The 56555-nt window shown below is 70.0% G+C and carries 51 protein-coding genes (2 of these 51 running past the window's edge); 37 read left to right on the forward strand and 14 right to left on the reverse strand.

From position 1 onward, the window contains the following. Positions 1 to 867 carry the 5' portion of a hypothetical protein gene (locus K8625_RS14785; RefSeq protein ID WP_223783069.1) on the reverse strand. Its footprint begins 240 nt before the window's first position, so the window shows 867 of its 1107 coding nt (coding positions 1–867); its start codon is at positions 865 to 867; the stop codon falls past the left edge of the window. Between the two features lie 318 nt (positions 868 to 1185). Between K8625_RS14785 and purE the strand changes: the two genes are divergently transcribed. Genes purE through ybaK form a run of 3 tightly spaced genes read left to right on the forward strand, consistent with a single transcriptional unit; the run spans position 1186 to position 3303 of the window. Next, positions 1186 to 1683, forward strand: a complete 498-nt coding sequence (gene purE, locus K8625_RS14790) for a 5-(carboxyamino)imidazole ribonucleotide mutase (protein ID WP_046712787.1) — start codon at positions 1186 to 1188, stop codon at positions 1681 to 1683. Next, entirely contained in the window at positions 1680 to 2822 is a 1143-nt protein-coding gene (purK, locus tag K8625_RS14795) for a 5-(carboxyamino)imidazole ribonucleotide synthase (RefSeq protein WP_223783070.1), read from the forward strand. Before purE ends, purK begins: the two co-directional genes overlap by 4 nt. 4 nt (positions 2823 to 2826) lie before the next feature. Continuing rightward, on the forward strand, positions 2827 to 3303 hold the full coding sequence (gene ybaK / locus K8625_RS14800) for a Cys-tRNA(Pro) deacylase (RefSeq protein WP_223746661.1): 477 nt from the start codon (positions 2827 to 2829) through the stop codon (positions 3301 to 3303). 13 nt (positions 3304 to 3316) lie between these two features. Here the strand turns inward: ybaK and K8625_RS14805 are convergent, their stop codons facing one another. Then, complete coding sequence (locus tag K8625_RS14805; protein WP_174816724.1) at positions 3317 to 4345, reverse strand: zinc-binding dehydrogenase; 1029 nt, start codon at positions 4343 to 4345, stop codon at positions 3317 to 3319. 73 nt (positions 4346 to 4418) lie between these two features. Here K8625_RS14805 and K8625_RS14810 point away from each other — a divergent pair, with 73 nt between their 5' ends. Continuing rightward, a complete protein-coding gene (locus tag K8625_RS14810) occupies positions 4419 to 5624 on the forward strand; it encodes a hypothetical protein (RefSeq protein WP_223746660.1) in 1206 nt (401 codons plus the stop codon). Between the two features lie 135 nt (positions 5625 to 5759). Continuing rightward, on the forward strand, positions 5760 to 6962 hold the full coding sequence (locus K8625_RS14815; protein ID WP_223783071.1) for an EAL domain-containing protein: 1203 nt from the start codon (positions 5760 to 5762) through the stop codon (positions 6960 to 6962). 281 nt (positions 6963 to 7243) lie between these two features. Here K8625_RS14815 and K8625_RS14820 read toward each other — a convergent pair whose 3' ends face one another. The 4 genes from K8625_RS14820 to plpQ form a co-directional block, all read right to left on the reverse strand. Further along, positions 7244 to 8476, reverse strand: a complete 1233-nt coding sequence (locus K8625_RS14820; protein ID WP_223783072.1) for a hypothetical protein — start codon at positions 8474 to 8476, stop codon at positions 7244 to 7246. Then, positions 8457 to 8612 carry a DUF839 domain-containing protein gene (locus tag K8625_RS14825; RefSeq protein WP_223746657.1) on the reverse strand — a complete coding sequence of 52 codons (156 nt, stop codon included), beginning with the start codon at positions 8610 to 8612 and terminating at the stop codon, positions 8457 to 8459. The genes K8625_RS14820 and K8625_RS14825 overlap by 20 nt, the downstream gene beginning before the upstream one ends. 851 nt (positions 8613 to 9463) lie before the next feature. Then, entirely contained in the window at positions 9464 to 10018 is a 555-nt protein-coding gene (locus K8625_RS14830; protein ID WP_223783073.1) for a DUF192 domain-containing protein, read from the reverse strand. Further along, positions 10015 to 10416, reverse strand: a complete 402-nt coding sequence (plpQ, locus tag K8625_RS14835) for a motility regulator PlpA (RefSeq protein WP_046712779.1) — start codon at positions 10414 to 10416, stop codon at positions 10015 to 10017. The genes K8625_RS14830 and plpQ overlap by 4 nt, the downstream gene beginning before the upstream one ends. 25 nt (positions 10417 to 10441) lie before the next feature. Between plpQ and K8625_RS14840 the strand changes: the two genes are divergently transcribed. The 3 genes from K8625_RS14840 to K8625_RS14850 all read left to right on the forward strand — a co-directional run bounded on the left by K8625_RS14840 (position 10442) and on the right by K8625_RS14850 (position 13935). After that, entirely contained in the window at positions 10442 to 12802 is a 2361-nt protein-coding gene (locus K8625_RS14840) for a hypothetical protein (protein WP_223783074.1), read from the forward strand. Positions 12803 to 12867: 65 nt separating this feature from the next. Next, entirely contained in the window at positions 12868 to 13395 is a 528-nt protein-coding gene (locus tag K8625_RS14845) for a hypothetical protein (RefSeq protein WP_223746654.1), read from the forward strand. A 72-nt stretch (positions 13396 to 13467) separates the two neighbouring features. Further along, positions 13468 to 13935 carry a nuclear transport factor 2 family protein gene (locus K8625_RS14850; protein WP_223783075.1) on the forward strand — a complete coding sequence of 156 codons (468 nt, stop codon included), beginning with the start codon at positions 13468 to 13470 and terminating at the stop codon, positions 13933 to 13935. Positions 13936 to 13939: 4 nt separating this feature from the next. Here the strand turns inward: K8625_RS14850 and K8625_RS14855 are convergent, their stop codons facing one another. Continuing rightward, the gene (locus K8625_RS14855) at positions 13940 to 14911 is read right to left on the reverse strand and encodes a homoserine kinase (protein WP_223783076.1); all 972 of its coding nucleotides are present in this window, start codon (positions 14909 to 14911) and stop codon (positions 13940 to 13942) included. Positions 14912 to 15003: 92 nt separating this feature from the next. Between K8625_RS14855 and K8625_RS14860 the strand changes: the two genes are divergently transcribed. After that, positions 15004 to 16584: a tetratricopeptide repeat protein gene (locus K8625_RS14860; RefSeq protein ID WP_223783077.1), complete on the forward strand. Its 1581-nt coding sequence runs from the start codon at positions 15004 to 15006 to the stop codon at positions 16582 to 16584. Between the two features lie 18 nt (positions 16585 to 16602). Here the strand turns inward: K8625_RS14860 and K8625_RS14865 are convergent, their stop codons facing one another. The 3 genes from K8625_RS14865 to K8625_RS14875 are packed head-to-tail and all read right to left on the reverse strand — an operon-like array spanning position 16603 to position 20492. Further along, the gene (locus K8625_RS14865) at positions 16603 to 17097 is read right to left on the reverse strand and encodes a hypothetical protein (RefSeq protein WP_046712773.1); all 495 of its coding nucleotides are present in this window, start codon (positions 17095 to 17097) and stop codon (positions 16603 to 16605) included. A 7-nt stretch (positions 17098 to 17104) separates the two neighbouring features. Then, on the reverse strand, positions 17105 to 18436 hold the full coding sequence (locus tag K8625_RS14870; protein WP_223783078.1) for a cyclic nucleotide-binding domain-containing protein: 1332 nt from the start codon (positions 18434 to 18436) through the stop codon (positions 17105 to 17107). A gap of 37 nt (positions 18437 to 18473) precedes the next feature. Further along, positions 18474 to 20492 carry an FHA domain-containing protein gene (locus tag K8625_RS14875; RefSeq protein ID WP_223783079.1) on the reverse strand — a complete coding sequence of 673 codons (2019 nt, stop codon included), beginning with the start codon at positions 20490 to 20492 and terminating at the stop codon, positions 18474 to 18476. 254 nt (positions 20493 to 20746) lie between these two features. Between K8625_RS14875 and K8625_RS14880 the strand changes: the two genes are divergently transcribed. The 19 genes from K8625_RS14880 to K8625_RS14970 all read left to right on the forward strand — a co-directional run bounded on the left by K8625_RS14880 (position 20747) and on the right by K8625_RS14970 (position 42710). Continuing rightward, the gene (locus K8625_RS14880; RefSeq protein WP_223783080.1) at positions 20747 to 22225 is read left to right on the forward strand and encodes a TldD/PmbA family protein; all 1479 of its coding nucleotides are present in this window, start codon (positions 20747 to 20749) and stop codon (positions 22223 to 22225) included. An 18-nt stretch (positions 22226 to 22243) separates the two neighbouring features. Next, positions 22244 to 23590, forward strand: a complete 1347-nt coding sequence (locus tag K8625_RS14885; protein WP_223783081.1) for a TldD/PmbA family protein — start codon at positions 22244 to 22246, stop codon at positions 23588 to 23590. A gap of 125 nt (positions 23591 to 23715) precedes the next feature. Beyond that, a complete protein-coding gene (locus K8625_RS14890) occupies positions 23716 to 24726 on the forward strand; it encodes a ParB N-terminal domain-containing protein (protein WP_223783082.1) in 1011 nt (336 codons plus the stop codon). A gap of 33 nt (positions 24727 to 24759) precedes the next feature. Further along, positions 24760 to 26151, forward strand: a complete 1392-nt coding sequence (locus K8625_RS14895; RefSeq protein WP_141323066.1) for a sigma-54 dependent transcriptional regulator — start codon at positions 24760 to 24762, stop codon at positions 26149 to 26151. Positions 26152 to 26346: 195 nt separating this feature from the next. Continuing rightward, positions 26347 to 27249 carry a type II secretion system protein GspC gene (gene gspC / locus K8625_RS14900; RefSeq protein ID WP_046712766.1) on the forward strand — a complete coding sequence of 301 codons (903 nt, stop codon included), beginning with the start codon at positions 26347 to 26349 and terminating at the stop codon, positions 27247 to 27249. A 24-nt stretch (positions 27250 to 27273) separates the two neighbouring features. After that, entirely contained in the window at positions 27274 to 29889 is a 2616-nt protein-coding gene (gene gspD / locus K8625_RS14905) for a type II secretion system secretin GspD (protein WP_223783083.1), read from the forward strand. Positions 29890 to 29894: 5 nt separating this feature from the next. Continuing rightward, positions 29895 to 31709, forward strand: coding sequence for a type II secretion system ATPase GspE (gene gspE / locus K8625_RS14910; RefSeq protein WP_223746645.1), 1815 nt, complete (start codon positions 29895 to 29897; stop codon positions 31707 to 31709). 40 nt (positions 31710 to 31749) lie between these two features. Beyond that, positions 31750 to 33006, forward strand: a complete 1257-nt coding sequence (gene gspF / locus K8625_RS14915; RefSeq protein ID WP_223746644.1) for a type II secretion system inner membrane protein GspF — start codon at positions 31750 to 31752, stop codon at positions 33004 to 33006. A gap of 12 nt (positions 33007 to 33018) precedes the next feature. Continuing rightward, a complete protein-coding gene (locus tag K8625_RS14920; RefSeq protein ID WP_170300454.1) occupies positions 33019 to 33174 on the forward strand; it encodes a hypothetical protein in 156 nt (51 codons plus the stop codon). Between the two features lie 58 nt (positions 33175 to 33232). Beyond that, the gene (gene gspG / locus K8625_RS14925) at positions 33233 to 33661 is read left to right on the forward strand and encodes a type II secretion system major pseudopilin GspG (RefSeq protein WP_223746643.1); all 429 of its coding nucleotides are present in this window, start codon (positions 33233 to 33235) and stop codon (positions 33659 to 33661) included. A gap of 37 nt (positions 33662 to 33698) precedes the next feature. Further along, the gene (locus K8625_RS14930; RefSeq protein WP_223783084.1) at positions 33699 to 34145 is read left to right on the forward strand and encodes a type II secretion system protein GspG; all 447 of its coding nucleotides are present in this window, start codon (positions 33699 to 33701) and stop codon (positions 34143 to 34145) included. Beyond that, positions 34142 to 34870, forward strand: a complete 729-nt coding sequence (locus K8625_RS14935) for a prepilin-type N-terminal cleavage/methylation domain-containing protein (RefSeq protein ID WP_223783085.1) — start codon at positions 34142 to 34144, stop codon at positions 34868 to 34870. The genes K8625_RS14930 and K8625_RS14935 overlap by 4 nt, the downstream gene beginning before the upstream one ends. Continuing rightward, positions 34867 to 35781, forward strand: coding sequence for a prepilin-type N-terminal cleavage/methylation domain-containing protein (locus K8625_RS14940; protein ID WP_223746640.1), 915 nt, complete (start codon positions 34867 to 34869; stop codon positions 35779 to 35781). Before K8625_RS14935 ends, K8625_RS14940 begins: the two co-directional genes overlap by 4 nt. Further along, on the forward strand, positions 35778 to 36449 hold the full coding sequence (locus K8625_RS14945; protein ID WP_223783086.1) for a type II secretion system protein GspJ: 672 nt from the start codon (positions 35778 to 35780) through the stop codon (positions 36447 to 36449). The genes K8625_RS14940 and K8625_RS14945 overlap by 4 nt, the downstream gene beginning before the upstream one ends. Beyond that, a complete protein-coding gene (locus K8625_RS14950) occupies positions 36449 to 37837 on the forward strand; it encodes a general secretion pathway protein GspK (protein ID WP_141323058.1) in 1389 nt (462 codons plus the stop codon). The genes K8625_RS14945 and K8625_RS14950 overlap by 1 nt, the downstream gene beginning before the upstream one ends. A 1-nt stretch (position 37838) precedes the next feature. Next, a complete protein-coding gene (gene pilM / locus K8625_RS14955) occupies positions 37839 to 39443 on the forward strand; it encodes a pilus assembly protein PilM (protein WP_223783087.1) in 1605 nt (534 codons plus the stop codon). A gap of 2 nt (positions 39444 to 39445) precedes the next feature. Beyond that, on the forward strand, positions 39446 to 40000 hold the full coding sequence (gspM, locus tag K8625_RS14960) for a type II secretion system protein GspM (protein WP_223746636.1): 555 nt from the start codon (positions 39446 to 39448) through the stop codon (positions 39998 to 40000). 4 nt (positions 40001 to 40004) lie between these two features. Next, positions 40005 to 40976, forward strand: coding sequence for a type II secretion system protein GspN (gspN, locus tag K8625_RS14965; RefSeq protein ID WP_046712754.1), 972 nt, complete (start codon positions 40005 to 40007; stop codon positions 40974 to 40976). Positions 40977 to 41069: 93 nt separating this feature from the next. Then, positions 41070 to 42710, forward strand: coding sequence for a sigma 54-interacting transcriptional regulator (locus tag K8625_RS14970; protein WP_223746635.1), 1641 nt, complete (start codon positions 41070 to 41072; stop codon positions 42708 to 42710). 53 nt (positions 42711 to 42763) lie between these two features. On the opposite strand, the gene K8625_RS14975 is transcribed toward K8625_RS14970, so the two are convergent. Continuing rightward, complete coding sequence (locus K8625_RS14975; RefSeq protein WP_223783088.1) at positions 42764 to 43210, reverse strand: hypothetical protein; 447 nt, start codon at positions 43208 to 43210, stop codon at positions 42764 to 42766. 135 nt (positions 43211 to 43345) lie between these two features. Between K8625_RS14975 and K8625_RS14980 the strand changes: the two genes are divergently transcribed. Then, positions 43346 to 43855: an RNA polymerase sigma factor gene (locus K8625_RS14980; protein ID WP_141323075.1), complete on the forward strand. Its 510-nt coding sequence runs from the start codon at positions 43346 to 43348 to the stop codon at positions 43853 to 43855. A 5-nt stretch (positions 43856 to 43860) separates the two neighbouring features. Here K8625_RS14980 and K8625_RS14985 read toward each other — a convergent pair whose 3' ends face one another. Beyond that, on the reverse strand, positions 43861 to 44523 hold the full coding sequence (locus K8625_RS14985; RefSeq protein ID WP_223746633.1) for a high-potential iron-sulfur protein: 663 nt from the start codon (positions 44521 to 44523) through the stop codon (positions 43861 to 43863). Continuing rightward, positions 44523 to 46700: a S46 family peptidase gene (locus tag K8625_RS14990; protein WP_223746632.1), complete on the reverse strand. Its 2178-nt coding sequence runs from the start codon at positions 46698 to 46700 to the stop codon at positions 44523 to 44525. Before K8625_RS14990 ends, K8625_RS14985 begins: the two co-directional genes overlap by 1 nt. Before the next feature lie 140 nt (positions 46701 to 46840). Between K8625_RS14990 and K8625_RS14995 the strand changes: the two genes are divergently transcribed. Both K8625_RS14995 and K8625_RS15000 read left to right on the forward strand, forming a co-directional pair. Then, a complete protein-coding gene (locus K8625_RS14995) occupies positions 46841 to 47578 on the forward strand; it encodes a M50 family metallopeptidase (RefSeq protein ID WP_046712749.1) in 738 nt (245 codons plus the stop codon). A gap of 591 nt (positions 47579 to 48169) precedes the next feature. After that, positions 48170 to 48892 (forward strand): hypothetical protein, encoded by a 723-nt coding sequence (locus tag K8625_RS15000; RefSeq protein WP_223746631.1) that lies wholly within the window; start codon positions 48170 to 48172, stop codon positions 48890 to 48892. A 67-nt stretch (positions 48893 to 48959) separates the two neighbouring features. Here K8625_RS15000 and K8625_RS15005 read toward each other — a convergent pair whose 3' ends face one another. Further along, entirely contained in the window at positions 48960 to 49616 is a 657-nt protein-coding gene (locus tag K8625_RS15005) for an MBL fold metallo-hydrolase (protein ID WP_141323050.1), read from the reverse strand. Positions 49617 to 49712: 96 nt separating this feature from the next. Here K8625_RS15005 and K8625_RS15010 point away from each other — a divergent pair, with 96 nt between their 5' ends. From K8625_RS15010 to K8625_RS15035, 6 genes are all read left to right on the forward strand, one after another. Next, the gene (locus K8625_RS15010; RefSeq protein ID WP_223746630.1) at positions 49713 to 50384 is read left to right on the forward strand and encodes a hypothetical protein; all 672 of its coding nucleotides are present in this window, start codon (positions 49713 to 49715) and stop codon (positions 50382 to 50384) included. A 208-nt stretch (positions 50385 to 50592) separates the two neighbouring features. Then, positions 50593 to 51108: a TlpA disulfide reductase family protein gene (locus K8625_RS15015; RefSeq protein WP_223783089.1), complete on the forward strand. Its 516-nt coding sequence runs from the start codon at positions 50593 to 50595 to the stop codon at positions 51106 to 51108. Between the two features lie 35 nt (positions 51109 to 51143). Then, a complete protein-coding gene (locus tag K8625_RS15020) occupies positions 51144 to 51449 on the forward strand; it encodes a hypothetical protein (RefSeq protein WP_223783090.1) in 306 nt (101 codons plus the stop codon). 159 nt (positions 51450 to 51608) lie between these two features. Then, a complete protein-coding gene (locus tag K8625_RS15025; protein ID WP_223746627.1) occupies positions 51609 to 51881 on the forward strand; it encodes a hypothetical protein in 273 nt (90 codons plus the stop codon). Next, the gene (locus K8625_RS15030) at positions 51882 to 53426 is read left to right on the forward strand and encodes an efflux RND transporter periplasmic adaptor subunit (RefSeq protein WP_223783091.1); all 1545 of its coding nucleotides are present in this window, start codon (positions 51882 to 51884) and stop codon (positions 53424 to 53426) included. 3 nt (positions 53427 to 53429) lie between these two features. Beyond that, positions 53430 to 56555: the 5' portion of an efflux RND transporter permease subunit gene (locus K8625_RS15035; protein ID WP_223783092.1), read on the forward strand. The gene runs 9 nt beyond the window's last position; only the first 3126 of its 3135 coding nucleotides appear in the window; its start codon is at positions 53430 to 53432; the stop codon falls past the right edge of the window.

Below are 56555 nucleotides of genomic sequence, written 5' to 3' on the forward strand. Positions count from 1 at the left end.
GCGCTGGGCGCACAGGTAGTTGTCGAGCCACGTGCCCGCCACGTCGGACGTCTCCGTGAGCGCCGTGCAGACCTTCCCCGGCATCTGCCCCGCGGAGGAGAACTCCAGGTTCACCGGCACCTCGTGGTAGCAGAGGTAGTTGTCGTCCCAGGTATAGGGGTCGTCCGCCTCCAGCAGCTGGGTGCACAGGCGCCCCGGCAGCGGGCCCGCCGACGAATAGGAGAACATCGCTTCCGCCTCCGGGGGCACGCACAGGTAGTTGTCGTGCCACGCGTTGTACGCCGGCTCCGCGGACTCGTGGATCTGGGTGCAGCGCATGCCGGGCAGCTCGCCGTTGATGCTCCAGCGCAGGCCGATGTCCTTGTTCGTGCACAGGTGGTTGTCCGTCCATCCTCCCGCGGCGTCGGCCGGCTCGTTCATCGACGTGCAGCTCATCCCCGCGATGGGGCCCGACGCGCTGAACGCCATCACCAGCGGCGCCTCCAGGCAGAGGTAGTTGTCGCTCCACCCGTAGGGGTCCTCGGGCTCGTGGAAGCGGATGCACTCCTTGCCCGGCAGCGGCCCCGTGCTCGACCAGGTCATGGTGAGCGGCGAGTCGTGGGGGACGCACAGGCGCTTGTCGAACCAAAGAGCGGGGTCCCCTCGCTCGGTCATCTCGATGCAACGCAGGTCCGGCCAGGGGAACGTCGTGTCCCCGTCGTACCAGAAGAACCCGAGGTCCGTCGGAGAGCACAGGTAGTTGTCGTCCCAGCCGTGCGGGTCGAAGGTCGCGGCGATGCGCAGGCAGTGCATCCCGGCGATGGGGCCACTCGCGCTGAAGACCACGCCGTGGAAGCTCGTGAACCCGGAGGTCAGGGGCGAGCCCACCGAGCGCTCTGCGGGCGCCGACGGCTCGGGTTCTCCACGCCCCGCCTGACACCCCGGGCCCAACCAGACACAGAGAAGTCCGAGAGCGAACGCTCGATGAACCAGCACGCGATGCAAGGCTCTTTTCATCAGAATAATCTGACATGCCTGTATTACAGGTGGCCAGTCGGAGACTTGGGACGGAACGAAGCGAGCGAGCGCACCCACCGTGCGCACGGGCGTGGCCGGGTCAGTTCCAGGTTGACCGTCGGAATCGCCCGGCCCTATCTCCGCGTTCCTCCAGCCTTCGGCCGGAGAGCGCATGGAGGCGTGGACCGAATGGCGAGCGGCAACACCCCCTGGGTCGGGGTCATCATGGGCGGCAAGAGCGACCTGGAGTACCTGCAGCCGGGCATCGACGTGTTGAAGGAGCTGGGCATCCCCCACGAGGTGCGGGTGGTCTCCGCGCACCGCACGCCGGACTGGATGATGGAGTACGCGTCCACGGCCGAGTCACGCGGGCTGTCGCTCATCATCGCCGCCGCGGGGGGCGCGGCGCACCTGCCGGGCATGGTGTCCGCGAAGACGCTCCTGCCGGTCATCGGCGTGCCCATGCCCACCACGCTGCTCAACGGCATCGACGCGCTGCTCTCCATCGTGCAGATGCCCAAGGGCGTGCCGGTGGGGACGCAGGCCATCGGCAAGCCGGGCGCCGCCAACGCCGCGCTGCACGCCGCGTCCATCCTGGCGCTGAAGTACCCGGAGCTGCGCGAGCGGCTGGCCGCGTGGCGCAAGGCGCGCACCGACGAGGTGCTCGCGCACCGGGAGCTGTCATGAGCCCGCGCGTGGTGCTCCCTGGTGGGACGATTGGCATCCTCGGCGGAGGGCAGCTGGGGCGGATGATGGCGCTGGCCGCGCGCACGCTCGGCTTCCAGGTGCAGGCGTTGGACCCGGACCCGACGTGCCCCTCGCGCTCCGTGGTGGACCGCTGCCTCACCGCGTCCTTCGGGGACATCGCCGCCGCGGAGGAGCTGGCGAAGGGCTGCGACACGGTGACGCTCGAAATCGAGAAGGTGCCGCTCGCCACGCTGGAGGCGGTGGCGCGCCATGCGCCCATGCGGCCGGGCGCGTCCGTGCTGAACATCATCCAGCACCGCGGCCGGCAGAAGGGCTGGCTCGCCAGGGGCGGCTTCCCCGTGGGGCCGTGGCGCGAGGCGCACTCCGCCGAAGAGCTGGCGCAGGCCATCCAGGCGCTGGGCGGGCGGTGCTTCGTGAAGTCCAGCGAGGGCGGCTACGACGGGCGCGGGCAGGTGGAGGTGAAGACCGCGGGTGAGGCCGCCTCCGCGTGGCGTGAGCTGGGTGAGCGCTCCGTCGTCGTCGAGGCCGCGTTGGAATTGGAGTCGGAGCTGTCCGTGCTGGTGGCGCGCAGCCCCAAGGGCGAGCTCGCGGTGTACCCGCCGGCCTTCAACCACCACGAGGAGCGCATCCTCGCGTGGTCGCTGCTGCCGGGCCCCCTGCCGGAGAAGGTCTCCGCGAAGGCCACGGAGCTGGCGCGCGCCATCACCGACGCGCTGCAGGTGGAGGGCCTGTTGGTGCTGGAGCTGTTCCTGCTGCGCGACGGCACGGTGCTCGTCAACGAGCTGGCGCCCCGTCCGCACAACAGCTTCCACTCCACGGAGGTCGCCTGCCTCACCTCGCAGTTCGAGCAGGCGGTGCGCGCGGCGTGCAACCTGCCCCTGGGCTCGGTGGAGGTGGTGCGCCCGGCGGCCATCGTCAACCTGCTGGGCGACCTGTGGCTGCGCGAGGGCGGGCCGCGCTTCGAGGACGCGCTGGCGCTGCCCGGCGTGCGGCTGCACCTGTATGGAAAGCGCGAGGCGCGCAAGGGACGCAAGATGGGACACCTGTCCGCGGTGGGCACCACGCCCGAGGATGCCCTCGCGCGGGTGAAGGCCGCGGCCGCCGTTCTCGGGGTGTGACGCGATGAAGACGAACGCCGCCCGGCTGCTCGACTCGCTGGGCGTGAAGTACTCGCTGCGCGACTACGAGGTCGACCCGGAGGACCTCTCCGCGGAGACCGTGGCCGCCAAGGTGGGCATGCCCGCCGAGCAGGTCTTCAAGACGCTCGTCGCGAGAGGAGACCGCACCGGCGTGTTGATGGCGGTGGTGCCCGGCAACGCGGAGCTGGACCTGAAGGCGCTGGCCCGGCTGAGCGGGGACCGCAAGGTGGACACGGTGCCGCTCAAGGAGCTGCAGCCGCTCACCGGCTACGTGCGCGGCGGCTGTACGGCCATCGGCGGCAAGAAGGACTACCCGGTCTTCGTCGACGAGACGCTGGAGCTGTTCGACGAGGTGGCCGTCTCCGCGGGCGTGCGAGGCACGCAGCTCGTGCTGGCCCCGGCCGACTACCTGCGCGTGACGAAGGGCAAGGTCGGCCCCATCTCGCGCGACAAGGCCTGAGCGCGGGCCTTCGTCAGGTCAGCGAGCCCTGCGCGGGCATGAAGAGCACCTTGCCGGACGTCATGTCCGCGGAGGCGATCTTCACCGCCTCGCCCGCGGACTCGAGCGGCAGCCGCGCGCGCACGGGCGTCTCCAGCTCGCGGCCCACCAGCGCGGGCACGCCCATCAGCGCCTTGAGCTGCTCGCGGCCGAAGCCCCGGCGCGCCCACTCCGACAGCGCGAAGCCGTCCACCGTCTTGCGTCCGAAGATGACGTCGCCCGGGTCGAACCGGCACTCCTGCTCCGACAGCGCGCCGTACACCGTGACGTGCCCGCCCTCGGGCAACGCGCTCAGCAGTTGCCCCGTCAGTCGCCCCGCCACCGCGTCGAAGGCGAGCGTCACCTTGAGCTCGTGACACATGAGCCGCAGTCGCTCCTGGAACTCGGGCTCGTCGCTGCTCAGCACGTGCTCGACGCCCAGGCCGCGAAGGAGCTCCACCTGCTCCTTTCGCCGCACCACGTGCACCATGGCCACGTTCCGACGACGGGCCAGCGAGCCCAGCATCCGCCCCACGCTGCTCGCCGCGCCCGTCTGCGCGAGCGCCACGTGGCCGCCCTCCTTCGCGCGCTCCATCAGCACCCACGCGGTGAAGGGGTTGACGAAGAGGCTGGCGCCCTGCTCCACGGAGATGTGGGCGCGCAGCGGGATGCACTGCTGCAACGGAACCACGGCGTACTCGGCCCACAGGCCATCCCCGCCCACCGGGGCCACGCACGCCACGCGGCGCCCCACCAGCAGCTGCCCCGCGAGGCTCCCCGCGGACACCACGGTGCCGCTGCCCTCGAAGCCCGGCACCACGGGCAGCGCGTTGCGCACGCCGTACTGGCCCCGCACGAACTGGAGGTCCGCGGGGTTGATGGGCGAGGCGGCCATGCGCACCAGCACCTGCCCCGCGGTGGGACGCGGCACGGCGCGGGTCTGGACCTGGAGGGACTCGGGGCGCCCGTCATAGGCGTGGAGGACCAGCGCGCGCATCGCCACGGGGACCGGGGGGGTTCTCATTGCGGCAGACCTTTTAATTCGGCCATGCGTGAAAGGGGGAGCCCCTTGCCCTGCCCCCACGCTCGGAGTGTCGATGAACGCCACCATTTTGCAGTTGCACCACCGCGAAGCCTTCGAGCGGACCGTGACGAGGGCGCTGGCCGCGGGCGCGGGCGCGGGGCTGGTGCAGCTCGTCACGGCGAGGCTGGGGGTGCCGTTGCCGTTGGCGTGGCTGGTGCCGGCGGCCGTGGTGCTGGCGTGCGCGCAGGGCGACAAGTGGGACCGCGTGCTGTTGGGAGGACTGGGCGTGTTGCTGACGTCGGTGCCGTATGCGCTGGGGATGGCGCCCGCGTGGACGGTGGCCTGCAGCGCGGCGGCGGCAGGCTCGCTGCTGGTGCGTGCGCGGCTGAGCGAGAAGGGCGTGGAGGGACAGGTGGCGGAGGCGCGCCCCACCCTCGTGCACCTGGGCCTGGGGGCGCTGTTGGGCGCGGGGCTCACGCTCGCGGGCTCGGAGATTGCCCGGGTGTTCTCCGCGCGGCTGGCGGACCTGGCCACGCCCGCGCTGCTCGCGGCGGGGGCGACGGGAGCCATCCTGGGGCTCTTCGTGGGACTGAGCTCGGTGGCCGCGCACCTGGCGCTCACGGCGGACCCGGTGGAGGCGCGCGCGGAGGAGCTGATTCCTCGGCTCGCGGGGGACTTCCGGACGCAGTGCGAGCGGGCGCTCGCGCTGTATCGCCAGTGCGGGCAGTCGCTCGCGTTGTTGCCGCGAGAGCCCGCGCGCGAGGAGCTGGCCCGCACGCTGGCGCGCATCACCCGCGACGCGGTGGAGCTGGCCTCCGAGTGGGCGGGCGTGGAGTCCCAGCTCGAGGAGCGCGCGCAGGCGGAGCTGCGGGCCGAGCGTGAGGAGCTGGAGCGCGCCGCGCGCGCCACCACGGACGCGGTGGCCCGCAGGCAGCTGGAGGCGGCCGCCGCGTCGCTCGCGGAGGAGGTGGAGCGGCTGGGGGAGCTGAAGGTGCGGCGTGAGCGAATCCTCGCGAGGCTGCGCTCCGAAGTGGCGTTGCTGGAGCGCGCGCGCGTGGCGCTGTTGTCGCTGCGCAGCGGACAGGCGCAGCTCAAGGCCGCGGAGCTGTCATCTCTCGCGCGACGCTTTCGCGCGCTGTCCTCCGTGCAGTGGGAAGAGGGGCAGGGACTGGACGCCGTGGCCTCGCAGGCCACCCTCGCGCATGTCCCGGAACCCGTCCAACCTGTCGGGGAGGAGGCTCCTTCGGAGGCCCGAACCGCTCGGATTCGTACGTCCTGAGCGTGGAATTCCCGGATATCGAACACGGGTAGAGGGGGGAACGGGCGCTGTCTCGCACGCTGAGTGGTGGTTGTGGTGGTGGTTCGCAGGCATGAACTGTAGACGTGGGTAGCGTCAGGTAACATTTGCCCCGTCATGACCCACCCCCTCGTCCGACAGCCCGGTCTGATTCCCCTCTGGTTGTGGAACGGCACCGAGCCTGGGGTGACCTCCGCGTTCCAGCCCATCGTGGATCTGCGCACGGGAGAGGTCATCGGGTACGAGGTGCTGTCGCGCGGACAGGGCTCGCTCGAGTCACCGCACGAGCTGTTCACGCACGCGCGGGTCTCCGGCTACACGTGGGAGCTGGAGCGCGCGTGCTGGACATCGGCGCTGCGCTGCATCTCGAAGCTGCCGGAGGACCAGCGTCGCGCGCCGTTCTTCTTCAACGTGAGCCCGGATGTGCTGAGTGATCCTCGCTTCGGGGATGGCTCGACGCTGGCGCTGTTGGAGCGGCATGGGTTGGGGCCTCGGCATCTGGTGCTGGAGATCACCGAGAAGGCGGTCATCGAGGATGGCGCGCTGTTGCAGCGGCTGACGCGGGAGTGCGCGGCGCAGGGCTTCGGGCTCGCGCTGGATGACTTCGGCGCGGGGCACTCGGGGCTGGTGACGCTGGTGCACTGCGTACCGCGCTTCATCAAGCTGGACCAGGCGCTGGTGCGGGACATCCATCTGCACGCGTACCGGCAGCACCTGGTGAAGTCGCTGGTGGACTTCTCGTCGAGCGTGGACGCCATCCTCATCGCCGAGGGCGTGGAGACGTGGGAGGAGATGACGGTGCTGCTGCGGCTGGGCATCCGTCACGCGCAGGGCTACCTGCTCGCGCGTCCGACGCCGAGCCCCATGCGTCCGGCCGAGGCGTTCGAGTCGCGGCGGCGCGAGGCGATGCGCGCCCTGCTCCTGCGTGAGCGCGCGGATGACACGACGGTCGGAGGGCTGGTCATCCGGCGCGCGACGGTGGATGTGTCCGCGACAGTGGACACGGTGAACGACGTGTTCCGCGACGCGCCGCAGGCGGACCACGTGGTGGTGCTCGAGGGTGCTCGGCCCCGGGCGCTGGTGACGCGGCGGAACCTCGCGTCATGGGTTCCCGGCAGTGCGGTGCATGCGCCCTCGCTCATCATCGAGGACCAGGTCGCGGTGACGGCGCTCGTGGGGCTCGCGATGGCGCGGCCTCCGGAGGCGGTCTACGAGCCGGTGGTCGTCACGGATGCGCAGGGACAGTTCCTGGGCACCGTGACGATGAAGCAGTTGCTGCTGCGCGCTACGGAGCTCGCCGAGCGCCCCGCCGCGAAGTAGCAGCGGGACTGCGCGGACACACGGAGTCCGACGCGCCAAAGCCGCGACCGCGCGTCGCAGCGCGACAAGGCGACGCCGCTCGCGAGGCGTCACCACCTGAAACCAGATGCTCGACCCTCGGTAGCACCGGCGCGTGTTCGCGCCTCGGCGCGTCTTCGGAGTTCAGCGGTCACGAACTCGATGGAGCCCCTACGCTCCGCCGAGGTGAAGGACCTCCGTCCGCGTGAGCGTCACCCGCCTTCGCCGATGACGCTCACGCGTGAGGCCACGAGCCCCGCGACTTACTCCCACGCGAGGTGCAGCCGGCCGTCCTCGAAGATGAGGCCCGCGTCCTCGAGCCCCGTGGAGCCGTTCTCCACCGAGGGCAGCACGTTCGTCGGCGGCGCCAGCAACGTGTCGCGCCCCTTCGTGAAGCCCTGCTCGCGAACCAGCGCCATGTACGCCCGCCCCAGCGCCAGCGCCCGCTCACGCGACGGCGTCAGCAGCCACGCCAGGTCCTTGTCTCCCCCCACCGAGGCCCGACGCACGGAGGTCTCATCCACCTTCCCGTCCGCGAAGAAGCGCGCGAGCAACTCCTCGTTGGCGCGGAACTCGTCGCCGCCCTTCACCCGCTCGAAGTACGTGAGCACCTCCGGCTTCGCGTGCCCCGCCTGCGGCACGTCCGCGATGCCACGCAGGTCCTGGTGCCGCCACCCTTCCCTCCCCGGCACCTTGCGCGGGAAGCCGAAGGTCTGGTCCACCGTCACCCCCAGGTTCGTGTGACAGCCCATGCAGAACACGTGCTCCTCCATCGTCTGCACGCGCAGCCGGCCCTTCGCGTCCTCGATGAACCCCTGCAGTCTCCAGCCGAACTCGTTGATGAGCCCCAGCTCCGGCGTGCCCGGGAACGCGGGCAGCCGGTTGCGCATCTTCTTCTCCTGCTCCGCGCCGTAGAACGCCATCACCTGGTCGCCGGCATACTCCTCGTCCTTGCGCGAGTAGCGGACCTCCTTCATCCGCGCGGACAACAGCGCGGGCGCATCCGGGTCCACGTACCGCACGGTGTGCAGGAACTCGACACCGCGCGGGTAGAAGTCGCGCCGCACCTTCACTTTCGCAGCGGCCCCCGCGTAGTGGGTCGGCAGTCCGCGCACCACCTCCACACCCCGGGCCAGCACTCCATCTCCATCCAGGTCCACCCCACCCGCGCGCTCGTCCACCGGCTCCACCCGGCGTCGTGACTTCGCCGCGTCCAGCAGCGCCGGGTCCACCGTCATCGCCGCCTCCAGGATGGCAAGGTTGAGCCGATACACCTCGCGCGACGGCTGTCCTCCCGCATCGCGACGGAACGCGTCCGGGAGGAAGAAGCCGTGGCCATCCTTGTGGTGCGTGGAGCGCGTGTCCAAGCTGACCATGTCGCCGGGCGCGGGCGACGCGAAGTCGAGCGCACGCGGCGCACCGGCCTGCATGCCGGGCACGGTGGGGACCCAGTTGTTCTTCGACGTCCACAATCCCTCAGGGGTCGCCGTAGACACCCTGCACGTCCTTCTCGCCCGTGAAGATGGTGACCCATGGCGTCTGTCCACCCGAGTCGTTGGAGTGCGTGCCCAACACCAAGCCCTCGGGCAAGGGCGCACCGAAGTCATCGGTGTCCACGATAGACAGCCGCATGCCCACCATCTTGACTCCAGTGGGATGGAGCACTCACCATGTCGCCATGCGGTGGGTACTCGTTGGTCTGCCATCAATTGCGGCTGGCTTTGTCGCAGCGTATCGGGTGAGCGGTAACGACCCATGGGGGCTCATCGAAGCCATCGCTTTCGGCGTTGTTGCTCTCACCGCTACCACCGGCATCTTGATCGCGTACGGTATCGGTCGGCTCGCATACGATTCTGCCCGTACATTTGTCAGCGCCTTTCGTATGGGATACCGAATGGGTGGGGCCGTTGACAACCGACCATCTCCGTCGCCCCGGCGAGAGTTGCCGACTCCGCTGTGGCACGGGGACCCGCTGCATCGGAATGCAATTTCGCCGAGCGACCATGCGAAGCGGTTGAAGAACATCGCCCGAAGTTGATGAATCTTCAGCCCGTGAGTCCCATTGCCGGGGAGCGCCAACACTCCGCCTCAGCCGCCTGTCTCGACGAGGGAGAGTTGGTAGCGGGTTTACAGCCAAGCGGCCATCGAATCGGCCACGCGTTGCGGTCCACCGTCACCCCCCGGGGCTCCATCCTCGCCGGGCGCGCCATCCTGACCATCCTGCCCGTTCGCGCCAGCGGGGCCCGTGTCCCCCTCACAGGCGACGAAGGACAACGAGCTGCCCAGAAGCACCGCACCGGTCGCGAGCCGCAACAGACGAGAAGACATGAGCCACTTCCTCCAGGGGTTCGCGTCGCGCTCGCATGCGGGCGAACGGACGCGAGCGCATCCTGAGGAGGCTGTGTGGCGACGGCTTGTTCAGTGCGTCACTTCTTCATCACGTCACGGCCCCATGACGTCACGCGCGAGCAACGTCGCGCGCGTCACGGGTCGATGCGGAGGTTGGACACGCCCTCGAACTCCACCGGCGAGCCCTTGCGCAAGCCGACCTTCTCCGCCCAGCCGCCCGGAACCTCCAGCACGTACTGGCTGGGCGCGCCCACCGAGCGCGTCTCCATCGACCTGGGCACCGCGCGCGACACGATGCCCGCGATGCGCAGGTCCGCGGTGATGAAGATGATGTCCAGCGGGATGAGCGTGTTGCGCATCCAGAAGCCCTGCATCGACTCCTGGGGGAACAGGAACAGCATCCCCTTGCCCTCGGCGAACTCCGTGCGCCACATCATCCCGCGCTCTCGCGAGTCGCGCGTGGCGGCCACCTCCACCTCCACCCGATGCACCCCACCGAAGGCGTCCTTGAGCCGCACGTGCGCGCGCGGCAGCGTGGGGCCCACGTAGTCCTTCGCGGTGACGTCGGTGACGGGAGGCTTCACGGGCGCGGGAGGCGTGGACGAGGGCTGCCGGCCCTGCGCCTCCTGCTGACAGGCGCAGAGCGCGAGCGACAGGAGGACCAGGCCGAGCCGACGGGAGGTCTTCATGGGTGCTGGGGGTGCAGCGGCTTGTTGAGCAGCTTCTCGGTCAGCTCGGGCCCCAGGCTGTCGGACATCAGCCGCTCCACCACGGTCTCGAACTCCACCCGCTGCGTGTCGCTGCTGTAGATGAACCGGATGCCCATGCCCGGCTCGTCGCCGTCCGCCTTGGACCAGACGACCTCGCCCAGCAACTCGAACGGCGCCTCCCGGTGGGGCACCGTCAACTTGAAGAGGAAGCGCGTGCCGATGGGCAGCGGCTTCTTCGTCTTGATGAACGTGCCGCCCTTGCTGATGTTCTTCGTGTAGTCCGCGAAGAACGAGTTGAGCTTCTTGTAGTCGACCTTCAGCTCGATGGGCGCGCGCCCGTGCTGGCGGTGCTCGGGACCTGTCTTCTGTTCGGACATGCGGCCCGGGAGTATAGGGGAGGCCATGGAGCAAGTCCTCACCCGTGCCCGCGCCTTGATGCGTCGCCCGGCCGTCCTGGCCCCCCTGCTCCTCCTGGCGGGCGGAGGCTCGACGCTCGTCCTCCTCCCCCTCTTCGGCGTCCCCGGCTTCGAGCTGGGCCTGGCCCTGGCCATCGCCGTGGGGCTGCTCGGCGGGGGGACGGGCGTGGCCGCCGCCGCCCAGGAGCGTCGGATCCTCCTCGGCCAGGAGCCCCGCCCCCCCGGCGCCCTCCGCCCGGACGCCCCCGGCACCGCCGTGACCCGCGCCCTGGGTGCGGCCCTGGTCCTCAACGTGGCGGCGCTGGTGCCCCCCTTCCTCACCTCCACCGTCTTCGCGTGGCTACGCACGGCGTGTGATCCATTCGAGCTGGTGGGTTTCTATCCCATGCTCACCCTCCCCTCGGCCGTGCTGGCCTCGGCCTCGGGGGTGCTGTGTGGCCTGGGGGCCCGCCGTCCCTCCCGGGGCGTGGGGATGCATGTGCTCCTGGTCCTGCTGTCGCTGGTGCCCACGGTGTGGCCCATCGTCGCCGGGCCCCAGGTCTTCGCCTTCAACCACTACCTGGGACATCTCCCCGGCCCCCTCTACGACGAGGCGCTGGTGATGACGCCCGCGCTCGGCTGGTTCCGGCTGGAGACGCTCCTGTGGGCCTGGGTCCTCGCGGGCCTCGCCGCCGCGTTCCTCCAGGTGGACTCGGGGCACCTGTCGAGAGCCGCCCCGCGCGTGGGCGTCCTGGTGGGGCTGCTGCTGCCCGCCGTGGCCATCGGCTTCCTGGAGGTGAAGGGGCCCCAGCTGCGCACCCGGATGACGGACGCGTACCTGGCCGAGACGCTGGGCGGCGTGCGCGACACGGAGCACTTCCGGCTGCACTACCCCCGGGGCAAGTCGCGCGAGGACGTGGACCGGATGGCCCGCGACATGGAGTTCCGCTGGACACAGGTCCAGCGCTTCCTGGGCGTGGCCCCCACCGAGCGCATCCGCGTGTGGCTGTATCGCAACGAGGAGGAGAAGCAGCGGCTGGTGGGCGCCGGCCGCACGCAGTACGCGAAGCCCTGGCGCCACGAGCTGCACATCCAGGACAAGCCCTTCCCCCACTCCACGCTGCACCACGAGCTGGCCCACGTCATGGCCGCGCCCGCTGGCAGCGGTCCCTTCCGCGTCACCACGCGCCTGGGCCTGTGGCCCCTCATGGGCGTCATCGAGGGGTTCGCCGTCGCCGCGGACGGCCCCGCGCAGGGGGACCTCACGCTGCACCAGTGGGCCGCGGGCATGCGCCGTCAGAAGCTGGCGCCCGACATGCGCAAGCTGATGGGGCCGGAGGGCTTCTACCAATCCGCCCCCGCGCGCGCGTACACCGTCGCGGGCTCCTTCCTCCTGTACCTCGCTGACACCTATGGCTCGGACAGGCTGCGCGCGCTCTACGCGCACGCGGACTTCCAGGAGGCCTATGGGCGGCCCCTCGACGAGCTCGTCGGTGAGTGGGAGCGACATGTCGACGCCCTGCCCCTGGACGACGCCGCCGTGGCCCGCGCCTTCGCGCGCTTCCGCGCTGGCAGCCTCTTCAGCCGCGCCTGTGCGCGCGAGGTGGCCCGCCTCACCGAGCCCGCCCGCGCCTCGCTCGTGACGGACCCGTCGGACGCGCTGGAGCGCTACACCCGCGCCGCCACCCTCCAGCCCGAGGAGCCCGCCTACCGCCTGGGCGAGGCCGCCGCCCTCTCCGCGCTGGAGCGCTACGACGAAGCCACCACCGTGCTCACCACGCTCGCGGGCAAGGTGAAGGGCCAGAATGTCTCCGAGGCCGAGGTGGCCATGGCGCTGGCCGACGTGGAGACCCGGCGCGAGCGACCCGAGCAGGCCCGCGCGCACCTGGACACGGTGCTAACCCTGGACGCCACACCGGATTTGACGCGCACCGCCCAGGTGAAGCTCGCCGCGCTGGAGTCCACGGCGCGCCGCGCCGGCATCGACGCGTACTTCCTGGCGCCCAAGGAGGAGCTGCGGCTCCTGCTCCTGTCGCGCGCCCTGCAGGCCCTGCCCTCGGACCCGTACCTCAACTACCTGCTGGGCCGCAGGCTGCAGCAGGTGGGCTCCCCCGTCCTGGCCGGCGAGTCGCTGCAACGTGCGCTGTCGGACGATTCGCTGCCCCTGTCCCTGCGCCGCGAGGCCTTGCGCCTGAAGGTGGAGGCTTCCTATCTCTCGGGCGACTGCGGCGCGGTGCGCCACGAGGTGGGTGTCCTCCCGGACTTCGGCACGGCCTTCAAGGCCACCGCCCTGGAGTGGGTGGAGCGGTGTGATTTCGAGGAGAAGACCTTCCGGGGCGTGCTCGTGCCACGACAGGCTTTCCGCTAGCCGCGCTTTCCGCTAGGCAGGCAGCCCACACAGCGGCGACGAGCCAGGTCATCAGGAGGGAAGCGATGCGGTTCGAGACGAGGCAGCGAATCCAGGGGACGGTGGACGAGGTGGAGCGCGCGCTCCTCGACGAGCGGTACTTCGAGTTCCTGCTCAAGCACCATGGCGTGCTGCTGGAGCTCCAGCCGCTCGAGGTGAAGGCCGAGGGTGACGTGGTCCGCCGCCGGGTGCGCTACCGCCCCAAGCCCGTCATCGAGAGCATCGGCCCCAAGCGCGTGCCCCCCGAGTGGTTCGCCTTCATCGAGTCGTCCACCTACGACAAGCGCCGCAAGGAGCTCACGTTCACCAACGTGCCCACGTCCCACACCATCTCCAAGATGCTGGTGAACACGGGCACGCTGCGCTTCCGTGATTTGGGCGCGGGCCAGACGGAGCGCTCGCTGGACGGTGAAATCTCCCTCAAGCTGCCCTTCCTGATGAAGCCCCTGGCGCTCATCGGCGAGAAGGTCATCCAGGGCGAGGGCCTGAAGATCCTCGACAACGAGATTCCCGTCCTCAACCGCTTCATCTCCGAGGTCATCCGCAAGGGCTGAGGCACGCGAAGTGCAGGCGGGGCCGTGGGGAATGGGTTGACTTCCTCCGCATTGTCTTCGTAAGGCCCCGCCATGCTCTACCGCTTCCTCGCCATCTGCGCCCTGACCCTCCTGGCCGCCTGCGCTCCGAAGCGCATCCCCGGCACTGAAATCGACGACACCGACGAGACCCGCGCCATTTTGGCAGTGATGGAGGCCTATCGGTCTGCCATCGAGGCACGCGACGCCCACGCCATCCAGGCGCTGGTGTCGAAGGACTTCCGCGAGGACGCCGGCACGCCGAGTGATCCCGAGGACGACCTCACCGCGGCGAACCTGGGCCCGTACCTGGAGACGCTCTTCCCGCAGCTCCAGTCGCCCAAGGTGGAGATGGAGGTGCGCAAGGTCCAGGTGGGCAAGGACATCGCCACGGCCATCTACTACTGGAAGCTGAACTTCCGGATGCCCGGCCTCACCTCGCGCCCGCAGAAGGAGGCGGAGCTGGAGCAGATGGTGTTCCGGCTCGAGGGCAACCAGTGGAAGATCCTCACCGGCATCTGAGGTCTCACAGCCCCAGGAGCGCCGCGTAGCCCTGGGGCCCCATGGCCGTGAGCGCGCGGGCCCGGGTCAGGTAGGTGCGGTAGTCCTTGCGCACCAGCTTGTCCGCGGGCAGCGCGGACAGGTGGTAGTCCCGGATGCGGCTCGCGGTGAAGCGCACCGCCCCGAAGAGCGCGTGGCCGAAGAGGCTCTCGCGCTCCACCGGGGCCAGCGGGCGGACATCCTGGTAGCCGCGCAGCAGCGCGCGACACAGCTCCGGCAGGTACTGCCCGCCGTCGAAGCACCACGCGTTCAACGTGATGACCAGGTCCAGGCCATAGGCCTCGCGGCAGGCCATCTCGAAGTCGAAGAAGGCGCCCACGCTGTCGCCCAGCCACTTCACGTTGTCGGTGAAGAGGTCCGCGTGGATGACGCCGAGCGGCTCCAGGCCCTGTCGCCGTGACTCCGCGTGGGTGAGCATCCCCTCCAGCTCCCCTGAGAGCGATGACAGCGTCGGGTCCGGGTGGCGCGCCAGCTCCACCAGCCACCCGCGCACCACCTGGGGAGAGTACGGGTTCTCGCGGCTGCCGCCGAAGGACTGGGTGTCGCGGTGCAGCTTGCCCAGCTCGGTGCCCAGCCGCTCCAGGTGCTCGGCGGTGAGGCCCGGGTGGCGCTTCTCCTCACCGGGGAGCCAGCGGAAGACGCTCACGCGGCCGCCCGCGAACTCGACGAAGGTGGCGCCCTCGCGCGTGGTGAGCTGCACGGGCGAGGGGAAGTGGTGCGCGGCCAGGTGCGCGAGCAGGGCGGACTCGAAGCGCAGGTCGTCCGAGGAGCGCACCGTCGTGTGGCGGACGAAGTAGCGGCCGGTGTCGGTCTCCAACCGGTGGTTGGTGTTGATGGAGCCCTGGGGGATGGGCGTCACGCCGAGCACGTTTCCCAGCCCGAAGGTCTCTGCGATGCGCGTGAAGACGTCGGGGGACAGCACCGTGTGGACCGCCATTGCTCACTCCTCCCGTGCTCCGGGCTCCGTCCATTGACACCCGCGAGGGGCGTACCTAATAGCATCCAACTCCAGCGCGGGGAGACAGGTCCATGAGCACCGAAGGTCACGGCGACTGGAAGCGACGCGAGAGTTGGAAGAGCGCGCTGGCGCAGGTGGCGGTGGTGGCGGTGGTGCTCGCGGGCGCCGTGGCCTACTTCGTCCACCGGGGAACGGTGCGAAAGGAGACGGAGGAGCACCTGCGCGCGGCCCGCGCCGCCGCGCTGCGAGGCAATCCGTCCGACTTGACGCGCGCCATGGCGGAGCTGGAGAAGCTCTTCCAGTTGGACTCCGACGCCCGCGACGCGCAGGCGCTGGCCGCCGACATCCAGACGGTGCTGTGGCTGGAGCACCATCAGCCCGGCGCGGATGCGCGGGCCCGTGAGTATCTGGCCCGGGCCGAGGCGCTCGACTCGCGCTCCGGTGAACGGCATGGCGCCCGCGCGCTGCATCTGCTCGCGGAGGGCAAGACGGCCGAGGCGGAGAAGTACCTGGCGGACCTGCAGGCGCAAGGGGCCAACAGCCCCCGGCTCACGCTGGCGCAGGCGTTCACGCTGCAGGCGAAGGGGGACCTGCCCGGCGCGCGTCAGGCCTTCGCCCGCGCGGCGGAGAACGCGTATCGGGATCCGCGCTTCACCACGGCGTACGGGGAGGCGCTGCTGGACGAGGGACAGCCCGCCCAGGCGGTGGAGGCGTTCGAGAAGGCGACGAGCGTGAACCCGGACCACCTGATGGCTCGGCTGGGCATGGGGCTGGCGCACGCGTATCAGGGCAAGAAGCTGGAGGAGGCCGAGCGCGCGCTCGCCACGGCGCAGGAGAAGCAGGCGGAGCTGACGCCCGCGCTGACGTCGCGCGCTGGGGCGCTGAAGGCGGAGCTCGCGCTGTCGCGTGGCGCCGCGGACCAGGCGCTCCAGGAGGCCGACGCGGCGCTGAAGGCCGTGCCGGATGACGTGCATGCCCTGTTCGCCCGGGCTCGGGCGCTGGCGGCGCGCAAGGTGCCCGAGGCGCGGGGGGCGTTCGAGGCCGCGGTGGAGAAGCGCAAGACGGCGCCCCTGCTCTACCTGGACGGCGCTCGCAGCTTGCAGGCCTCGGGTGACACCACGGGCGCGCTGGCGCTGCTGGATGCGTATGAGGGCGCGTTCGGGGCCATCCAGGTGGCGTCCGCGGACGGGAAGAAGGTCCCGCTGCTGGAGCAGGACGGCCGCTACTGGCTGGCGCGCGGCGGGCTGCTGGAGGCGGCGGAGCGGCAGGACGACGCGCTCGTCGCCTACGACAAGGCCATCGCCGCCAAGGGCGTGGGGCTGGCAAAGGCGCAGTACGCCAAGGGCGCGCTGCTGGTGCGGCGCAAGGACTACGAGGGCGCCAAGGCGCTGCTCGCGGTGATCGCGCCGGACACGGGCGCGGGCTCACTGCCGGAGGCATACACCGCCATGGGCGACCTGCTCTTCGCGCAGAGCGCGTACGCGGCGGGCTGCCAGCACTACTACTTCGGGCTGGTGCGCGCGCGGGCGCAGGGCATGCCTCGCGAGGAGCTGGCCTCGCGCATCGACACAGTGAAGAAGGGCCTGGAGTCCGCGGGCCAGGGCGCCATGGCCAAGGCCTGGCTGAACGAGACGGGCGCCCTGCTCCAGTGAAGCGCCCGCTGCGAGCGGCTACAGCAACTCCGTCGCCTCGAGCGGCCGGTACTTCGCGCGAACCACGCGCCACTCGCCGTCGGCTTCCTTCTCGAATGTCCCCTCGATGAGGTACGCGTTCAGCACGCTGTCGGCCGCCAGGTCCTTGACGCTCTCCGCCTGCGAGCGGCCGAAGATGAAGCGCGCCTGGAAGTCACCCTGCGTGGGCGAGACCTCGTGGACCTCCAGGTTCGTGGTGAAGATGCGGACCCACTGACCGCGCAGCACCTGCCCGGTGAGGATGCCGCGCACCTGCCGCGAGTCCATGCCGCCGTCCGTCTTGAAGCGCTCGGACACGCCCTCCATCACCTTGCTGATGTCCTTGGCCTCCGCGGCCCGCGTCATCGTGATGACCTGACGCGTGACGGCCTCCGGGACACCGGGCTCGTGGCGCGGCCAGAAATAGAGCACCGCTCCGGCCGCTACCAACGCCAGCGCCACGCCCACCACCCGCGAACGCGACAACGTCACCATGTGCTCCTCACGCCGCCTCGGGCTCGAGCACCAGCTCGTCCGCGTCGATGATCTCGGCGGGCCGCAGCGCCTCGCCAATCTGCTTCAGCCGCCGGTCCGAGAGCTGCTCCAGGTACGTCCGGATGTGCGGGAAGGCCTGCACCAGCGCATGGAACGCGTTGCGCTCCAGGAACGCCGCCGCCGTCTTGCGCGTGGCCACCACCGTCGCCGAGGCGCGCAGCCCCGTCAGCAGCGAAATCTCCCCCGCCACATCACCCTCGCGCAGCACGCCCAGCGTCACCGTGCCGCCCGCCGGGTCCTCCTTCTGCACCACCAGCTCACCGGCCAGCACCAGGAACAGCCCCGGCGAGTGCTCGCCCTCCACCAGCACCTTCTCGTGCCCCTGCAGCGCGCGGAAGGTGAAGCGCTGCAGCAGCGCGCCCCGCTCCGACTCCGGCAGCGTCTGGAACATGGGCGAGGTGGCCATCAGGTTCCGCGCCATGCGCTGCTGCGCGAAGTCCGCCAACACCTGCGGCACCGCCGGGTGGCTCTTGGCCACCGCGTTGAGGTGCTCGCGGCGGATCTCGAAGACCTCCGTGTCGGACACCGCGGACACCGTCGCCGTCGGCGGCGCGCCCGTCAAAAGAGCAATCTCCCCGAAGATGGAGCCGCCGCCGAGGAAGCCCAGCGTGCGCGCCTCACCCTCCATCTGCCGCGTCACCTCCGCCTTGCCGGCGACGAGCACGTAGAGGTGGTCGGCGGGCTCGCCCTCGCGACTCACCACCTCCTCGGGACGCACCCGGCGCCACGCCATGCGGCCCACCAGGTCGATGAACGCGTCCCGGTCCAGGGCCGCGAACAGCGGCAGCGGAGGACGGCTGTTCGGATCCGCGGAGCCACCCGGATCCGGCGCGGCCAGCACCTCGATGGCGCGGTTGGAGAGCTCCTCTCCAGCCAGCCCCATCAGGTCCGTCTCCACCTTCCCGTCGTACAGCGTCTCGGGCGGCAGGGGCGGCGGCACCACGGCGCGACCCGGCGCGCTGCGCACCGCGCGCGAGTGGACGCGGATCAGCGTCTCCTTCAACCGCCGCTCGTTGGGCGCCAGGTCCAACCCCAGCTTGCACGCGGCCATCGCGGACAGCAGGTAGTCGCGACGCAAGAGGCCCTCGGCCGTCGCGTGGTACGACGTGACGGCGCGCTCGCGCTCGCCCAGCTCGGCCAGACACCGGGACGCCATCATCCGGGAGCGGTGGTCGGCGGGGACCCGGCGCACCGCCTCCGCGAACACGGCGAGGGCGCGCTCGAACTGGCGCTCCTCGATGAGGTCCATCCCGAGCTCACGCAGCGACGACTCGCTCATCCCATCTCTCCACGTACGAACGTTGTTGGCGAGCGCCTCACGGCTGTATCTCGCTCAGGTACATCTCGGCCTTGCGCTTCGTATCCGAACCCTCGGCCGCCGTCTCGATGACGACCTTGAACTTCTCCGCGGCGGAGCGAGGGTCCCGGTCGCGCTCGATATACGCGCGCATGTACAGCTCCTCCACCTTCTTGCTCAGGTCGTCCAGGCCATCCCGCGCCCGACGATCTCCCGGGTTGAGGCGCAGGGCCTCGCGGAAGTTGCTGCCCGCCGCCGCCAGGTCCCCCTTCTTCAGCGCCGCCTGCCCCGCCGCCAGCGCCGCCGACGCGAGCTGCTCGTCCAGCGTCCGCCCCAGTGAACCATCGAAGCCGATCTGCCGGTACAGCTCCGCCGCGCGACGCAGGGGCTTGGACGCGGACTCCAGCGCATTGGACGCGAGCTTCTTCTGCGCGTCGTCCAGCGCGCGCTGGAACTGGGGGATGAGCGTCTTGAGCTGGCGCGAGCGGTCCTTCACGTCCTTGTCCGCCTTGTACTTCTCCACCACGCGGTCGCACTCGAGCACCGCGCGCTGGTAGTCGCCGCCGTTGAAGCGCCGCTCCACGTCCGTGAAGGCCTCCGCGATGAAGCGCTTGCGCTCCTCCTTGGCCCGCTCCTCGTTGCGCTCCCGGCTGGCCCTGTCCCGCACCGCGCTGTCCCGGGCCTCCTTGGCCAGCTCCGCCTGCAGGTCCTGCAGCTTCTGCGAGTACGCGGGCCGGTTGAGCTCCGGCACCTGCTCCAGCAGCGACTGGGCCGTGGCGACGTCACGCGCCGCGAGCGCCTCCTCCATCTTTTGGATGCGCCACAGCTCGTCCTTCGTCTTGACCTCCTGCTCCAGCTTGCGCCGCACGTCGTCCGTCTTGGCGGTGCCCTGGGGCGTCTCGGACAGCTTCTGGCGGGCCCCCTCGAAGTCGTTGGCGTCGATGAGCTCGCGCACGGCCTGGAAGGACTGCTGCACGAGCAGCTCCTTCGCCGCCGCCTTGCCCAGGCCTTCGTCGTCCGCGCCCGGGCGCAGCTTCTCCGCCTCCTCCACCAGCTTCACCGCGCCAGCGAAGTCGTCCGAGCGCACCGCCTCGCGCGCCTTCTGCATCAGGAGCTTCGAGCGCTCCACGTTGGGGTCCACCGGAGGCGGGGGCGGCGGTCCCGAGGGGATGAGCATCAGCCCCAGCATGAGCAGCACCACCACGCCACCGCCCACGCCGATGAGCAGCTTCGCCTTCGAGTTCCCTCCGCCGCCGGTGACGGCGCTGCGCGGAGGCGGACGCGGCCGGGGAATCGCGATGGCGCCCTTGCCCTTCTTCACGCCGCTGGCGTCGCGGTTCTTCTCCTTCAGCTCGTCCGGCATCCGGTAGTTGGCGTTGGTCGCCTCGTTGAGCCGCGGATCATTCGGGTCCACGTCGGTGCCCCGGGACGCACCCGCCGCCTTGCGCGCCTCGTCGCGGTCCTTCGCGGCCTCCTCGCGCTCGCGCTTCTCCTCCGCCTCGCGGGCCTCCGCCTGCGCGCGCAGCTCCTTGATCTGCTCCGCCTCGTCCACGAAGCGAAGGCGCGTCTTGCCGATGGCGATCTCATCCCCGTGCTTCAGGGTGCACTCTTCCACGCGCTGATCATTCACCTGGGTGCCGGAGATGCTGCCCAGGTCTCGCATCGCCACGCCGCCCTGGCCGTAGATGAGCTCCAGGTGCCGGCGCGACACGGACTGGTCATCCAGCACGAAGTCGCAGTCCTTGCCGCGCCCCACCACCATGCGCACGCCCTGGAAGCGCTTCTTGCGCCCGCGGTCCGGCCCCGCCAGCACCAGCATCTGCACCGGCGGCCCGGCGCGCGTGGCGTCCGCGTTGTCGTCCTCCTCCTCCTGGCGACGCCGGGACTCCTCGCGCACGTCGGACACCGAGGCCACCCGCGTCTCGTCCGTGCGCGAGCGCGGCGGCTCGGCGTCCCCGTAGAGCTCCGGGTTGGCGGGGCCGTCGGGCTGGCCCTCGTCTCCGGAGGGTGGCGCGGCGAAGTCCTCGTCGGAGGACACCTCGCGCGGAGGGCGGCCCCGGGATGAGGGCTTACCTCCGGCACCAGGGCGAGGGGGGGATGGAGGACGAGCAGGCATGGGGTCGGGTCCAGGTCTCCGAAACGTCCGGCATCTTAAAGCGGCGCCACCACGGTGGGAATGCGACAAGCCCGCCCTTGGGGAAAGAAGCGGGGCCATTGTCCGTTGCTCAGGACGTTTCCCCCTCCTATGTAGGTTCCCACACCCCCAACGATTCACCGAGGGAGTCCCGCAAAATGCCCCGAGTGTCCGCGCCGGCCCGGCGTGCCTCCACCTCCCAGCTCGCCCCCCTGGCGGTCCGCCTCGTCGCGCCCGCCCCCCTGCTGCCCCAGGCGCTGCTCGAGCGGCTGCTGGCCGTGGCCATGGAGCGCGGCGGAGACTTCGCCGAGGTCTACGTGGAGCGCACCCACAGCACCAGCGTCGTGCTGGAGGAGTCGCGCATCAAGAGCGCCCAGACGGGCCTCATCCAGGGCGTGGGCGTGCGGGTCATCTCCGGGGGCAAGGTGGGCTACGCCTTCTCCGACGACTGGGACGAGCCCGCGCTGCTGCGGGCCGCCTCCACCGCGGCGATGATCGCCCAGGGAACCGGCTCCGAGCGGGCCTTCCCCGTCTCACGCATCGCCGTGCCCAGCCACTACCGCGTCCCCACCCCGCTGGCCGACGTGGAGGTGTCCCTCAAGGCCTCCCTGCTGACCCGCGCGGACAAGGCCGCCCGCGCGTTCGACTCGCGGGTGACCCAGGTCAACGGCGCCTACGTGGACCAGACGCGCCGCATCGCCGTGGCCAACACCGAGGGCCGCTACACCGAGGACACCCAGGATTTGTGCCGCATGTCCATCCAGGTCGTGGCGCAGGGCAAGAAGAACGAGCGGCGCACGGGCTCGTACGGCGGCGGAGGCCGGGTGCCCTTCACCCACTGGGCGACGTTCCCTCCCGAGGACGTGGGCCGCGAGGCCGCGAGGCAGGCGGTGGCCACGCTGGGCGCGGTGGACTGCGCGGCGGGCCCGCAGACGGTGGTGCTGGCGCCGGGCTGGAGCGGAATCCTGCTGCACGAGGCGGTGGGCCATGGCCTGGAGGCGGACTTCATCCGCAAGGGCACGTCGCTGTTCGCCGGCAAGCTGGGGCAGAAGGTCGCCTCGGAGCTGGTGACGGTCATCGACGACGGCACGGTGTCCAGCGGGCGCGGCTCCATCAACATCGACGACGAGGGCACGCCCGGTGAGCGCAAGGTCCTCATCGAGAACGGCGTGCTCAAGGGCTACCTCTACGACAGCCTCAACGCGAAGCTGATGGGCCAGCGCTCCACCGGCAGCGGGCGGCGAGAGTCCTTCAAGCACCTGCCCATTCCGCGCATGACGAACACCTTCCTCGCGCCGGGCAACCACCACCCCGAGGACATCCTCAAGGAGGTGAAGCGCGGGCTGTACTGCGCCACGTTCGGCGGCGGTCAGGTGGACATCAGCAACGGCAACTTCGTGTTCGAGGTGAGCGAGGCGTATCAAATCGAGGACGGCAAGCTGGGCCGTCCGGTGAAGAACGCCATCCTCATCGGCGTGGGGCCGGAGGCGCTCAAGAACGTGTCCCGCGTGGGGTGCGACCCGCAGCCGGACCCGGGCATGGGCGTGTGCGGAAAGAACGGCCAGTCGATGCCCGTGGGCGTGGGCCTGCCCACCGTGCGCATCGACAATGTCACCGTCGGCGGAACCCAGGTCTGAAGAGAGAGCACCGACACCATGGACTACCAGAAGCTCGCGAAGCGAATCGTCCAGCGCGCCACCAAGAAGGGCGCCCGCCAGGCCGAGGCCTTCATCGAGGTCAGCCGCCAGAGCACCGTGCGCGTGCGCGAAGGGCAGATCGAGGACCTCACCCAGTCCACCGCCAAGGGCGTGGGCCTGCGCGTGGTGACGAAGGACCGGCTCGGGTTCGCCTTCACGTCGGACTTCGAGCCCTCGGGCATCGACCTGCTCGTGGACCAGGCCCTGAAGCTGGCCGAGGCCGCCGCGCCCAACAAGCTCAACGGCCTGCCCGGCGCGCGGGACCTGGGCCGCTTCGGCGACACCGGCGCGCTGTACGACGAGGCCGTGGCCAACCTGCCCGGCGACTGGAAGGTGAAGGCCGCGCTGGAGATGGAGAAGGCGGGCCGCGCGGAGGACTCGCGCGTCAGCACCTTCAACGCGGTGGGCGCCGGGGACTTCGTGTCGGAGGTCTACGTCGCGTCGTCGGAAGGCATGGCCGGAGGCTACTCGGGCACGTACGTGTTCATGTACGCCATGCCCGTGGCGGCCGCGGACGGGCAGCTCCAGAAGGGCTACTGGCTCGACTACAAGCGCTTCCTGGGTGACCTGGAGTCGCCCGAGTCCATCGGCCGCGAGGCGACGCGTCGCGCGGTGCGGATGCTGGGCGCCAGGCGCGTGAAGACGCAGCAGGTGCCGGTGCTGTTCGACCCGCTCGTCACCGCGTCCTTCATGTCCGGCGTGGCCAAGGCCGCCAGCGGCAACGCCGTGCACCAGCAGGCCAGCATGCTGGCCTCGCTCAAGGGCAAGCGCCTGGCCTCCGAGCACGTCACGCTGGTGGACAACGGCCTGCTGCCCCGAGGCCTCGCCACCGCGCCCTTCGACGGTGAAGGCGTGCCCACGCGGCGCACACCCATCATCGACCGGGGCGTCATGTCGAGCTTCCTCTACGACGCGTTCACCGCGCGCAAGGCGAAGGCGCGGCCCACGGGCAACGCCAAGCGCGGCTACAACGCGCTGCCGAGCATCGGCACCACCAACCTCTACCTGGAGGCGGGCACGGCCTCGCCCGAGGAGCTCATCAAGGGCGTGGACCGGGGCTTCTACGTCACGTCCCTGCTCGGCCACGGCGCCAACCCCGTCACGGGCGAGCTGTCCGCGGGAGCCAACGGCCTGTGGATTGAGAACGGCGAGCTGACGCACGCGGTGCAGGAGGTCACCGTGGCGGGCAACGTGTTGAAGATGCTCCAGGACCTGGACGGCGTGGGGAACGACCTCCAGTTCCGCGGAGGCACGGTGGGCGCGCCCACTGTCCGCTTCCGACAGCTCACCCTGTCGGGAGGGTAGCCCTACCTGCCGCGTCCCCCTAGCGTGGGCGACGCCGGAGCGCTCCTCCTCCCCCACTCGCTGGGGGAGGACGTGTCAGGGTCTCCTGCTACATCACTCGTCCGCAGCGCGAGGAGGACGCACCCATGGCAGCGAAGTCCGCACGCAAGAGCGCCGCAGCGAAGAAGCCCGCCGCCGCTCCCAGGAAGCCCCGCCGCAAGAAGGCGGAACCGAAGTCGCGCGGCCTGTCTCCCCAGGACGTGGCCAGCGACTCGGTGGAGTACCCCACGGAGATTCTCGAGGCGGTGCGCACCGACGGCGGCGAGGTGCTCGGCGTCTATCGCGACCCCTTGGGCGGACATCCGGTGGTGCTCGCGGTGCTGCCCATCGACAAGGTGGAGCCCACCCCCTACCAGCGTGATTTGTCCGAGCCCCACGTGATGCGGCTCGCCAGCGCCATGGAGCGCCTGGACCGCTTCCTGGACCCCGTCATCGCCGTGCGCAAGGAGGGCCGCTACTGGACGCCCAACGGCAACCACCGCCTGCACGCGAGCAAGCTGCTGGGCGCCAAGTCCATCGTCGCGCTGCTGCTGCCCGACGAGGACGTGGCCTATCAAATCCTCGCGCTCAACACGGAGAAGGCCCACAACCTCAAGGAGCGCTCGCTCGAGGTGGTGCGCATGTACCGGGGGCTCGTGGGCGCGGGCCGCGCGGGCAAGGAGTCCGCCTTCGCGCACCTGTTCGAGGAGCCCGCCTTCATCACGCTCGGCGCCGCGTACGAGAAGCGCCCCCGCTACTCCGCGGGCGCCTACCACCCCTTCGTCAAGGCGGTGGAGGACTTCATGGACGTGCCGCTGGAGGACGCGCTGAAGGTGCGCGACGCCCGCGCGGACCGCCTGCTGGAGCTCGATGACGCCGTCGTCGCCGTCGTCGACTCCCTCAAGGCCAAGGGACTGCAGAGCCCCTACCTCAAGAACTTCGTGGTCGCGCGCATCAACTTCCTGCGCTTCAAGAAGAACGGCGGCAAGCCCGACTTCGACGACACCGTGGACCGGATGCTCGCCAGCGCGCGCAAGTTCAACGTCGACTCCGTCAAGCGCGAGGACATCGGCCGCATGGGCGGAGGCCCCGTGGAGGCGGACGAGGAGCACGCCTGACGGGAACGGGTATTGCATAGTGCGGCCCCCACCATGACCACCTCCACCGTCCTCGTCGTCGACGACGACCGCGCCAACCTCGACTCCGTGACGCGCATCTTCCAGCGGGAGAACATGGCCACGCTCTCCGCGGCCAACGGCACGGAGGCCCTGGAGCTTTTGCGCCGCCCCGAAGTCACGGTGATGGTGACGGACCTGATGATGCCCGGCATGGACGGGCAGGAGCTCTTGCGCGCCGCGCGCACCATCCGCCCCGACGTGGAGGTGGTGCTGATGACCGCCTACGGCACGGTGGAGACGGCCGTGGCGGCGATGAAGGACGGCGCCTACGACTTCATCACCAAGCCGCTCAAGCGCCACTCGCTGGTGAAGGCGGTGCAGAAGGCGCTGGAGAAGCGCGCGCTCGTCTCGGAGAACCAGACGCTCAAGGCGAAGCTGGCGGAGATGAGCGCCCAGGGCGGGCGCAGCATGGTGGGCCAGTCCCCCGCCTTCCGCGCCATGCTGGACACCATCCGCCAGGCCGCGCCCTCCACCGCCACGGTGCTGCTGCTGGGTGAGTCGGGCACGGGCAAGGAGCTGGCGGCGCGCTCGGTGCACGAGTACTCCAGCCGGGCCAAGGGCGCGTTCGTCGCCGTCAACTGCGGCGCGCTGCCGGAGAACATCCTGGAGGCGGAGCTGTTCGGCGTGGAGCGCGGCGCCTTCACCGGCGCGGTGGCCCGGCGCGAGGGCCGCTTCGAGCGCGCCCACGGCGGCACCCTCTTCCTGGACGAAGTCGGCGAGATGCCGCTGCCCGCGCAGGTGAAGCTGTTGCGCGCGCTGGCCGAGGGCGAAATCGAGCGGCTGGGCGGCACCCAGACGGTGAAGGTGGACGTGCGGCTGGTGGCCGCCACCAACAAGGATTTGCAGAAGGAGGTGGCCGAGGGCCGCTTCCGCGAGGACCTCTACTACCGGCTCAACGTGGTGGAGATCCGCGTGCCCGCGCTGGCCTCGCGCCGCGAGGACATCCCGCTCTTGGCGGACGCGTTCCTGCGCCGCTTCGCCGCGAAGAACGGCAAGGCGCTGCGCGGCTTCTCGCCGGAGGCGCTGCAGACGCTGGAGAACTACGCCTGGCCCGGCAACGTGCGGGAGCTGGAGCACGCCGTCGAGCGCGCGGTGGTGCTGGCGCGGGGCGAGGTGCTGGAGGCCAGCGACCTGCCCGAGTCGGTGCGCAAGGGCCCGCTCGGCGCCGCCACCCAGCTGGTCATCCCCATCGGCACGCCCATGGAGGAGGTGGAGCGCCGGGTGATCCACGAGACGCTGCGCCACACCAAGGGCGACAAGACGCTGGCCGCCCGGCTGCTGGGCATCGCCGCCCGCACCATCTACCGCAAGCTGGAGCGCGAGCAGTCGTCCGGCGGCGAGCCCTCCGCCGGAAGCGACGACTGACAGGCCGTCACAAAGGCCCCCACCCTGCTTTGACAATTTGTCCCAAGCCCTGGAGCAGCCCGCTCCCCTGCCTGGGGTGTCCGCCCTTTTCGGAATAATTACGCGTGCTTGGCCGTCCCCTTGGGATGGCCCGTCTGACCCGAGGGTGGCACCTGCCTTGCTCTTCCCGGGTCCGGCTTTCTTCTCGGAAGCGTGATGGAACTCTTCTTTCGCAAATACTTCTGGACGGTGAACCTGCTGTTCATCCTCCTCGTCGCGCTGCTGGCGGCGAAGACGGTGAACCTGTTCGTCGAATCCTCCATCTCCCCCGTGCCGTCCTCGGGGGCCACCGCGCGTGCGCCGACGAACCGGCCCGCGCAGGCGGCGCTCGCGCTGCCGGACATGGAGGGCCTGTCGCGGGTGACGGGCATCAAGATTCCCGAGCCGGAAGTCGCGGTGAGGGAGCCCACGACGCCGGAGGTGGACCCCAACGCCGCCCCGGTGAAGAGCGGCCTCAGGGTGAAGCTGCTCGGCACGCTCGTCGCGAGCAACCCGGACTGGTCCTTCGCGTCGGTCCAGGACATGGTGACGCAGCGCTCGCAGACGTACATGGTGGGCAACGCCCTGCAGGGCGCCACCGTGCTCGAAATCGAGCGTGAGCGCGTCATCATCCTCAACGGGGGCCGCAAGGAGTTCATCGACGGCAACCCGGGTGACGGCGCCCAGGCCTTCACCCCGCCGACGCCTCCGGTGGCGCAGACCAACACCGCGTCCCCCAGCGGCATCCGCGCCGTCAGCGACAACGAGTACGAAGTGCCGCGCGCGGAAATCGACAAGACGCTCAACAACCTCAACGACGTGGCCATGCAGGCGCGCATCGTTCCGGCCTTCAAGGACGGTCAGGCGGTGGGGTTCAAGCTCTTCTCCATCCGCCCGGATTCCATCTACTCGAAGATCGGCGTCCAGAACGGCGACGTCATCCGCCGCATCAACGGGTTCGACCTCAACAGCCCCGAGAAGGCGCTCGAGGTCTACTCGAAGATGAAGGACTCCTCCCGCATCGAAATCGAGATCGAGCGCAACGGCGCGCCGATCCGCAAGTCCTACAACGTCCGTTAAACCCCACGTCGCGCCCGCTCCTCCATGAAGACGCTCCCGTCCTGGATGCTCTGCCTGTGCCTCGCGCTCGCCGTCCCCGCGCAGGCCCAGCGCCGCCCCACCCCGCCCGGCACCTCCGCGCCTTCCGCGCCCGGTGAGCGGACCATCACGCCCCAGTCCCCCAGCGGCGCCGCGGAGGAGGCCAATCAAGGGCCCCGCCGGACGCCCACGTGCGAGGAGGCCCGGCGCAACGCGCGCTACGGCATCTACTTCGACAAGGTGGAGATCGAGAAGCTGGTGCAGACGGTGGCGGACGCCACCTGCCGCACGTTCATCCTCCCGGAGAACGTGCGCGGGAAGATCTCCATCATCGGCCCGGAGAACGGCCGCGTGGAGGTGGACGCGGACGCGTTCTACTCCGCGTTCCTCGCCTCGCTCGACGCCAACGGCCTGGCCGTCTACCAGTACGGCCGCTTCATGAAGATCGTCGACAAGCGCTCGGCGAAGCAGAACCCCATCCCCACCATCGTCGAGGACGGCCAGCCGTACACCACCAACGAGCAGATGGTGACCAAGCTGTTCCGCATCCGCAACGTGGAGGTGGAGCCGCTGCGCGGCGTGCTGCAGCAGCTGGTGTCCAAGGACGGCGACACCATCCCGTACCCGCCGGACACCATCATCGTCAACGACGTGGGCTCCAACATCCACCGCCTGGAGCGGCTCATCAACCAGCTGGACTCGCGCGCCGCCAGCGACGAGCTGCGCGTCATCCAGGTGCAGTACGCGAGCGCCCAGGACGTGGCCGGCACGGTGCAGAAGCTGTTCGAGAGCAAGGGCGCGCGCCCCGGCGCCACCCGCCCCGGCAACTTCACCCAGGGCGTGCCGCCCGCGGGTCAGCCCGGCGGTGAGATTGTCGCCCAGCCCTCCCAGGGCGGCGAGTCCGCCGGTGGCCCGGTGACGCTGTCGCAGATCATCCCGGACGAGCGCACCAACAAGCTCATCATCGTGGCGAGCCCCGCCGCGTTCGAGCGCATCCAGGAGATCGTCACCCAGCTCGACATCCCGTCCGGCACGGGTGGCCGCATCAACGTCTACTACCTGGAGAACGCCAACGCGGAGGAGCTGGCGAGCACGCTCCAGTCGCTGGCGCAGGGCACGGCCAACCGTCCCCGCACGCCGGGCGCCCCCAACCTCCCCCCGGGCATGCCGCGCGGCAACGCGCCCACGCAGGCGGCGGAGCTGTTCAGCGGCGAGGTGAAGATCTCCGCCGACAAGGGCACCAACTCGCTCGTCATCGTCGCCAGCCAGTCGGACTACAAGAACATCGTCCAGGTCATCCAGCAGCTCGACACGCCCCGCCGCCAGGTTTTCGTCGAGGCCGTCATCATGGAGGTGAACCTGGACCGCAATGCCGAGTACGGCGTCAACCTGCACAGCGGCTTCTCGCTGCAGACGGATGACGGCGCGGTGCCCGGCCTCATCGGCACCAACAACACCGGCTCGGGCCTGCCCCCGTCGCTGAGCCTGGCGAACCTGGCGTCCTTCGGCGGCTTCCTCGCGGGCCTGCAGGGCCCCGTCATCCCCGCCCTGGAGAAGCTGGGCCTGGACATCCCCGCCTTCGGCGTGGTGCTGCACGCGATGCAGCAGAGCTCCGACGTGAACGTGCTGTCCACGCCGCACATCCTCACCAGCGACAACGAGGAGGCGGAGATCACCGTGGGCCAGAACGTGCCCTTCCAGTCCGGCTTCTCGCCCTCGTCGCTGGGCACGGGCGTGGGCACCGGCACCGCCGGCGGCGCGGGCGGCCTGAACACGTCGCTGCTCGGCGCGCTGGGCGGCCTGGGTTCGCTGTACGCGCCCATCCAGCGTCAGAACGTGGAGCTGAAGCTGACGGTGAAGCCGCAGATCAACGAGAGCGACTACATCCGCATGGTCATCACCGAGCAGACAGAGGAGATCGCCTCCAACGACGCGGTGCTCGGCCCGACCACCAGCAAGCGCAGCGCGAAGACGACCGTCATCGCCAAGGACCAGGAGACGGTGGTGCTGGGCGGCATCATGCAGGACCGCACCATCGAGTCCGTCACCAAGGTCCCGGTGCTGGGCGACATCCCCATCATCGGCAACTTCTTCCGCGAGACGACGCGCAAGAAGACGAAGACGAACCTGCTCCTGTTCCTGACGCCCTACATCATCCGGGGCCCCGAGGACTTCCGCGTCATCTTCGAGCGCAAGATGAAGGAGCGTCAGCAGTTCGTGGAGCAGTTCTACGGCCAGGTGCCCGGCTACGACGTGGCGGTGGACTTCAGCCGCAAGCCCGGCCCGCTGTCCAAGATGAACCAGGCCGTCCTGCGCGAGCGTCAGCGCGCGGAGAATGGCGGCCCGGGCGTGTCGGGTGAGCGCGTCATCTCGCCGAACTCGTCGGCGCCGTCCCGCTCCAACACCCCGCCGGCCGGCCGCTCGAACAGCGTGCCGCCCGCGCGGGGCCCGGCCCCCGCGTCGCCCGAGCCCGAGGTGCGGGAAGCGCCGCTGCCTCCCGCCGGTTCCGAAGAGTCAGCCCCCGCGACTCCGGCGCCGCAGACGCCCGAAGCGCCGGCTCCGGAGTCCACCGGAGACGCGTCGCCCGAGCGCCTGCGCATCCAGCCCGAGACCGGGGAATAGAGCCCATGAACGTGACCGCAGACCCCACTCTCGCCACCGCCGCGTCCGGCGCGGCCCCTGCCCGGAACGACTCCACCCAGGTCGTCTCCCACGGCCAGGCCTTCCTGTGCGGCAGGCCGCTGGGGGAGATCCTCCGCGCGCTCGTCCCCTCGCTCACCGAGGAGAAGCTGCGCGAGGCGCTCGCCCTCCAGGAGGAGAAGGGCGGACGCATCGGTGAGGTCCTGGTGGGGCTCAAGGCGGTCAGCGCCGAGGACGTCGCCAAGGCGCTGGGACACCAGCTGGACCTGCCCTACCTGGCGCGCATCTTCACCGAAGAGGTGGACGCGGAGCTGGTCAAGCGCATCCCCATCAACTTCGCCAAGCAGGCGCACATCCTCCCGCTGTCGCTGGAGAACGACAGCGTGGTCCTGGCGGTGGCGGACCCGCTGGACACGTCCGCGCTGGACCACGCGCGGCTGCTGCTGGGCCAGAGCATCAGCCCCCGGCTGGCGCTCGACACCACCATCACCGACGCCATCAACAGCGTCTATGACCGATCCATCAACGAGGCCGAGCAGCTGGTCGACGAGATGGAGACGCAGGACCTGGACGCCATCGCCCACGAGCTGGACGAGCCGCAGGACCTGCTGGACACGGACGACGAGGCCCCGGTCATCCGGCTGGTGAACTCGGTGCTCTTCCGCGCCGCCAAGGAGCGCGCGAGCGATATCCACATCGAGCCCATGGAGCGCGAGCTGCTCGTGCGCTTCCGCGTGGACGGCGTGCTGCAGGAGGTCATCAAGCCGCCCAAGCGCTACCAGAACGCCATCGTCAGCCGCGTGAAGGTGATGGGGCAGCTCAACATCGCCGAGAAGCGCCTGCCGCAGGACGGCCGCATCCGCATCAAGCTGGCCGGCCGCGACATCGACATCCGTCTGTCCACCATCCCCACCACCAACGGGGAGCGCATCGTCATGCGTCTGCTGGACAAGACGGCGACGCTGCTGGACCTGGCGGAGATCGGCATGAGCCAGGTGACGCTCCACGCCATGGAAGCCGTCATCAAGCGCTCGCACGGCATCATCCTCGTCACCGGCCCCACGGGCTCCGGCAAGACGACGACGCTCTACGGCGCGCTGTCGAAGATCAACACCCCGGACCTCAACATCCTCACCGTCGAGGATCCGGTGGAGTACCAGCTCAAGGGGATTGGCCAGATGGCCATCAACCCCAAGATCGGCCTCACCTTCGCCCAAGGCCTGCGCTCCTTCCTGCGCCAGGACCCGGACGTCATCATGGTCGGTGAGATCCGCGACAAGGAGACGGCGGAGATCGCCATCCAGGCCTCGCTCACGGGCCATCTGGTGCTCTCCACGGTCCACACCAATGACGCGGCCGGCGCCGTCACCCGTCTGGTGGACATGGGCGTGGAGCCGTTCCTCGTGGCGTCGTCGCTCACGGGCATCCTCGCCCAGCGCCTGGTGCGCCGCGTGTGCCCGGACTGCCGCGCGCCCTACCAGCCCACGGACGCGGAGCTGAAGGAGATCGGCCACTCGCGCGCCTCCTTCAAGGAGCGCTACGGCACCGAGCGCATCTACAAGGCCGTCGGCTGCCCCACCTGCAACCGCAACGGCTACCGAGGCCGCACGGGCATCTACGAGTTCCTGCCCGTGGACGACGACGTGCGCCAGCTCGTACTGAAGAACGTGGACGCCTCCACCATCAAGAAGTCCGCCACCTCCAAGGGGATGATCACCCTGCTCGAGGACGGCGCGCGCAAGATTGCGCTGGGGGAGACGACCATCGCCGAGGTGCTGAGCATCACCCAGGAGGACATGTAACCGACAGCTCCTCCCTGGGAGGGGCCGGGGTCATCGAGCCATGCCGGTCTTCGAGTACAGAGGTCTCAACTCCGCGGGCAAGCAGATCAAGGGCCTGCTGGAAGCCGACTCGCCCAAGACGCTGCGCTCCAAGCTGCGCGCCGACGGCATCTTCCTCACGGACGTGCTCGCCCAGGCGGAGGGCAGCCGGGGCGCGGTGTCCAAGGGCGCCAACGCCGCGCAGGTGGCGCGCGACATCGACCTGCGCAAGCTGGGCCGGGGCCGCGTCAACACCGACGACGTGGCCATCTTCACCCGGCAGCTGTCCACGCTGCTGGGCGCCGGCGTCACGCTGGTGGAGTCGCTCACCGCCCTGGTGGACCAGGTGGAGAAGGAGCGCTTCAAGCGCGCCCTCTCCGACATCAAGCAGCGCGTCAACGAGGGCTCGTCCCTGGCGGACGCGCTGGGGCAGCACCCCAAGATCTTCCCCAGCATCTACGTGAACATGGTGCGCGCGGGCGAGGCGTCCGGCGCCCTGGACGCGGTGCTCACGCGCCTGGCCGACTTCACGGAGAACCAGGCCCGGCTGCAGCAGAAGATCCTGAGCACCATGCTCTACCCCGCCATCATGATGGTGGTGGGCGGCGGCATCCTGGTGGCGCTGATGGTGTTCGTCGTCCCGAAGGTGACGAAGATCTTCGAGACGATGAAGGCCACGCTGCCGTTGAGCACGCGGATGCTCATCGCCACGAGCAACTTCTTCCAGGACTGGTGGTTCATCGCCGTCCCGGTGATGGTGCTGTGCGGCTGGCTGTTCATGCGCTGGACGGTGAGCCCCAAGGGCAAGCCCAAGTGGGACCGCTTCACGCTCAAGGCGCCCGTGGTGGGCAACCTGGTGCGGCTGCTCTCCATCTCCCGCTTCGCCCGCACGCTGTCCACGCTGCTCAAGAGCGGCGTCCCGCTCCTGGCGGCCATGGACATCGTCAAGGCGGTGATGACGAACACCGTGCTGGCGGAGGTCGTCGAGAAGGCCCGCGACTCCATCCGCGAGGGCGAGAGCATCGCCAACCCGCTCAAGCGCTCCGGGGAGTTCCCGCCGCTCGTCTACCACATGGTCGCCATCGGCGAGCGCTCCGGTCAGCTCGAGGAGATGCTCACCAACGTGGCGGACAACTACGAGACGCAGGTGAACGTGCGCATCGGCGCCCTCACCTCGCTGCTCGAGCCCCTGCTCATCGTGGTGATGGGCGCGGTGATTGCATTCGTCGCGCTCTCCATCCTGATGCCGATCCTCCAGGTGAACTCGGCCATCCGGTGAGGTGCGACGCCCATGACGAATGAGACGTTAGACCGTTGGATTCAGCGTGTGACGCTGGCGGCGATGATCGCCGTCGCCGCGGCGCTGGTGACGGTGGGGGCCCGGCTGTACGGCCCCCGGGCCGCCGTGCCCCCTCCCGGAGTGGTGGACGTCCCCCGGGTCCCCTGACAGGAAGTCCAGAACACGAAGCGGTGGCTTGCCAGAAAGTCACCCCGAGGTGAGAGACATGAACAAGACGAACCAGAACACCCAGCAGCAGCGCCGCCGCCGCAACCGCCGGGGCATGACGCTCATCGAAATCATGGTGGTCATCACCATCCTCGGCCTCATCGCCGCCGCCGTCGGCGTGGCGGTGATTCCCCAGCTCGAGGCGGCCCGAAGGGACCGGGCGGCCCTGGACATCAAGAACATCCAGGGTGCGCTGAAGCTCTACTACACGAAGAAGGGCAAGTACCCGGACACGTCGGCGGGCCTCAACGCGCTGGTGGAGACGCAGTCGCTGGAGTCGATGCCGAAGGACCCGTGGAACAACGACTACGTGTACCTCAACGAGGGCGGCAAGCCCGTCATCATCTCCTACGGCGCGGACGGCACGGCCGGCGGTGAGGGCAACGACGCGGACATCTCGTCCGCGGACGGGGCCGCCACCAAGTGAAGAACCGGCGCGCCCCGTGTGTTGACAGGACTTGGGTATGAACGAGCAGAACGCAGTGACATCCCCGACGTCCTCACCCGCGGGGGGCGCCCGTCCGAACCGGTCGGGCCAGCTCATCCTGGGCGGCATCTTCCTGGTGGCCACGGTGCTGGCGTTCGCCCTCGTCTACGCGACGGAGGACCGCACGCTGGCGCCCGAGCAGCGGCGCGCCCGGACGGAGATCCGCAAGCTGGAGGGCATGTTCAAGGCGCACCACCGGCTGATGGGCCACTTCCCCTCCAAGGAGGAGGGCTTCACCCCGCTCATCGAGGCGAAGCTCATCGAGGGCGTGCCCAGTGATCCATGGGGCCACCCGTACGTCTACTGGATGGACGGCAGGAGCGGCGCCGTCATCTCGCTTGGCGCGGACGGCAAGCAGGGCGGCGCGGGGCTGGACGCGGACCTGAGCAGCGGAGGCGTGCTGGCGGACTGGGGGCAGCCATGACGCGGAGCACGGCGACACGGCGGCGCCAGGAGCGCGGCCTGACGCTCATCGAGATCTCCATCGCCATCATCATCGTCGCGATGCTGTTCTCCGCGGCGGTGATGGGCATCGGCTCGCTCACCGGCGCCAAGGCCAAGGGCGCGGCCGGCGAGCTGGCCGGCACCATCCGCTCGCTCTACGACTCGGCGGCGCTGCGCGGCAAGACGTGCCGGCTGGTGTTCGAGATTCCGGAGGCCAAGGAGGAGAAGGCCACGCGCTACCACGCCGAGTGCGCGGAGAGCGGCGTGACGACGGCGAGGGACCGCGACACCGCCCTGCGCGACGAGAACTCCGAGAGGGATCGGGCCCGGCGCTCCAACCGGAGCGGCTCCGGCAACGGGCAGGAGCGGCGCAGCTACGTGGCCTCGGCCGGGGAGACGGTCAGCGCGCAGGACCTGATGGAGGCGGAGAAGCAGCGCGTGGAGAGCCAGTCGCGCTTCTCGTCCTTCACGTCGGAGGAGATTCCGCCGCGCGAGCTGCCCTCGGACGTGCGCGTGTCGGTGTGGACGCGCCAGCAGCGAGAGGCCGTGGACAGCGGCGTCGCGTATCTCTACTTCTTCCCGCAGGGCTACACGGAGAAGGCCTACGTCTACCTGAGCCAGGGCGACAACATCTGGACCCTGGACGTGTCCCCGCTCACCGGCAAGGTGAACATCGTGGGCGAGGCGCTGGAGGTGCCACGATGAGACAGGCCCGGGGCTTCACGCTGCTGGAGGTCGTGGTGGCGCTGGCCATCCTCGGCCTCGCGCTGATGGCCATCTTCGACCTCAACGCGGGCGCGGTGGCCAACCACGTCTACACCAAGCGCCTCACGGTGGCCTCGCTGTTGGCGCGCTCGAAGATGACGGACGTGGAGCAGCAGCTCTACGACGACGGCTTCACGCCCGACGACGACGAGGAGTCCGGCGACTTCTCCGACGAGGGCTGGCCCCAGTTCAAGTGGAAGGCGCGCATCATCGCGCCCAAGCTGGACGGTGTGTCACCCGACCAGCTCATCGGCGCGCTCTTCAACCTGCCCATCGGCGGGGACTCGAGCGACCCGATGAGCGGCATCGCCAGCCTCTTCGGCGGCGGTGGCGGCGGCGACAAGGATGGCAAGGGCGGCTCCAGCGGACCGCAGCCCGCGGGCGGCGGCCTGGGCGGCGCGGCCATGGGCATGGCGCAGCCCATGTTCACGCAGATGGTGCAGCAGCTCACCCAGACGGTGCGCGAGGTGCACCTCACGGTGTACTGGCAGGAGGGCACGCAGCTGGAGAGCATCGACCTGGTGACGCACGTGGTGTCGCTCGGGCCGGGCTCGGACAGGAACGGCGGCTTCACGCCCAACGCCGGTGGCCAGACGCCGGGCGCGGACAACCAGTGGGTGGACCCCGACAGCCCCGGGATGATCGTCCAGAACCCCATCCCCGGCCCCAACGGCGTCATGCTGCATCCGCAGACGCGCAAGCCGCTGATGCGCCGCTCGGAGTGGCTCAACCGCGCCAACGGCGGCCAGCAGGGCGGCCGTGGCGCGGGCGGCATCCTCCCGCCCGGCATGGGCGGCGGGCGTCCGCAGATTCCGAACCTGGGCGGCGGCCTGATGAGGAACGACCGATGACCCGGCGCGTGCGTGGCTTCACGCTGATGGAGGTCATGGTGGCGGTGGCCATCACCGCCCTGATGGGCACGGTGGTGGCCATGGCCTTCCAGACGGGCCTGACGGCGAAGGAGACGGTGGAGGCGGACGCGGACCGCTACCGGCAGCTGCGGGTGGCGATGAACCGCATGTCGCGGGAGATCGGCTCCGCGTACGTCAGTGACCGGTTCGACCTGAAGCGCTTCCGGGACCAGCAGGACCGGCCCAGCAACTTCGTCGGGGAGAGCGACCGGCTCCTGTTCACCACGTTCGCGCACCAGCGGCTGTACACGGACGTGAAGGAGTCCGACCAGGCGGTGGTGGAGTACTTCGTGGACGCGTCCGAGGACAAGACGGCGCGCGGGCGACAGGACCTCAAGCGCCGGGTCAACCCGAACGTGGACGACCGCATGGACCGGGGCGGCACGACGGACGTGCTGCTGGAGGGCGTGAAGAAGCTGGAGTTCGAGTACTGGAACTCCGAGAAGAAGGAGTGGGATGACGAGTGGGACACCCGGCGCCCGGAGCAGAAGAGCATCCTGCCCACGCGCGTGCGGGTGACGGTGACGGCGGTGGACGAGACGGGCAAGGAAGCGCGCTACAGCACCCAGACGCGCATCATGTTGAACACGGAGCTGCCGAGGTACTGATGCCCCTGCCCTTCCCCAAGCAGACGTCCCGGCGACGTCCCAAGCCTGTCGCGCCGCGCTCCGCGGCCGCGAACGAGCGGCGCTCGCGCGGCGTGGCGCTCATCATCGCGGTGGTGTCCATCGCGCTGCTCACCATCATCGCCACCGAGTTCGCGTACAACAGCCGCGTGGACCTGCAGCTCGCCGCCAACCAGCGCGACGAGGTCCGCGCGTACTACATGGCGCGCTCGGGCGTGGCGCTGTCGCGGCTGCTTTTGCGCTTCCAGAAGCAGGTGGACGCGACGCCCATCCCCAACCCCGCGTCGCTGCTCAGCGGCTTTCTGGGCGGCAACGTGGGCGCGCAGGGCAACACGCCCCAGCCCTCCAGCCTGAACCTCCAGCTGTGGCGGATGGCGCGCGTGGACTGCCACATGCTCAAGGGCCTGGTGAAGAGCGAGGGCCTGGAGAACGGCAAGGAGGACGCGCCGCCCCTGGACCCGGTGGACGAGGACGACGGGAACTTCCGCATGGACGGCGAGGAGGACCCGGCGTCGAAGGAGATGTCGGCGCAGATGACGCGCCGCTCGTTCGGCGGCTTCGAGGGCTGCTTCCTGTCCACCATCTCCGACGAGGAGGAGAAGCTCAACGTCCACCGGCTGATGGCGGGCGCCGGCGACGCGCTGCCCACCGCGCTGCGCATGCTGGACATGCTCGAGGACAAGCGCTTCGAGTTCCTGTGGGAGCGCGACGACGCGAACAAGGTCCGCAGCAATCCGCAGGACGTGATGCTGGCCATCAAGGACTACGCGGACGACGACGAGACGGGCTCGGCCATCAACCGCAATGACCCGGTCAACCCCATGCCGTCCGGCTTCTCCGACGAGGGCTCGCCCTACAGCCGGTACGAGCCGAGCTACGAGCCGAAGAACGCGCGGTTCGACAGCGTCGACGAGCTGTACCGGGTGCACGGGGTGAATGACCAGTTCATGTCGGCCTTCCGTGACAGGCTCACGGTGTATCCGGACATCAACTCACGGCCCAACATCAACACGGATGACCCGGTGATGATGGGGCTGGCCATCATGTCGGTGGCGGACCCGGCCCGGCCGGACCCGCGCTTGAGGGACCCGGTGTTCCTCAACGAGCTCATCACCCGCATCCGCTCGGCGCGCATGTTCAGCTTCTTCGGCATGGCGGTGCAGGACTTCGTGGCGGTGGTGGAGAGCGCCGGCATCGTGGTGAATCCGGCCGTGAAGTCCAACGTGGCGGGCAACCGCCTCATCGGCGACAAGAGTCAGACGTTCACCATCAAATCCGTGGGAGAGGCGGGCAGCGTGCAGAAGACGCTGACCGCGGTGGTCCGGCTGGACGACACGCTGGGCAAGCTCCTGTACTGGAGAGAGGAATAGCATGGCCCGCATTCTTGGCCTCGATTTGGGCAGCCACGCCGTGAAGGGCGTGGTGCTGGAGGCGCGGACGAAGGGACACGCCACCCGGAGCTACGTGGAGGTGCGCCGTGCTCAGGAAGGCGAGCGCGCCGACACGCTGCGCGCCGCGGTGACGGAGCTGCTCGGCAAGCTGCCGCCGGGCCACGCCGACCAGGTGGTGGTGTCCCTGCCCGGCCCCGCGCTCATCACCCACACGCTGACCTTGCCGTTCTCCGACAGCAAGCGCATCGACGCGACGCTGCCGTTCGAAATCGGTAGCCAGCTCCCGTTCGACATCTCCGAGGTCGTCTACGACTACCAGGTCGTCGGCCACAAGGACCTGGAGGGCAAGGAGAAGGCGAGCGACCTGCTCGTCGGCGTGGTGCGCACCGAGGAGCTCAAGGCGCTGCTGGAGGTGCTCGCGGAGCTGAAGGTGGACCCGCGCGTCGTCACGCACCCCGGCCTCGCCTACCAGAACCTGCTCCAGCAGGCGGCGGGGCTCTTCGAGGGCGCGAACGAGGGCGGCGCGGTGGCCATCGTGGACCTGGGCCACGAGCGCACGTCGGTGGCCATCGGCACGCCGGGCACGGGGGTCCGCTTCGCGCGCACGTTCGCCGGCGGCGGCAAGGATTTGAGCAAGGCCCTGGCCACGGAGTTCCAGACGTCGCTGGCGGAGGCGCACCACTGGAAGGAACAGCACGGGGCGCTGGCCAGCGCGGCGAAGGGGCCGGACGCGGAGCGCGCGGCGGCGGCCTTCACCCGGGGGCTCCAGCCGGTCCTGCGCGAGCTGCGGCCCACGCTGAAGTCCTTCACCGCGCGCACCCGCCAGCAGGTGGGCGCGCTGGTGCTGTGTGGCGGCACCGCGCGCATGCCGGGGCTCGCGGAGCAGCTCTCGCGAGACTTGAACCTGCCGGTGCGCGTGCTGGCGCTGCCCGCGGACACGACGGAGGCGATCGCCGCCGACGACCAGCCGACGGCGGCGCAGGCGTACGCGCTCGCGCTGCGAGGCAACGCGACGGGCGCGCGCGCGCCGCGCTTCAACTACCGCCGGGGCGAGCTCGCCTTCAAGGGCGACTTCGACTACGTGAAGGACAAGCTGGGCCTCCTGGCGTCCTTCGCGGCGACGCTGCTCTTGCTGCTCATCGCGTTCGGCGTGGTGCGCAACTCGGTGCTGTCGCGGCGCGAGGCGCAGGTGGACGCGGCGCTGTGCGAGACGACGCAGCGGATCCTGGGGCGGTGCGAGAAGGACTACAACCGCGCGCTCAACATGCTCAAGGGCGTGGAGAGCCCCGCGGCGGCGCTGCCGCGCATGTCCGCGGTCAACCTCCTGGCGGAGGTCACCGAGCACGTCCCCAAGGAAATCCCGGTGAAGTTCGACCGCATCCAGATTGATACCGAGCGCGTCATCCTCCAGGGGGAGACGGACTCCTCCAAGCAGGTGGACACGCTGTCCAACGCGCTCAGGAACCACGCCTGCTTCAAGGAAGTGAAGCAGGGCAAGGTGGAGCGCACGCGGGACGGACAGAAGGTGACGTTCCGTCTGGACGTCCAGGTGCAGTGCCCCGGGGCGGAAGGCGGGGAGAGCTAGTCATGGCCAGACTTCAGGAAGCACTCGCGCCGTTGCAGACGTGGTTCGAGCGGCTCAGCGAGCGTGAGCGGCGCATGGTGGCCATCGCCGGCACGGCGGTGGCGGTGTTCGTGGTGTTCGTGGTGCTGATGACGTTCGCCAACAGCGCGTCCGGCTACCGCAAGCGCACCGAGGACAAGCTGGGCAAGCTCCAGGAGGTGCAGGCGCTGGCGGCCAGCTATCGCGAGGCCCAGGCGTCGCGGCAGGCCGTGGAGACGCAGCTGACGTCCAGCAACGTGCAGCTGATCACCTACATCGAGGACAAGGCCACGGCGGCCGGGCTGCAGGTGCCCAACATGACGCCCAAGGGCGACGTGGGCATCGGCGACGGGAAGATCATGGAGAGCTCGGTGGAGCTGACGTTCTCCGACGTGGACCTCCGCAAGCTGACGGACTTCATGCGCACGGTGGAGAGCGGGCCGGGCGTGGTGAAGGTGAAGTACCTGCGCATCGAACCGAGGCCCAACGACACGCTGACGGCGTGGACGACGGTGGCCACCTACCGGATGAAGCAATAGCCCTATGTCCTCTGACTCCAAGCCCGCTCGTTGGAAGGTCATCCTGGGCTACGGCGCGTTCGCGCTCGTGGCCTTCATCCTCTGCCTGCTGCTCACCTTCCCGTACGAGACGGTGCGCGCGCGCATCATCAACGAGGCGGCGCAGGCGGGGCTGGCGGTGCGCATCGGCTCGCTGCGGCCGGGGCTGTCCGGCGTCACGGCCACCAACGTGCGGGTGAGCAAGCCGCCCCAGCCGTTGAGCGCGGACCTGCTCGGCAAGCTCATCAGCGGCGAGGGCCTGCCGGGCGCGGCGGAGCTGGGCGAGGCGGTCATCATCGACAGCCTGGCGGTGCGCCCCACCCTCTTCCCTCCGGGCGTGGCGGTGCGCGCCAACGCGATGGGCGGGACGGTGACGGCGTCGGTGGGGTTGCTGGGTGACTCGAAGGTGCGCGCGGACATCGACGGGCTCAAGGTCAGCGGCGGCAACCTGCCGGGCTTCCTCGGCGTGGACCTGGACGGCGTCATCAACGGCACGCTGGCCCTGACGCTGCCCAAGGGGAAGAGCCCGGAGCCGGACCTGTCCCTGGCGAACGGGGAGCTGCTGCTCGACACGCAGGGGCTCATCATCAAGGGTGGCAAGGCCTCCATTCCGATGGGCGGTGGCAACTCCATGCCCATGGACCTGCCGCAGGTGGCGCTCGGCGCGCTGGTGGGCCGTATCGACTTCGACAAGGGCCTGGGCACGGTGAAGGAGCTCAAGCTCAAGGGCGAGGACATCGAGGCGCTGGCCACGGGCACGCTGAAGCTGGGCAAGCGGCTGGAGTACAGCGAGCCGGCGATGGATGTGAACCTGCGGTTGGACCCGGAGGCGCAGAAGCGCCTGGGCCTGCTGGCGGCGGGCATCACCATCTTCCCTCCGGACAAGAAGGACCCGAGCTTCCGGGCGGCCAGGCTCGGCGGGTTCCTGAACCGGCCGACGTTCCTGCCCCGGCGGTAGCGGGCAACGGCTCGGGTGCGCCCTTCCCGGGGCGTGGTGGTTGAAGTCAGCGCGCCGGGACGTGTAAAGCGCGGGCGCACAGGAGGGCCGTGGATGCCGGAGCTGGTGTTTTTCCGTCGTGGCGAGGAGGTGTTGAGGGTGGGGGTGGACCGGGCGAGGTTGGTGCTCGGTCGCGGCGAGCAGAGCGACGTCGCCATCCCGGACCCGGAGGTGAGCCGTCAGCAGGTGGCGCTGCTGTGGGACGGCGTGGAGTGCCGGGTGCAGGACCTGTCGGGCAAGGGCACCACGGTGTCCGGCACGTCGATCACCGAGGCGGCGTTGCCGGACGGCGCGGACCTGGCGCTGGGGCAGTGGCGCGCGGTGTTCCGGCTGAGCGGCGGCGGCGAGGGCGCGGAGGTGGCCACCGAGGTGGGGCACACCACGTCCATCCAGGCCCGTGACGCGCAGTCGCTGCGCTGGCAGCCGGCGCAGGTGCGCGTGAAGCAGGGCCCCAACGAGACGGTGCATCGGTTCTCGGGGGACAGCTTCACGGCGGGCAAGGACGCGGGGTGCGACCTGGTGCTCCAGGACCGGTTCGCGTCCAGCAAGCACCTGAAGGTGACGCGGCGGGACGGGACGTTCCACGTCGTGGACCTGCGCTCGACGAACGGCACGTGGCTGGGGCCGGTGCGCGTGTTCGAGGCGGAGGTGTCGTTGCCCACCACGCTGAGGGTGGGCGAGACGGAGCTGGTGCTCGAGGCGGCGGCGACGGGCAACCGCAAGGAGCCGACGTCGTTCCACGGCATCATCGGGAGCGACAACGCGGTGAAGGGGCTGTCGGACCTCATCGAGCGGGTGGCGCCCTCCACGGCGGCGGTGACGATTCTCGGCGAGTCCGGAACGGGCAAGGAGCTGGTGGCGCGGGCCATCCACCAGTGCTCGCAGCGGGCCAACCGGCCGCTCATCCCCGTCAACTGCGCGGCCATCTCCAAGGAGCTCATCGAGAGCGAGCTGTTCGGCCACGAGAAGGGCTCGTTCACGGGCGCGGCGAATGCGCGCAAGGGCGCCTTCGAGGAGGCGGACGGCGGCACGCTGTTCCTGGATGAGATTGGCGAGCTGCCGCTGGACTTGCAGGCGAAGCTGCTGCGTGCGCTGGAGAGCGGCGAGATCAAGCGGGTGGGCGCCAGCCGGCCGATGCACGTGGACGTGCGGGTGGTGGCGGCGACGAACCTGGACCTGCTGGCAGCGGCGCGCGAGGGCAAGTTCCGCGAGGACCTGTACTACCGCCTCTGCGTGATTCCGTTGCACCTGCCGCCGCTGCGCAGCCGCAAGGGGGACCTGCCGGCGCTGGCGGACCACTTCGTGAAGCTGTACTCGCCGCGAGGGCAGACGGTGAAGCTGTCCGCGTCCGCGATGGACCGGCTCCAGAACCACACGTGGCCGGGCAACATCCGCGAGCTGCGCAACGTGGTGCACCGGGCGCTGCTGTTGCGCAAGGGGCCGGTCGTCGACGCGAACGATTTGACGTTCGACCAGGAGATGAACAAGGAGACGGGCATCGCGGTGCCCGAGCTGCCTCCGGGGATGACGCTGGAGCAGATGTTGGAGAAGCTCGAGCGGCAGATCGTCGAGGCGGCGCTGCGCCGGTACAACAACAACCGCGAGCGCGTGGCCCGCGAGCTGGGCGTGGCCCGCTCCACCCTGTTCAAGCGCCTGAAGGACTGGGGCCTGACGAAACAGGACGAGCAGGAGTAGGCGTCCCCTCCTCCGTGCCTCGCGGACATCGCGCGGGGCACGGGGAGCCCGCCTCACCTCCGGAACGAGAGTCCGCTCTCCTTGAGCGCCCGAAGGTACGGCATCGAGCGCATCGGAGGACACCGCAGCACCGCCTCCTGGAACTCGCGTGGAGGCGTGTACCCGTGCGCATCGAGGTAGTGCAGCACCGTCGTGGGCGCGACGAAGACACGCGCCCCATCCGGGACGAAGACGTTCGCGCTGCCGAGTGACACCGTCAGGGAGTCATACGAGAGGGCCCCAGGCCCACCCGAGAAGCGGCACAACGAGCACGCGTGCCGCCCGGCGAAGACCACGGGCTGCCACGGCTCCACGCACAGGCGGACGAGCGCCGCGAAGAAGTCCGCGTCCACTTCACCTCGCGGGAAGGGATGCTCGCGCTCCAGCCACCCCACCGCCACCAGCCGGTCGTCCCCGCCTGGAAAATACGCGCACGGCGAGAGGTCCTCGAAATGGGCCATGGTGCCACCCTGCCCTGAAGGGCGAGGTTCGTCGCGCCCGGTGAGAAAAAACCGTCACACAGGCGCGTAGACCCTTTTCGCGGGTGGTTCGTTCCAAGGGAGGTCCCCGCTGGGGTGCCCAGGAGCCCACCCGTGATGCACGCCGCCGCCATCGACCTTCCGCCCCTCACGCAGCTCTACAACGAGCACCGCGCCCGCGCGCTCGCCATCGCCCGCCGTATCGTCGGTGACGCGGATGACGCCGAGGACGTCGTGCAGGACGTCTTCGCCCGGCTCGCCTGGAAGTCGCCCGGCTACGGCGGGCGCGCCGCGTGGACCACGTGGCTCCACCGCGTCATGGTCAACAGCAGCATCAACTGGCTGCGCGCACGCAAGCGCCGCGAGCGCCTGAGCCACGAGCCCGCCGAGCCCCTCTCTCCCGAGCGGCAGGCCATGGGCACGCAGATGGAACGGCACTTCACCGCCGCGCTCGAGGACATCAACGAGCAGCAGCGCCAGGTCCTCTACCTGCGCGAGGTCCGCGGCCTGACGTACCCCGAAATCGCGCGCCTCTTGCGCATCCCCGAGGGCACCGTGAAGAGCACCCTCCACCGCGCCCGGCAGCGCACCTTCGAGTTGCTCGAGGAGCGCGGCCAGCGCCCCTGAGCCACCTACTCGTCGCCCTTGGCGCCGACGAATTGGTCGCCCTTGTCCTTGAAGAGGACGTTGAAGCTGGTGAGCGAGCCGTACACGCGGGTGATGTAGCTCTGCATCTCCACCTTCTCCGCATCGGACAGCTTCGGGTGCGCGTTGAGCTTCTGCTCGAGCACGCGCAGCCGGTCGCGCACCATGACGACCTTGTGGAACAGGTTGTCGATGGGCAAATCCTTCGCCTGCAGCTCCGGGTTGCCGGGGACCAGGCGCACCGTGCCGCCCTCCCACTTGCCCGCGAGCGGCGGCGCCTCGGCGAGGCCCGACGCCTCCCGGAAGATGTCCATCAGCTCTTCACGCGTCATGCTCAGCCCTTCCAGGTCGATGACTTCGTTGGGGTCCGCCACCCGCCGGCGAATCACCACCGGGGCCACGCTCCGGGCGGCGCGCTCGCGCGAGGGGGACTGCGCCGCCGGGGCCACGGCCGTGCCCCGGGGCGCGTACTTGTCACAGATGGGGGCGGACGGCGGAAACATCCCCCGAGACGACTGGAGCCGGCAGGGCCCCACCCACCCCCGGCGCTCATCCACCGAGTGAGGGCTCCACAACTTGCAGTTGCCACACACCTGCTCTTCCGGCCGGAAGACAGGCAGTGCCAACGAGGTGTCCGCCGGCTCGGTCATCAGCGCGTCTCCCCCGCCACCGGCGGGCCCTTGCGCACGCCCAGCTCCCGCAGCAGGGCGTCCGCGTTCTCCACCTGGTCCAACATCCACAGCACGTAGCGCACGTCCACGTTGACGTTGCGCGCCACCTCCGGGTTGTAGCCGAAATCGTTGGCCACGTTCTCCCAGACGCGGTCGAAGTTCACGCCCACCAGCTGTCCCCGGCCGTTCACCGTGGGGCTGCCCGAGTTGCCACCCGTCGTATCCGCGTCCGACAGGAAGTTCACCGGCACCTCCTTGAGCTTCTTGTCCGCCCACGCACCATAACGCTTCGCCTCGGCCACCTTCGAGACGCGCTCGGGCACGTCGAAGGGCTCCTCCCCCGTGTGCTTGGCCAGCATGCCCGACAGCGTCGTCTGCGGCGTGTACACCGCGCCATCCCGCGGCGAGTAGCCCTGCACCTTGGCGAACGTCACCCGCAGCGTCCCGTTGGCGTCCGGCGCCACGGGCTTGCCCGCATGCGCCAGCACCGCCTTGCGCCAGTCGGGCCGCAGCCGCGACGAGGCGCCGTCGCGCCGGTCCTGCGCCTCGTCCAGCACCTCCTGCTCACGCGCCAGGTCCAGGCCGAACGCCAGGAGCGGGTCCTTGCGAGCCTGAAGCTGCGCGAGCGTCTCCGTGCCCATCTTCATCCGCTCGGCCAGCGTGAGCACCTGCGTGGCCGCGTACATCGCGTCCACCTTCGCCGCCACGTCCTTCTCCACGAACGTCTTGCCGAAGTGCTTGTCCACCGCGGCGATGCGCTCGTCCGCGCCCAGCGCCTGTGCGCGCCGCACGAAGGCCGTCAGGAGCCGCTTCTCCGCGGGCAGGAACACGTTCTTCTGCTCGCGCTCCAGGCGGTCCTTGATGCGCACCTGCTCGCGCTCCATGTACGCCGGGCGGCGCTCCAAATCGGGCTTCGCGCGCTCGGTGGCCAGCCGCGCCAGCGTCACCGCCAGCGACGGCCCCCGGGCGAGCCGGCCCGTGGCGCCGAGCAGGAACTCGCGCTCGAACACCTTCGAGGTGGCCTTCTGCTCGGCGAGCAGGGCCTCGCGGGCCTTCAGCGCCCCACCCCACTTCGCGCTGTTCTTCGTCGCCCAGGCCGCCACGGCCGCCTCGGCCTCGCGCTGCTTCTCCACGATGCGCCCGCGCTTGAGCCCCGCCAGTTGCCCGCCCGCGTTCTTGTGCACGTTGTGCAGGCCCTTGAGCGTGGAGGCCACGGCGATCTTCCCGGCCGGGTCCTTCTCTCCCTCCTCCTCGAGGATGCGGATGGCCTCGCCGAACACGTCGCGCATGCGCGGGTAGAGCCGCGACTGGCGCTCCGCCATCTCCTCCGCGAGCAGCGCGCGGTAGGTGCGGCCCGGGTAGCCCAGCACCATCACGAAGTCACCGGGCTTCACGCCCTCGGGGGACAGCGGGAAGAAGAACTCCGCCTTGTAGGGCACGTTCTTCTCGCTGTACGCCGCCGACGTCCCGTCCGGCGCGGTGTACGCCCGGAGGATGGCGAAGTCGCCGGTGTGGCGCGGCCACATCCAGTTGTCCTCCTCGCCGCCATACTCGCCCACCGCGCGCGGCGGGGCATAGACGAGCCGCGAGTCCTGCAGCTCCACCGCATCCACCAGCGTGTAGTTCACGCCGCCGTCGAAGGTGGACACCTGGCAGCGGGTGGCGGGGCGCTTCTCGCACTCGGCCACCAGCTCCTTCTGCTTGCGCTCGATGGCCTTGAAGCGGGCCGTGTCATCGGCGCCCTCGGGAACCGCCGCCAGCACCTGCGCCGTCACGTCCGTGAAGCTGCGGGGGACCTGCACGCGCGCGCCCTTGCCAGGCAGCTCGTCCTTGCGCTCCGTGGCCAGGAAGCCCTGGGTGATGAGGTCGCGCTGGGGGGTGCTGTGCTCTTGGATGATGCCGAAGGCACAGTGGTGGTTGGTGATGACCAGGCCCGTGTCGGAGATGAAGGCGCCGGTGCACCCGCCCACATTCACCGCGCCCGCGAGCAGGCCGGTGCCGCGCTTGGGGTCCCAAAGCTTCTTGGGGGGCACCTGGAGGCCCTGGGCGCGCAGCCAGGCCGGGTCCAGTTCCAGGACCTGCTGGGGGGTCCACTTCCCTTCCCCGGCGAGCGCCGGGGCAGCCACGAGCGAGAGCAGGAGGAGCGTCTTCTTCATGCCCCATCCCTACCCCGTCCGGCGCCCGCAGGCGACATCCGCCTGAGGTCACGACGCCCCGCGGCAAGCCAGGAGTTTCCCGGGAAGAGGGACCCGACTTAAGTGTTGGGGTGTCCCATGGTGGGGAGGCCCCGGTACCGATGAAGACCGCCAGCGGTGCACAGCTCGATTTCGGCCGCCTGGCCCTCCTGCTCGTCATGCTGGGGGTCGGCTGGTACTTCTGGTACTCGCCCGTCTTCTGGCCCCTGAAGTTGCTGGTGGTGATGATGCACGAGAGCGGGCACGCGCTCGCCACCCTGTTGGTGGGGGGCTCGGTGGACCGCATCCACCTCGCGGCCGACGAGTCGGGCTCCTGCCTGTCGCGCCTGCCGCCGGGCATGCTGCGGCAGATCGCCGTGTACTCGGGCGGCTACCTGGGCAGCGCGGTGGCCGGCGCGGGCCTGTTGCTCGCCACCTTCCGCTTCCGGCTGCGCCGGTGGGTGCTGGGGGCCGCGTGTGTGTGGCTGGTCGTGATGGGCCTGCTCTACGCGGGGGACGCCTTCACCCTGGCCTTCTGCGTGGGCACCGCCGCGGTCATGGGCATCGGCGCGAAGTGGCTGCCGGACGGCGCGGTGGACTTCGTCAACCTGTTCATCGCCGCCTTCACCGCGCTGTACGCCGTGTTCGACTTGCGCGACGACCTGTGGAACAGCGCCGTGCGCTCGCGCAGCGACGCGGCCCTGCTCGCGGACCTCACCTACGTGCCCGCCGTCGTCTGGGCCGCCCTGTGGACGCTGCTCGCCGTGGGACTGCTCTCCATCGCCGCCTACCGCTCGCTCCACGCAAGGCCCCAGGGCCTGCAGATGCCCCCCGTGGGCTCCCGGGCCCGGAGGGCGTGACGGAGCGGCCCTCCCCGACGACCTGACGTCGACGCAGCGCTACCCCACCCTCATCCACCTCAAGGGAATGGGAGAACTGGGCCGGGCGACGACGGAGTCGGAGCTGTTCACCATCACCACGAAGTGGCGGCCATCGCCCCGTTCGCCACCAGCATCGGCGCACCGCGTGACACGCTCACCTCGTCCTGACGGGCAGCGCGCACACCGGCGGGTCCCAGTCGTACGGCACGCAGGCGTTCTGGGACTGGATGCCCGCCCAGCAACGGATGTAACCGGTTACAGGCCCGCAGCTCCCATGAGGCAAGACAGGCTGGATTCTTCCATCTCCGCCTGAATCGACCCTGGGAGCGACGGGCCTCCCCTTCCAACACGACAGGCATTCTCCAGACGCGCACGGGCACGTGTCGCGCCGACGCGGATGTACGCGCTCGGCGCCGCGACAGCCGCGCCCCAGGTCCAGCGGAACGTGAGTCACGAATTAACCGCTAAACAAAAATTCACTGATTTGTCTGCCACAAAACAGACACGCTATGAGTGCGGGCGACGCGGCCGGGATGGGCCGCGGTCATCCCCACACCCCAGGAGCAGGCAATGAATCTCAAGTCAGTGATGGGTTCACTGGTGTTGGCGTCGCTGCTGTCGACGGGCGCGGCGTTCGCGCAGAACATCGAGCCGGTGCCCGAGCACAACACGGGCGACCTCCCCAACAAGGAAGGTGAGCTGGCGCGCATCCCGTTGAGCAAGGTCCTGCGGGACGCGCCGCGTGAGGACATCGAGCAGGCGCCGGTCGAGGGCTTCCTGCCGGAGCTGCCCATCCTGGTCGACGGCGTGCGCTACACGGCGCAGCAGCTCCAGGAGCGGGACATCCACCTGTCCCACTACGTGCTCGACGGCAACTCCGCGGCGATGGCCGTGGTGCAGGGCTTCCGCACCACCGCGGACCTGACGAAGTACTTCCAGCAGACCCACCAGTTCCCCTCCGAGCAGCCCACCACGGGCATGGCGCCGTGCAACCCCTGGTCGGTCTTCTTCGAGCACTCGTGGTACGGCGGGGCGGCGTTCTCCGTCTACCCGGGCTGGGGCTACAACACGCTGGGCTGGTGGAATGACCGCATCTCCTCCATGTGGAGCACCCAGTGCGGCCGCTGGACGCTGATGACGGAGCACTCCTACTTCGGCGGCCACGTGCTGTGGGTCGGCCGTGCGTGGGCCATCGGCAACATGGGCAGCTACGGCTGGTACACGGGCTTCTGGCCGTTCCGCCGCTGGCACTCGTGGAACGACCGCGTCTCGTCGGTCGCCGTCTACTGGTAGTCCCGTCGTGACGTGAGCGGGCCGGAGGCGTGTCCTCGCGCCTCCGGTCCCGCGTCGGCCCAGGCGCTCACTTCCTCGGGCGCATGCGGAACGCGACGAACGAGGCGACGTCCGGGAAGGAGAAGTACGGGTTCTTCTGGCGCACCTCGCCCAGCGCCGCCACCGGGACGTCCGCGTAGTCGTGCCCCGGCCACAGGCGCGTGGAGTCCGGGACCTTCAACAGCACCTGCGACAAGGAGCGGTACATCGCCTCCGGGTCGCCGCCGTTCATGTCGCACCGCCCGCACCCGTTGATGAACAGCGTGTCCCCGGACACGAGCGCGTCTCCGGCGAGCAGGCAGTGCGAGCCCGGGGTGTGTCCGGGCGTGTGCAGCGCATGGAACGTCTCGGCGCCCACCGGCACCGCGTCTCCGGGCCCGAGCAGGCGCAGCGCGCCCGACAGCTCGCGCAGCTCCGCGGAGAACTCCACCTCCGCCCGCTGCGCGTAGACAGGCACGTCGTGTCGGGAGAGCAGGTCCGGCAGGCCGTTGATGTGGTCGAAGTGGCAGTGCGAGACGAACGCGCCCGCCAGGCGCTTGCCGTCCTCTTCCACTGCCCGTTCAATCGCATCCACGTCCCACGCCGGGTCCACCACCACGACGTCGGGCGAGTCCGCCGCGCCGACGAGGTAGACGAAGTTGTCCATGGGGCCCAACTTGAGCTGACGTACGTAGGGATTCCGCATCTCTCACACCTCCCGGGGAGACTCTAACGCCCAAGACTTGAAGGCACGGGCGCTTCCCACTTGAATGGACGTCTTTTCCCTGGAGGTCCACACCCCGTGAAGCGCTCTCTGCCGTTGCTCGCCTGTACCCTCCTCGCCGGCTCGAGCGTCGTCGCCAAGGAACGGTCCACTTTCAAGTACACCGCGCCTCCGGACGGCGAGCGTCCGGTCATCGTCGACGCCGTCATCGCGCCCCAGGGCAGCGACTTCGCCATGCGCCTGCGCTTCGACAAGGAGCCGTGGGGCGAGGAATGCAAGAACCGCTGTGCCAACGCCACGCTGCTCATCGACGCGGACTCCAGCAAACAGACGGGCCTGAAGCTCGCGGCGGGGGCGCCGGGCAACGGCGCCGACCTGGCCGTCATCATCCAGGGCGTGCGGGAGTACGCGACGGAGAGCGGCAAGGGCGCCAAGAACTGGCTGCGCGTCAAGGTGCGCCTGCTCAACAACGAGGCGAGCAGCGTGGACGACGGCGAGCTGCTCGCCGAGCTGAGCCACAAGCACGACACCGACCGCATCCAGTCCGATGGGAAGACCGTCTACCTGCTCATCGACAGCACCCACCCGTCCATCCCCGCCGGCCGCAAGGCGCGCGTCGTCTACCAGCCGCCCGGTGGCAAGCCCATCCAGGCCAACGTGACGGGCCTGATTGGCGGAGGCGGCTCCAAGGGCAACGTGAAGATCTTCAAGGACGGCAACTGGGGCAAGGCGCCCAAGGCCGACCCCTGACGTTCCCGTCCCCACACGTGTCGCGTCCTCGGGCCCGCGATGGGCTCGCAGGGCGCGTGCGTCGGGGCCCGTCCGGGGGTGGGGCCATCGAGCGGCGGGTGCCGGGGGGCCATCACGTCATCGCCTCCGGAGGTGCGCGGTGAAGGTGCTCGCGCGAGGCTCCCAGTACTCGCGGCTTCACACGGGTCCGTCGCACCTTCGAGTTCGGGTGCGCGGCTCCCGCTTCGGTGCCGGTGTCGCCGCACTGCTCCTCTTGTCGCCGCTGACAGCCTGTCGGACCGAGCCGCCTCCTCCGAGCTATCTCCGCGTCGATGGGCCGGCCCCGCGGCTCGCGGAGGTCCCCGACTCGCGAGCCCTGCTGGTCGTCTTCTGGGCCACGTGGTGTCCGCCCTGCCGCACGGAGACGCCGCAGCTCGTGTCGCTGGCCGAAGCGCCTCCTGACGCGCTGCGTGTCGTAGTCTTCAGCCACGACACGGACACGAGGGCGGTGGAGACCTTCCTCGAAGGGCCGCCATCCGCCGCGCTCCACCTGCGTCTGGACGAGGGACACCTGGTCGCCCGCGCGTTCGGCGTGGACACCCTGCCCCAGAGCATCCTGGTGGTGGACGGGCGCCTGGTCGCTCGATTCCCGGGGCCTCGCGAGTGGGATTCCCGAGCCATGCGCCGCCTGCTGGAGAAGTTGATCCGCGAGCACCCACCTCGCGCGTCGACCCCGTCGCGTTGACTCTCCGCGAAGACCTCCAGTAAGCCTTCGGGTCGATGCGGTTCCTCCTGCGCACCCTCGCGCTCCTCCTCGTGCTGATGACGGGTGGCGTCTTCCAGACGCTCGCCTTCGCATCGGACACGCACGCGGACTGCGAAGAGGAAGCCGAGGAAGGGGACTGCTCGGACTGCGCCGCGGATTGCGCGCTGTGCCTCTGCTGTCCGCTGAGGGCCGCGCCCGCGCCCCTGCCCTTCGTGAGCCTGGTGGAGGAGCCGCTCGTCCGGCCCACCATCCACGTCCACCCGGACGTGCTGCTCCCAAACGGCGTGGGACGCGACATCTTCCAGCCTCCCAGAGGGTGATTCCGCCCCTCACGGGAGACGTGTGTCCAGCGAGTCCCCTTCCCGGGTCTCGCGCGGACGCGCACGTCACCGTGCTGCCCCGCTGAAGCTGAAGCCACCCTCCGCGCACTCCCGCGCGGACATACGCCGCCGGGGTACCGCCCTGGCCGGAGTCATGCCATGCGTTCCCTCCAGACCTTCGTGCTCGTCGTGTCCCTCGTGTCCTTCCCCGTCCTCGCCGCGTCGGCCGAGGAGCCCAAGCCCGCGCAGCAGTCGCAGGCCGCCGAGAAGCCCAAGTGTGAGCACGGCGTGCAGAAGTCGCTGTGCACGCGCTGCAATCCGAAGCTCGCGGCGGTCTTCAAGGCCAAGAACGACTGGTGCGCCGAGCACGAGCGCCCCGAGTCCCAGTGCTCGCTCTGCCACCCGGACCTCGCCAAGAAGGGCGTGAAGTAGATGGGCCCTCGCATCGGTCTCCTGGCGCTGGCGGGACTGCTCGTCCTGGGCGCTTCGTGCACGAAGTCGTCCCAGCCCGAGGTCGCGAAGAGCACCACCTCCGATGCGGGGCCCCCGTCCCCCGAGGCTCGCGCCGTCACGCTGTGCGAGCACGGCGTGCCCTCGGAGCTGTGCACGAAGTGCGACCCCGACCTCGTCGACGTCTACAAGGCCCAGGACGACTGGTGCGACGCACATGGGCTGCCCGAGTCCCACTGCCGTCAGTGCAACCCGTCGCTCTCCTTCACCGCGCCAGCCGCTCCCGCCGACTGGTGCAAGGAGCACGCGGTCCCCGAATCGAAGTGCACCCAATGCAACCCGAAGCTGGTGGCCGGCTTCATCGCCGCGGGTGACTACTGCCGCGAGCACGGCTTCCCGGAGTCGGTCTGCCCCTTCTGTCACCCGGAGTTCGTGAAGGCCGCGGGCGCCGAGATGCCGCTGTTCCCCACGCCCGGCACACGCATCCGACTGGCCTCCGCCGACACCGCGCGGGAGGCGGGACTCCAGACGCATCGACTCCAGCGCAGGCACTTCGCACGCTCGCTGGAGGTGGTGGGCCAGCTCACCTTCAACCAGTACCGATTGGCGCGGCTGTCCGCGCGAGGCGATGCGCTGGTGAGCGAGGTGCGCGTCGACGAGGGCGACGACGTCAAGGCGGGCCAGCCCCTGCTCGCGCTCACCTCTCCTTCCGTCGGACAGGACAAGGGTCGACTGTCCGCGGCCCTCGCGCGGCTGGAGACGGCTCGCGCGGCGCTCGCTCGGGAGCAGGAGCTGGTCGAGCGTGGCATCAGCCCTCGCAAGGATTTGGAGCAGGCCCGGGCCGAGCTCGCCGCGGCCGAGGGGGAGCGTGAGGCGGCTCGCGCGGCACTCAGCGCCGCGGGCGCGGAACAGGGAAGCAGCGAGGGGCGCTACAATCTCTCCGCGCCCTTCGCCGGGACGGTGGTGGCTCGTGACGCGGTGTCCGGCCGACATGTCGCCGCGGGACAGACGTTGCTCGAGGTCGCCGACCTCTCCACGCTCTGGGCCCTGCTCGAGATTCCCGAGGCGGACTCGGCCCAGGTGCGCGCGGGGCAGAAGGTCACCCTGAGCCTCGAGGGTCTTCCCGGAGAGGTCCGTGAGGCCACGCTCACCCGCGTGGGTGCCTCCGTGGACCGCGCCACCCGCACGGTGCGCGCCCGCGCCGAGCTGCCCAACCCCGACCGCGCCCTCAAGGCCGGCATGTTCCTGCGCGCGCGGATTCAAGTGGCCGAGGAGCACGAGGCGTTGATGGTGCCCCACTCCGCCATCCAGCGCGCCAAGGGACAGGTGCTCGTCTTCGTGAAGAAGGACGAGACACTCTACGAGCCTGTCCCCGTGGAGCTGGGCGCGGGCACGCGTGACGAGGTCGAGGTGGTCAAGGGCCTGCGGCCCGGCATGGAGGTCGTCACCACGGGCGCCTTCCTGCTGAAGACCGAGGTGCTCAAAGACTCCATCGGCGCGGGCTGCTGCGAGGAAGGAGGCCCGTAGCCCATGCTCACGCGCATCATCGATGGGTCACTGGAGCACCGTGGCGCGGTGCTGCTGGGCACCGTGGCGCTCGTCATCTCGGGGCTGCTCGCGTTCCGGGCCCTGCCGCTCGATGCCTTCCCCGACACGACCCCCACGCAGGTGCAGGTCAACACGGTGGCGCCCGCGCTCTCGCCCGTCGAGGTGGAGCGACAGCTCACCATTCCGCTCGAGCAGCAGCTCGCGGGACTGCCGCAGCTGGAAGAACTGCGCTCCATCTCCAAGTTCGGGCTGTCGCAGGTGACGCTCCAGTTCCGCGACGGCACGGATGTGTGGTTCGCGCGGCAGCAGGTCTCGGAGCGGATGGGCCGCGTGAAGATGCCTCCGGGAATCGAGGCACCCACGCTCGGGCCCGTGGCGACGGGGCTGGGCGAGGTCTTCCACTACCTGGTCAAGAGCAGGAGCCGGAGCCTGGAGGAGCTGCGCACGCTGCACGACCAGGTCATCGCGCCCCAGCTCCGCGCGGTGCCCGGTGTGGCCGAGGTGAATGCGTGGGGAGGCCGCGAGAAGCAGTGGCACGTGGTGGTGGAGCCGCAGCGACTCCGACAGTTCGACCTGTCCCTGGGCGACCTGTACCGGGCCCTGGAGGCGAACAACGCGAACGTGGGCGGCGGCATGGTGGAGCGCGGTGGTGGAGCGAGCCTGGTGCTCGGCATCGGTGTGCTGGAGGATGGCCGGGCCGTGGGCGACGTGGTGGTGGCCGCGCGAGACGGCGTGCCCGTGCGCGTGCGCGACGTGGCCCAGGTGGAGGTGGGGCACGAGATTCGTCGAGGCGCGACCACCGCGGACGGCGAGGGTGAGGTCGTCCTGGGCCTGGGCTTCATGCTCATGGGCGAGAGCTCGCACGTGGTGACGCGGGCGCTCGCTCGGCGCATGGACGAGGTGAAGCAGCGCCTGCCCGACGATGTGCAGGTGGACGTCGTCTACGAGCGCACGGAGCTGGTGGACCTGGTGCTGCGCACGGTGCGCACCAACCTGCTCGAAGGCGCGCTGCTGGTCATCGCCGTCCTCTTCCTCTTCCTGGGCAACTGGCGCGCGGGGCTCATCGTCGCCTCCGCCATTCCCCTGTCCCTGCTGTTCGCCTTCAGCGGCATGCTGCGCTTCGGCATCGCCGGCACCCTCATGTCCCTGGGCGCCATCGACTTCGGGCTGGTGGTGGACTCGTCCGTCATCCTCGTGGAGAACGCGGAGCGGCACCTGGCCGGCGCCCGCGATGGACGGAGCCTGAAACAGGTGGTGCGGGACGCGGCCGTGGAGGTCCGCAAGCCCACGCTCTTCGGTGAGCTCATCATCATGGTGGTGTACCTGCCCGTGCTCGCACTGGAGGGCGTGGAGGGGCGGCTGTTCCGTCCCATGGCGCTCACCGTCATCCTGGCCCTGCTGGGCAGCGTGCTGCTGTCCATGACGTTGATGCCGGTGCTCGCGTCGTTCGCGTTGGAGCGAGGCAGGCGAGGACACCCGGAGCCGCGCCTCGTGCGCTGGCTGCAGCGGGGCTACCGGCCGCTGCTGGAGTGGAGCGTGTCCCATGCGCGCTCGGTCCTCATCGTGGCGGGGCTGCTGGTGGTGGGCACGGGGCTGGCGGCCACGGGGCTCGGTCGCGAGTTCGTCCCGAGGCTGTCCGAGGGAACCCTCGTCATCAACACCGTGCGCCTGGCCGAGGTGTCCCTCACCGAGTCGGTGCGCTACGGCGGGCAGGTGGAGAAGGTGCTCCGGAGCCGGTTCCCCGACGAGGTGGCGCGCGTGTGGACGCGCACCGGGACGGCCGAGGTGGCGACGGACCCGATGGGCATCGAGCTGTCCGACGTGTTCGTCACGCTCCATCCCCGCGAGCAGTGGAAGCGCGCCGCGACGCAGGAGGAGCTGGTGGCGGAGATGAAGGCGGAGCTGGCGGACCTGCCCGGCATGCGCATGGCGTTCCTCCAGCCCATCGAGATGCGCGTCAACGAGATGATCGCCGGCGTGCGCGGGGACGTGGGCATCAAGCTGTTCGGCGATGACCTGGACGTGCTCAAGGCCAAGGCGCGCGAGCTGGAGGCGCTGGTGCGCGCGGTCCCCGGCGCCACGGACGTGACGCTGGAGCAGCTCACGGGTCAGCCCGTGCTGGAGGTCACCGTGGACCGGGTCGCCATCGCGCGGCATGGCATCGCCGCGCGCGAGGTGCTCGACGTGGTGGAGGCGGTGGGCACACGCGTGGTGGGCGAGGTCCGTGAGGGCGAGCGCCGCTTCGACCTGGCGGTGCGGCTGGCCGAGGCGTACCGCAATGAGCCCACGAGGCTGGCCACCGTGCCCATCACCGCGCCCGGAGGTGAGCGTGTGCCCCTGGGTCGGCTGGCGACGATTCGCGAGGTGTCCGGCCCCACCACCCTGCAGCGCGAGTGGGGCCAGCGGCGCATCGTCATCCAGGCCAATGTGAGCGACGGCGACCTGGGCGGCTTCGTCACCCACGTGCGCGCCGCGCTGGCGAAGGTGGAGCTGCCGCCGGGCTACCACCTCCGCTACGGCGGCCAGTTCCAGAACCTGGAGCGGGCCCAGGCGCGGCTGGCCCTCGTGGTGCCCATCGCGCTGGGACTCATCCTCCTGCTGCTCCACCTCACGTACCGCCGCTGGGTGGACACGCTGCGAATCTTCGCGGGCGTCCCCTTCGCGCTGATGGGCGGCGTGCTGGCGCTGCTCGCGCGCGGGCTGCCGTTCTCCATCTCCGCCGCGGTGGGCTTCATCGCCGTCAGCGGCGTGTCCGTGCTCGGGGACATGGTGCTGGTGTCCCGGCTGCGGCAGCTGCTCGGCCAGGGCCGCGCGCTCCCCGAAGCCCTCCGCGAGGCCGCCGTCTCCCGCCTGCGTCCGGTGCTGATGACGGCCTCGGTGGCGGCGCTCGGCTTCCTCCCCATGACACTCAACACGGGCATCGGCGCGGAGGTCCAACGACCGCTGGCCACCGTGGTGGTGGGCGGCGTCCTGTCCTCCACCCTGCTGACGCTGCTGGTGCTCCCGGCGCTCTACTCGGTGCTCGGCGCGGGCCGGGGAAGCAGCCACGGAGGCGAGCGGACGCCCCCCGCCGAGCACCTTCCGAACCCGGAAGAACAGGCCCGCGCC

This window comes from Myxococcus sp. AS-1-15, assembly GCF_020037055.1.
Lineage (GTDB): Bacteria > Myxococcota > Myxococcia > Myxococcales > Myxococcaceae > Myxococcus > Myxococcus fulvus.

Excerpts from the sequence above, each read along its gene's own strand:
- K8625_RS14855 (WP_223783076.1), bottom strand. The coding sequence starts at position 14,911 with ATGGCGGTCCACACGGTGCTGTCCCCCGACGTCTTCACGCGCATCGCA.
- gspG (WP_223746643.1), top strand. The coding sequence starts at position 33,233 with ATGAACAAGACGAACCAGAACACCCAGCAGCAGCGCCGCCGCCGCAAC.
- ybaK (WP_223746661.1), top strand. The coding sequence starts at position 2,827 with ATGAAGACGAACGCCGCCCGGCTGCTCGACTCGCTGGGCGTGAAGTAC.
- K8625_RS14805 (WP_174816724.1), bottom strand. The coding sequence starts at position 4,345 with ATGAGAACCCCCCCGGTCCCCGTGGCGATGCGCGCGCTGGTCCTCCAC.
- K8625_RS14940 (WP_223746640.1), top strand. The coding sequence starts at position 34,867 with ATGAGACAGGCCCGGGGCTTCACGCTGCTGGAGGTCGTGGTGGCGCTG.
- purK (WP_223783070.1), top strand. The coding sequence starts at position 1,680 with ATGAGCCCGCGCGTGGTGCTCCCTGGTGGGACGATTGGCATCCTCGGC.
- K8625_RS15020 (WP_223783090.1), top strand. The coding sequence starts at position 51,144 with ATGCGGTTCCTCCTGCGCACCCTCGCGCTCCTCCTCGTGCTGATGACG.
- K8625_RS14975 (WP_223783088.1), bottom strand. The coding sequence starts at position 43,210 with ATGGCCCATTTCGAGGACCTCTCGCCGTGCGCGTATTTTCCAGGCGGG.
- gspE (WP_223746645.1), top strand. The coding sequence starts at position 29,895 with ATGAACGTGACCGCAGACCCCACTCTCGCCACCGCCGCGTCCGGCGCG.
- K8625_RS14870 (WP_223783078.1), bottom strand. The coding sequence starts at position 18,436 with ATGAGCGAGTCGTCGCTGCGTGAGCTCGGGATGGACCTCATCGAGGAG.
- K8625_RS14895 (WP_141323066.1), top strand. The coding sequence starts at position 24,760 with ATGACCACCTCCACCGTCCTCGTCGTCGACGACGACCGCGCCAACCTC.
- K8625_RS14880 (WP_223783080.1), top strand. The coding sequence starts at position 20,747 with ATGCCCCGAGTGTCCGCGCCGGCCCGGCGTGCCTCCACCTCCCAGCTC.
- K8625_RS14945 (WP_223783086.1), top strand. The coding sequence starts at position 35,778 with ATGACCCGGCGCGTGCGTGGCTTCACGCTGATGGAGGTCATGGTGGCG.
- K8625_RS14990 (WP_223746632.1), bottom strand. The coding sequence starts at position 46,700 with ATGAAGAAGACGCTCCTCCTGCTCTCGCTCGTGGCTGCCCCGGCGCTC.
- gspM (WP_223746636.1), top strand. The coding sequence starts at position 39,446 with ATGGCCAGACTTCAGGAAGCACTCGCGCCGTTGCAGACGTGGTTCGAG.
- K8625_RS14935 (WP_223783085.1), top strand. The coding sequence starts at position 34,142 with ATGACGCGGAGCACGGCGACACGGCGGCGCCAGGAGCGCGGCCTGACG.
- K8625_RS14860 (WP_223783077.1), top strand. The coding sequence starts at position 15,004 with ATGAGCACCGAAGGTCACGGCGACTGGAAGCGACGCGAGAGTTGGAAG.
- K8625_RS14970 (WP_223746635.1), top strand. The coding sequence starts at position 41,070 with ATGCCGGAGCTGGTGTTTTTCCGTCGTGGCGAGGAGGTGTTGAGGGTG.
- K8625_RS14840 (WP_223783074.1), top strand. The coding sequence starts at position 10,442 with ATGGAGCAAGTCCTCACCCGTGCCCGCGCCTTGATGCGTCGCCCGGCC.
- K8625_RS14995 (WP_046712749.1), top strand. The coding sequence starts at position 46,841 with ATGAAGACCGCCAGCGGTGCACAGCTCGATTTCGGCCGCCTGGCCCTC.
- K8625_RS14890 (WP_223783082.1), top strand. The coding sequence starts at position 23,716 with ATGGCAGCGAAGTCCGCACGCAAGAGCGCCGCAGCGAAGAAGCCCGCC.
- K8625_RS14830 (WP_223783073.1), bottom strand. The coding sequence starts at position 10,018 with ATGAAGACCTCCCGTCGGCTCGGCCTGGTCCTCCTGTCGCTCGCGCTC.
- K8625_RS14825 (WP_223746657.1), bottom strand. The coding sequence starts at position 8,612 with ATGCGGCTGTCTATCGTGGACACCGATGACTTCGGTGCGCCCTTGCCC.
- K8625_RS15005 (WP_141323050.1), bottom strand. The coding sequence starts at position 49,616 with ATGCGGAATCCCTACGTACGTCAGCTCAAGTTGGGCCCCATGGACAAC.
- purE (WP_046712787.1), top strand. The coding sequence starts at position 1,186 with ATGGCGAGCGGCAACACCCCCTGGGTCGGGGTCATCATGGGCGGCAAG.
- K8625_RS15000 (WP_223746631.1), top strand. The coding sequence starts at position 48,170 with ATGAATCTCAAGTCAGTGATGGGTTCACTGGTGTTGGCGTCGCTGCTG.
- K8625_RS14865 (WP_046712773.1), bottom strand. The coding sequence starts at position 17,097 with ATGGTGACGTTGTCGCGTTCGCGGGTGGTGGGCGTGGCGCTGGCGTTG.
- gspF (WP_223746644.1), top strand. The coding sequence starts at position 31,750 with ATGCCGGTCTTCGAGTACAGAGGTCTCAACTCCGCGGGCAAGCAGATC.
- K8625_RS15030 (WP_223783091.1), top strand. The coding sequence starts at position 51,882 with ATGGGCCCTCGCATCGGTCTCCTGGCGCTGGCGGGACTGCTCGTCCTG.
- gspC (WP_046712766.1), top strand. The coding sequence starts at position 26,347 with ATGGAACTCTTCTTTCGCAAATACTTCTGGACGGTGAACCTGCTGTTC.
- K8625_RS14845 (WP_223746654.1), top strand. The coding sequence starts at position 12,868 with ATGCGGTTCGAGACGAGGCAGCGAATCCAGGGGACGGTGGACGAGGTG.
- pilM (WP_223783087.1), top strand. The coding sequence starts at position 37,839 with ATGGCCCGCATTCTTGGCCTCGATTTGGGCAGCCACGCCGTGAAGGGC.
- K8625_RS14950 (WP_141323058.1), top strand. The coding sequence starts at position 36,449 with ATGCCCCTGCCCTTCCCCAAGCAGACGTCCCGGCGACGTCCCAAGCCT.
- K8625_RS14885 (WP_223783081.1), top strand. The coding sequence starts at position 22,244 with ATGGACTACCAGAAGCTCGCGAAGCGAATCGTCCAGCGCGCCACCAAG.
- gspD (WP_223783083.1), top strand. The coding sequence starts at position 27,274 with ATGAAGACGCTCCCGTCCTGGATGCTCTGCCTGTGCCTCGCGCTCGCC.
- K8625_RS14850 (WP_223783075.1), top strand. The coding sequence starts at position 13,468 with ATGCTCTACCGCTTCCTCGCCATCTGCGCCCTGACCCTCCTGGCCGCC.
- K8625_RS14815 (WP_223783071.1), top strand. The coding sequence starts at position 5,760 with ATGACCCACCCCCTCGTCCGACAGCCCGGTCTGATTCCCCTCTGGTTG.
- K8625_RS14920 (WP_170300454.1), top strand. The coding sequence starts at position 33,019 with ATGACGAATGAGACGTTAGACCGTTGGATTCAGCGTGTGACGCTGGCG.
- gspN (WP_046712754.1), top strand. The coding sequence starts at position 40,005 with ATGTCCTCTGACTCCAAGCCCGCTCGTTGGAAGGTCATCCTGGGCTAC.
- K8625_RS14810 (WP_223746660.1), top strand. The coding sequence starts at position 4,419 with ATGAACGCCACCATTTTGCAGTTGCACCACCGCGAAGCCTTCGAGCGG.
- K8625_RS14930 (WP_223783084.1), top strand. The coding sequence starts at position 33,699 with ATGAACGAGCAGAACGCAGTGACATCCCCGACGTCCTCACCCGCGGGG.
- plpQ (WP_046712779.1), bottom strand. The coding sequence starts at position 10,416 with ATGTCCGAACAGAAGACAGGTCCCGAGCACCGCCAGCACGGGCGCGCG.
- K8625_RS14980 (WP_141323075.1), top strand. The coding sequence starts at position 43,346 with ATGCACGCCGCCGCCATCGACCTTCCGCCCCTCACGCAGCTCTACAAC.
- K8625_RS15025 (WP_223746627.1), top strand. The coding sequence starts at position 51,609 with ATGCGTTCCCTCCAGACCTTCGTGCTCGTCGTGTCCCTCGTGTCCTTC.
- K8625_RS14985 (WP_223746633.1), bottom strand. The coding sequence starts at position 44,523 with ATGACCGAGCCGGCGGACACCTCGTTGGCACTGCCTGTCTTCCGGCCG.